The 57,342-nt window shown below is 67.1% G+C and carries 55 protein-coding genes (2 of these 55 only partly in view); 26 read left to right on the plus strand and 29 right to left on the minus strand.

The annotated features are described in order from the left end of the window. Positions 1-828, minus strand: the 5' portion of a protein-coding gene (locus tag QRN63_RS08905; protein ID WP_285030456.1) for an amidase. It extends 609 nt beyond the left edge of the window; the window shows 828 of its 1,437 coding nt (coding positions 1-828); its start codon is at positions 826-828; its stop codon lies beyond the left edge, outside the window. A gap of 112 nt (positions 829-940) precedes the next feature. Next, complete coding sequence (locus QRN63_RS08910; protein WP_285030457.1) at positions 941-1,084, minus strand: hypothetical protein; 144 nt, start codon at positions 1,082-1,084, stop codon at positions 941-943. Positions 1,085-1,146: 62 nt separating this feature from the next. Between QRN63_RS08910 and QRN63_RS08915 the strand changes: the two genes are divergently transcribed. Both QRN63_RS08915 and QRN63_RS08920 read left to right on the plus strand, forming a co-directional pair. Then, positions 1,147-1,938: an SDR family NAD(P)-dependent oxidoreductase gene (locus QRN63_RS08915; protein ID WP_285030458.1), complete on the plus strand. Its 792-nt coding sequence runs from the start codon at positions 1,147-1,149 to the stop codon at positions 1,936-1,938. Position 1,939: 1 nt separating this feature from the next. After that, on the plus strand, positions 1,940-3,040 hold the full coding sequence (locus tag QRN63_RS08920; RefSeq protein WP_285030459.1) for an FAD-dependent oxidoreductase: 1,101 nt from the start codon (positions 1,940-1,942) through the stop codon (positions 3,038-3,040). 155 nt (positions 3,041-3,195) lie between these two features. Here the strand turns inward: QRN63_RS08920 and QRN63_RS08925 are convergent, their stop codons facing one another. Then, the gene (locus QRN63_RS08925) at positions 3,196-4,740 is read right to left on the minus strand and encodes an acyl-CoA carboxylase subunit beta (protein ID WP_285030565.1); all 1,545 of its coding nucleotides are present in this window, start codon (positions 4,738-4,740) and stop codon (positions 3,196-3,198) included. A gap of 61 nt (positions 4,741-4,801) precedes the next feature. On the opposite strand from QRN63_RS08925, the gene QRN63_RS08930 reads away from it, so the two are divergent. Then, entirely contained in the window at positions 4,802-5,221 is a 420-nt protein-coding gene (locus QRN63_RS08930) for an SRPBCC family protein (RefSeq protein ID WP_020099652.1), read from the plus strand. Between the two features lies 1 nt (position 5,222). Here QRN63_RS08930 and lipE read toward each other — a convergent pair whose 3' ends face one another. The 4 genes from lipE to QRN63_RS08950 are packed head-to-tail and all read right to left on the minus strand — an operon-like array spanning position 5,223 to position 8,818. Beyond that, complete coding sequence (lipE, locus tag QRN63_RS08935) at positions 5,223-6,467, minus strand: lipase LipE (protein WP_285030460.1); 1,245 nt, start codon at positions 6,465-6,467, stop codon at positions 5,223-5,225. After that, positions 6,464-6,973, minus strand: coding sequence for a peroxynitrite isomerase (locus tag QRN63_RS08940; protein WP_285030461.1), 510 nt, complete (start codon positions 6,971-6,973; stop codon positions 6,464-6,466). The genes lipE and QRN63_RS08940 overlap by 4 nt, the downstream gene beginning before the upstream one ends. Before the next feature lie 5 nt (positions 6,974-6,978). Next, positions 6,979-7,605, minus strand: coding sequence for a class I SAM-dependent methyltransferase (locus tag QRN63_RS08945; protein WP_267319696.1), 627 nt, complete (start codon positions 7,603-7,605; stop codon positions 6,979-6,981). Positions 7,606-7,642: 37 nt separating this feature from the next. After that, entirely contained in the window at positions 7,643-8,818 is a 1,176-nt protein-coding gene (locus QRN63_RS08950; protein ID WP_285030462.1) for an Rv1490 family membrane protein, read from the minus strand. 35 nt (positions 8,819-8,853) lie between these two features. Here QRN63_RS08950 and QRN63_RS08955 point away from each other — a divergent pair, with 35 nt between their 5' ends. Further along, positions 8,854-9,642: an acyl-CoA thioesterase gene (locus QRN63_RS08955; protein ID WP_285030463.1), complete on the plus strand. Its 789-nt coding sequence runs from the start codon at positions 8,854-8,856 to the stop codon at positions 9,640-9,642. A 22-nt stretch (positions 9,643-9,664) separates the two neighbouring features. Continuing rightward, the gene (locus QRN63_RS08960; RefSeq protein ID WP_267319693.1) at positions 9,665-10,516 is read left to right on the plus strand and encodes a rhomboid family intramembrane serine protease; all 852 of its coding nucleotides are present in this window, start codon (positions 9,665-9,667) and stop codon (positions 10,514-10,516) included. On the opposite strand, the gene rpsR is transcribed toward QRN63_RS08960, so the two are convergent. Genes rpsR through rpmB form a run of 4 tightly spaced genes read right to left on the minus strand, consistent with a single transcriptional unit; the run spans position 10,513 to position 11,455 of the window. After that, positions 10,513-10,749 (minus strand): 30S ribosomal protein S18, encoded by a 237-nt coding sequence (gene rpsR, locus QRN63_RS08965; protein WP_410506142.1) that lies wholly within the window; start codon positions 10,747-10,749, stop codon positions 10,513-10,515. The genes QRN63_RS08960 and rpsR overlap by 4 nt on opposite strands. Continuing rightward, a complete protein-coding gene (gene rpsN, locus QRN63_RS08970) occupies positions 10,746-11,051 on the minus strand; it encodes a 30S ribosomal protein S14 (RefSeq protein ID WP_285030464.1) in 306 nt (101 codons plus the stop codon). Before rpsN ends, rpsR begins: the two co-directional genes overlap by 4 nt. A gap of 2 nt (positions 11,052-11,053) precedes the next feature. Next, positions 11,054-11,218, minus strand: coding sequence for a 50S ribosomal protein L33 (gene rpmG / locus QRN63_RS08975; RefSeq protein WP_285030465.1), 165 nt, complete (start codon positions 11,216-11,218; stop codon positions 11,054-11,056). Continuing rightward, positions 11,219-11,455 carry a 50S ribosomal protein L28 gene (rpmB, locus tag QRN63_RS08980; RefSeq protein ID WP_285030466.1) on the minus strand — a complete coding sequence of 79 codons (237 nt, stop codon included), beginning with the start codon at positions 11,453-11,455 and terminating at the stop codon, positions 11,219-11,221. 103 nt (positions 11,456-11,558) lie between these two features. Here rpmB and mrf point away from each other — a divergent pair, with 103 nt between their 5' ends. The 3 genes from mrf to QRN63_RS08995 all read left to right on the plus strand — a co-directional run bounded on the left by mrf (position 11,559) and on the right by QRN63_RS08995 (position 15,168). After that, positions 11,559-12,746, plus strand: coding sequence for a ribosome hibernation factor-recruiting GTPase MRF (mrf, locus tag QRN63_RS08985; RefSeq protein WP_267319689.1), 1,188 nt, complete (start codon positions 11,559-11,561; stop codon positions 12,744-12,746). Between the two features lie 185 nt (positions 12,747-12,931). Further along, positions 12,932-14,068, plus strand: a complete 1,137-nt coding sequence (locus tag QRN63_RS08990; RefSeq protein WP_285030566.1) for an esterase family protein — start codon at positions 12,932-12,934, stop codon at positions 14,066-14,068. A gap of 50 nt (positions 14,069-14,118) precedes the next feature. After that, a complete protein-coding gene (locus QRN63_RS08995) occupies positions 14,119-15,168 on the plus strand; it encodes a zinc-dependent alcohol dehydrogenase family protein (RefSeq protein ID WP_285030467.1) in 1,050 nt (349 codons plus the stop codon). Here QRN63_RS08995 and QRN63_RS09000 read toward each other — a convergent pair whose 3' ends face one another. Further along, on the minus strand, positions 15,169-15,903 hold the full coding sequence (locus QRN63_RS09000; protein WP_285030468.1) for an SDR family oxidoreductase: 735 nt from the start codon (positions 15,901-15,903) through the stop codon (positions 15,169-15,171). Positions 15,904-16,191: 288 nt separating this feature from the next. Here QRN63_RS09000 and QRN63_RS09005 point away from each other — a divergent pair, with 288 nt between their 5' ends. The 3 genes from QRN63_RS09005 to car (QRN63_RS09015) all read left to right on the plus strand — a co-directional run bounded on the left by QRN63_RS09005 (position 16,192) and on the right by car (QRN63_RS09015) (position 24,436). Continuing rightward, positions 16,192-17,115, plus strand: coding sequence for a DMT family transporter (locus tag QRN63_RS09005; protein WP_285030469.1), 924 nt, complete (start codon positions 16,192-16,194; stop codon positions 17,113-17,115). A gap of 99 nt (positions 17,116-17,214) precedes the next feature. Further along, a complete protein-coding gene (gene car / locus QRN63_RS09010) occupies positions 17,215-20,739 on the plus strand; it encodes a carboxylic acid reductase (RefSeq protein ID WP_285030470.1) in 3,525 nt (1,174 codons plus the stop codon). Between the two features lie 172 nt (positions 20,740-20,911). Further along, positions 20,912-24,436 carry a carboxylic acid reductase gene (gene car, locus QRN63_RS09015; RefSeq protein ID WP_285030471.1) on the plus strand — a complete coding sequence of 1,175 codons (3,525 nt, stop codon included), beginning with the start codon at positions 20,912-20,914 and terminating at the stop codon, positions 24,434-24,436. A 56-nt stretch (positions 24,437-24,492) separates the two neighbouring features. On the opposite strand, the gene QRN63_RS09020 is transcribed toward car (QRN63_RS09015), so the two are convergent. The 7 genes from QRN63_RS09020 to QRN63_RS09050 all read right to left on the minus strand — a co-directional run bounded on the left by QRN63_RS09020 (position 24,493) and on the right by QRN63_RS09050 (position 31,908). Then, complete coding sequence (locus QRN63_RS09020; RefSeq protein ID WP_285030472.1) at positions 24,493-25,362, minus strand: type IV toxin-antitoxin system AbiEi family antitoxin domain-containing protein; 870 nt, start codon at positions 25,360-25,362, stop codon at positions 24,493-24,495. Positions 25,363-25,460: 98 nt separating this feature from the next. Beyond that, complete coding sequence (locus tag QRN63_RS09025; protein ID WP_350224437.1) at positions 25,461-27,233, minus strand: hypothetical protein; 1,773 nt, start codon at positions 27,231-27,233, stop codon at positions 25,461-25,463. Between the two features lie 120 nt (positions 27,234-27,353). Continuing rightward, positions 27,354-29,402, minus strand: a complete 2,049-nt coding sequence (locus QRN63_RS09030) for an elongation factor G (protein WP_285030473.1) — start codon at positions 29,400-29,402, stop codon at positions 27,354-27,356. Between the two features lie 70 nt (positions 29,403-29,472). Beyond that, the gene (locus QRN63_RS09035; protein ID WP_267319681.1) at positions 29,473-29,874 is read right to left on the minus strand and encodes a TIGR03668 family PPOX class F420-dependent oxidoreductase; all 402 of its coding nucleotides are present in this window, start codon (positions 29,872-29,874) and stop codon (positions 29,473-29,475) included. After that, positions 29,874-30,467: a hypothetical protein gene (locus QRN63_RS09040; protein ID WP_285030474.1), complete on the minus strand. Its 594-nt coding sequence runs from the start codon at positions 30,465-30,467 to the stop codon at positions 29,874-29,876. Before QRN63_RS09040 ends, QRN63_RS09035 begins: the two co-directional genes overlap by 1 nt. A gap of 60 nt (positions 30,468-30,527) precedes the next feature. After that, entirely contained in the window at positions 30,528-31,097 is a 570-nt protein-coding gene (locus QRN63_RS09045; RefSeq protein ID WP_285030475.1) for an orotate phosphoribosyltransferase, read from the minus strand. A 10-nt stretch (positions 31,098-31,107) separates the two neighbouring features. Further along, positions 31,108-31,908, minus strand: coding sequence for a HugZ family pyridoxamine 5'-phosphate oxidase (locus QRN63_RS09050; protein WP_285030476.1), 801 nt, complete (start codon positions 31,906-31,908; stop codon positions 31,108-31,110). A gap of 38 nt (positions 31,909-31,946) precedes the next feature. On the opposite strand from QRN63_RS09050, the gene treS reads away from it, so the two are divergent. The 3 genes from treS (at position 31,947) to QRN63_RS09065 (ending at position 36,877) form a co-directional block, all read left to right on the plus strand. Next, a complete protein-coding gene (gene treS / locus QRN63_RS09055) occupies positions 31,947-33,671 on the plus strand; it encodes a maltose alpha-D-glucosyltransferase (protein WP_285030477.1) in 1,725 nt (574 codons plus the stop codon). Beyond that, entirely contained in the window at positions 33,671-34,936 is a 1,266-nt protein-coding gene (locus tag QRN63_RS09060; protein ID WP_285030478.1) for a maltokinase N-terminal cap-like domain-containing protein, read from the plus strand. Before treS ends, QRN63_RS09060 begins: the two co-directional genes overlap by 1 nt. Positions 34,937-35,146: 210 nt before the next feature. Beyond that, on the plus strand, positions 35,147-36,877 hold the full coding sequence (locus QRN63_RS09065; protein WP_285030479.1) for an AIPR family protein: 1,731 nt from the start codon (positions 35,147-35,149) through the stop codon (positions 36,875-36,877). A gap of 260 nt (positions 36,878-37,137) precedes the next feature. Here QRN63_RS09065 and QRN63_RS09070 read toward each other — a convergent pair whose 3' ends face one another. From QRN63_RS09070 to QRN63_RS09090, 5 genes are all read right to left on the minus strand, one after another. After that, entirely contained in the window at positions 37,138-38,211 is a 1,074-nt protein-coding gene (locus QRN63_RS09070) for a cellulase family glycosylhydrolase (RefSeq protein ID WP_267319675.1), read from the minus strand. Between the two features lie 55 nt (positions 38,212-38,266). Next, complete coding sequence (locus tag QRN63_RS09075) at positions 38,267-38,560, minus strand: SDR family NAD(P)-dependent oxidoreductase (RefSeq protein WP_267319674.1); 294 nt, start codon at positions 38,558-38,560, stop codon at positions 38,267-38,269. Positions 38,561-38,627: 67 nt separating this feature from the next. Beyond that, positions 38,628-39,368 (minus strand): ABC transporter permease, encoded by a 741-nt coding sequence (locus QRN63_RS09080; protein ID WP_285030568.1) that lies wholly within the window; start codon positions 39,366-39,368, stop codon positions 38,628-38,630. A gap of 58 nt (positions 39,369-39,426) precedes the next feature. Then, complete coding sequence (locus tag QRN63_RS09085; protein WP_285030480.1) at positions 39,427-40,236, minus strand: ATP-binding cassette domain-containing protein; 810 nt, start codon at positions 40,234-40,236, stop codon at positions 39,427-39,429. Then, positions 40,233-40,679, minus strand: a complete 447-nt coding sequence (locus tag QRN63_RS09090; RefSeq protein WP_285030481.1) for a MarR family winged helix-turn-helix transcriptional regulator — start codon at positions 40,677-40,679, stop codon at positions 40,233-40,235. Before QRN63_RS09090 ends, QRN63_RS09085 begins: the two co-directional genes overlap by 4 nt. A 55-nt stretch (positions 40,680-40,734) precedes the next feature. Between QRN63_RS09090 and QRN63_RS09095 the strand changes: the two genes are divergently transcribed. Further along, complete coding sequence (locus QRN63_RS09095; RefSeq protein WP_285030482.1) at positions 40,735-41,535, plus strand: enoyl-CoA hydratase/isomerase family protein; 801 nt, start codon at positions 40,735-40,737, stop codon at positions 41,533-41,535. Here the strand turns inward: QRN63_RS09095 and QRN63_RS09100 are convergent. Further along, positions 41,532-42,080: an isochorismatase family protein gene (locus tag QRN63_RS09100; RefSeq protein ID WP_285030483.1), complete on the minus strand. Its 549-nt coding sequence runs from the start codon at positions 42,078-42,080 to the stop codon at positions 41,532-41,534. The two genes, QRN63_RS09095 and QRN63_RS09100, sit on opposite strands and share 4 nt — an antisense overlap. A gap of 55 nt (positions 42,081-42,135) precedes the next feature. Here QRN63_RS09100 and QRN63_RS09105 point away from each other — a divergent pair, with 55 nt between their 5' ends. Then, positions 42,136-42,705 (plus strand): TetR/AcrR family transcriptional regulator, encoded by a 570-nt coding sequence (locus QRN63_RS09105; RefSeq protein ID WP_267319669.1) that lies wholly within the window; start codon positions 42,136-42,138, stop codon positions 42,703-42,705. On the opposite strand, the gene QRN63_RS09110 is transcribed toward QRN63_RS09105, so the two are convergent. Beyond that, positions 42,682-43,308, minus strand: coding sequence for a TetR/AcrR family transcriptional regulator (locus QRN63_RS09110; RefSeq protein WP_267319668.1), 627 nt, complete (start codon positions 43,306-43,308; stop codon positions 42,682-42,684). The two genes, QRN63_RS09105 and QRN63_RS09110, sit on opposite strands and share 24 nt — an antisense overlap. A 102-nt stretch (positions 43,309-43,410) precedes the next feature. Here QRN63_RS09110 and QRN63_RS09115 point away from each other — a divergent pair, with 102 nt between their 5' ends. After that, positions 43,411-44,754: a cytochrome P450 gene (locus QRN63_RS09115; RefSeq protein WP_285030484.1), complete on the plus strand. Its 1,344-nt coding sequence runs from the start codon at positions 43,411-43,413 to the stop codon at positions 44,752-44,754. Positions 44,755-44,763: 9 nt separating this feature from the next. Continuing rightward, complete coding sequence (locus QRN63_RS09120) at positions 44,764-45,582, plus strand: alpha/beta fold hydrolase (RefSeq protein ID WP_285030485.1); 819 nt, start codon at positions 44,764-44,766, stop codon at positions 45,580-45,582. Here the strand turns inward: QRN63_RS09120 and msrA are convergent. Beyond that, entirely contained in the window at positions 45,579-46,085 is a 507-nt protein-coding gene (msrA, locus tag QRN63_RS09125) for a peptide-methionine (S)-S-oxide reductase MsrA (protein ID WP_267319665.1), read from the minus strand. The genes QRN63_RS09120 and msrA overlap by 4 nt on opposite strands. Positions 46,086-46,160: 75 nt before the next feature. Between msrA and QRN63_RS09130 the strand changes: the two genes are divergently transcribed. The 3 genes from QRN63_RS09130 to QRN63_RS09140 all read left to right on the plus strand — a co-directional run bounded on the left by QRN63_RS09130 (position 46,161) and on the right by QRN63_RS09140 (position 48,574). After that, entirely contained in the window at positions 46,161-46,673 is a 513-nt protein-coding gene (locus QRN63_RS09130; protein ID WP_267319664.1) for a nuclear transport factor 2 family protein, read from the plus strand. Continuing rightward, positions 46,637-47,689, plus strand: a complete 1,053-nt coding sequence (locus tag QRN63_RS09135) for an NAD-dependent epimerase/dehydratase family protein (protein WP_285030486.1) — start codon at positions 46,637-46,639, stop codon at positions 47,687-47,689. Before QRN63_RS09130 ends, QRN63_RS09135 begins: the two co-directional genes overlap by 37 nt. A gap of 63 nt (positions 47,690-47,752) precedes the next feature. Next, positions 47,753-48,574, plus strand: a complete 822-nt coding sequence (locus QRN63_RS09140) for a class I SAM-dependent methyltransferase (protein WP_267319662.1) — start codon at positions 47,753-47,755, stop codon at positions 48,572-48,574. A gap of 13 nt (positions 48,575-48,587) precedes the next feature. On the opposite strand, the gene QRN63_RS09145 is transcribed toward QRN63_RS09140, so the two are convergent. Further along, positions 48,588-49,058, minus strand: a complete 471-nt coding sequence (locus QRN63_RS09145) for an SRPBCC family protein (RefSeq protein ID WP_267319661.1) — start codon at positions 49,056-49,058, stop codon at positions 48,588-48,590. Positions 49,059-49,209: 151 nt separating this feature from the next. Here QRN63_RS09145 and QRN63_RS09150 point away from each other — a divergent pair, with 151 nt between their 5' ends. The 3 genes from QRN63_RS09150 to QRN63_RS09160 all read left to right on the plus strand — a co-directional run bounded on the left by QRN63_RS09150 (position 49,210) and on the right by QRN63_RS09160 (position 51,174). Continuing rightward, positions 49,210-49,803 carry a chitin-binding protein gene (locus QRN63_RS09150; RefSeq protein ID WP_502888099.1) on the plus strand — a complete coding sequence of 198 codons (594 nt, stop codon included), beginning with the start codon at positions 49,210-49,212 and terminating at the stop codon, positions 49,801-49,803. 99 nt (positions 49,804-49,902) lie between these two features. Beyond that, positions 49,903-50,268: a DUF427 domain-containing protein gene (locus tag QRN63_RS09155; protein ID WP_267319818.1), complete on the plus strand. Its 366-nt coding sequence runs from the start codon at positions 49,903-49,905 to the stop codon at positions 50,266-50,268. A gap of 9 nt (positions 50,269-50,277) precedes the next feature. Then, positions 50,278-51,174 carry a DNA-3-methyladenine glycosylase family protein gene (locus tag QRN63_RS09160; RefSeq protein ID WP_285030487.1) on the plus strand — a complete coding sequence of 299 codons (897 nt, stop codon included), beginning with the start codon at positions 50,278-50,280 and terminating at the stop codon, positions 51,172-51,174. Here the strand turns inward: QRN63_RS09160 and aqpZ are convergent. Beyond that, the gene (gene aqpZ / locus QRN63_RS09165; RefSeq protein WP_267319659.1) at positions 51,171-51,902 is read right to left on the minus strand and encodes an aquaporin Z; all 732 of its coding nucleotides are present in this window, start codon (positions 51,900-51,902) and stop codon (positions 51,171-51,173) included. The two genes, QRN63_RS09160 and aqpZ, sit on opposite strands and share 4 nt — an antisense overlap. A gap of 550 nt (positions 51,903-52,452) precedes the next feature. Here aqpZ and gltB point away from each other — a divergent pair. Both gltB and QRN63_RS09175 read left to right on the plus strand, forming a co-directional pair. Next, positions 52,453-57,060 (plus strand): glutamate synthase large subunit, encoded by a 4,608-nt coding sequence (gltB, locus tag QRN63_RS09170; protein WP_267319658.1) that lies wholly within the window; start codon positions 52,453-52,455, stop codon positions 57,058-57,060. Further along, positions 57,053-57,342, plus strand: partial view of a glutamate synthase subunit beta gene (locus QRN63_RS09175; protein ID WP_267319657.1) — the beginning only. The gene runs 1,177 nt beyond the window's last position; only the first 290 of its 1,467 coding nucleotides appear in the window; its start codon is at positions 57,053-57,055; its stop codon lies beyond the right edge, outside the window. The genes gltB and QRN63_RS09175 overlap by 8 nt, the downstream gene beginning before the upstream one ends.

Raw genomic sequence — 57,342 nt, forward strand, 5'->3', positions numbered from 1 at the left:
GACGGTCGCGAATCCCAGATTAGGGGACCACGCGAAGCGCGCACCGGCGATGTCACGGTCGAGTGCCGCGACGTAGTCGACGTGGTCCGACGGAAGTGACAGTGGATCCGCCGGATCGAAGCCGGCCATGACGTTGAGCATCAGGGCCGTATCACCGACGGTGCGGGTGATCGGACCGTGATACGCGAAGGTGTGGAATCTGCCGGCCAGCCGTGTTTGGGGGATGCGGCCCAGGGCCGGCTTGAACCCGACGACTCCGTTCACCGCCGCCGGAATGCGCACGGAACCACCGCCGTCCGTGCCCTGCGCGAGCTGGCCGATACCCGCCGCGACGGCTGCCCCGGCACCGCTGCTGGAACCACCGGCCGTCATGCCGTGGCGCCACGGATTGTGGGTCGTGCCGTACAGATGGTTCGAGGATGTCGCCTTGTAGCCGCCCTCGGCACTGTTGGTCTTGCCGAGAAACAGTCCGCCCGCCGATTTGAGGCGTGCGGCGACGGGTTCGTCGTGCTCGGCGACCTGGTCCTTGAACGGGACAATTCCTGACGTCACAGGCGTTCCCGCCACAGCGCACACCTCTTTCACGCTGTAGGGGATCCCGTGCAGGGGCGGCAGGGGTCGTCGTCCGGCGAGTTGCTCGGTGAGCTCCTTCGCGTCGGACATCACCTGATCAGGGTCGTGATACACGAACGCGTTGAGGGACGGATTGACATCGGACAGCCGATCCAGCACGGCCTCGGCGACGTCGACCGGGGTGACCTCACGGTCGCTGATCTTGCGCGACAACTCCAGGGCAGGCATCCAGCACAGTTCTTCGTAATCGGACATGGCCCTCACTTTCCAGCGATTGATTGGGAGCAGGCCTGCACACTGGAGCCTACAACTTATCTGACAACCTGATAAGTGCTACGGGTCGGCTCGGGCCCGCGTTGGCCGAGTCCTAACGCTCAGCGTTGACGGGTTCGACGACTATGCCGCCCGGCGCCACGTCGACATCGGTGACGAGTGTCCGAACCCGCGAACCGTCGAGGGACACGGCCAGGATCTCTCGCTTGGCGATGTGCAGCACCAATAATTCGGTCAAGCCCGGATTATTCAGCGGGGTCGCTAGCGTTGTGTGACCGGAGCATTCATTGGAGGCAGACTGTGCACATTGATCTGACCGGCAAGACCGCCTTGGTCACGGGATCCACCCAGGGCATCGGGCTGGCCATCGCCGAAGGGCTGGCCAGCAGCGGCGCCCGGGTGGCGGTGAACGGACGCAGCGACGAACGAGTCCGGGCGGCCGTCACCGAACTCACTGGCAAGGGACTGCCCGACGTCATCGGCGTCGCGGCCGACGTCACCACCGACGACGGCGTAGCTCAACTCACAGAACAACTTCCGGACGTCGACATCCTGGTCAACAATCTCGGCATCTTCGGGTCCACCCCGGCGCGGGAGATCACCGACGATGAGTGGCGCAGATACTTCGAGGTCAACGTGCTGTCCGCAGCGCGCCTCATCCGTACCTACCTGCCCGGCATGACGGAACGCGGCTGGGGCCGCATGATCCAGATCGCCAGCGACTCGGCGATCGTCATCCCGGAAGAGATGATCCACTACGGCATGTCCAAGACGGCGCTGCTGGCGGTGACCCGCGGTTTCGCCAAGGATGCGGCCGGCACCGGCGTGACGGTGAACTCGGTGATCGCGGGCCCGACGCACACCGGCGGCGTCGAGGACTTCGTCTATCAGCTGGTCGACAAGACACTGCCGTGGGACGAGGCGCAGCGTGAGTTCATGATCAAGTATCGACCACAGTCGTTGCTGCGCAGGCTGATTGAGCCCGAGGAGATCGCCAACATGGTGGTGTACCTCAGCTCCGAGCAGTCGTCGGCGACCACAGGCGCCGCGGTGCGCGCCGACGGCGGCTACGTCGACTCGATCCTCCCCTGACGTGCGCAAGCGCGTCGTCATCGCCGGGTTGGGGGACAGCGGCATCCTCGCCGCCGTCCGGCTGGCCCCACACGCCGACGTGGTCGGCATCTCGGTCAAGGACGGCCTCGTCAGCGGGCAGGAACTCGGCATGCGCGTCTCGCGGCCCGACGCCTGGGCACGGGACTACCTCATCGGTTTCCGGCGGTTCCGTGGCCTGGATTCGGTGCGGATCGTGCATGGCGCCCTGACGGGTGCCGACCTGAGTGCGCGTACGGTCACGGTGGTGGCAGCCGACGGCACCGAGACCGTCGAGCCGTTCGACGTGCTGCTGATCTCCACCGGTACCACCAACGGGTTCTGGCGCCGGCCAACGCTGCAGACGGCCGACGACGTCGCGGCAGACCTGCATGACACCCACGGACGCCTGGCCAATGCGCAGCGCATCGCCGTGGTGGGTGGCGGCGCCACGGCGGTGAGCAGTGCCGGGAACCTGGCACGCGCGTGGCCGGACAAGGTGATCGACCTGTATTTCCCTGGCGCCCAGATACTTCCGGGATATCACGCCGGGACGCAGGTGCGCGTCGCGCAGCGGCTGGCGGAACTGGGCGTCCGGCAACACCTCGGTCACCGCGCGATCCTGCCCGCCAATCGGGACGAGATCACCACTGGACCAATCGAATTCAGCACCGGGCAACCGGACGGGGAAGCCGATGCGGTGCTGTGGGCGGTCGGACGAGTGCAGCCGAATACCGCCTGGTTGCCGCCGGAGATTCTCGACGACGACGGCTTCGTCCGCGTCACGCCGGAACTGATGGTGCCGGGGTATCCGGATGTCTTCGCGGTCGGTGATGTCGCGGCCACCGATCCGCTGCGAACGTCGGCACGCAATGGCGGCGGGGCGCTGGTGGCACGAAACATATTGGCTCAGCCGAAGTCTCGGAAGTTGCGACGCTACCGGGCACCATCGGTGCGCTGGGGGTCGGTGCTCGGACCTCAGCCCGACGGGCTGGAGGTGTTCACCCCGTGGGGTCAGTCGGTCCGGTTCCCGGCCTGGACCGTCGACCGGGTATTGCAGCGGTTCGTCGTGCGCCGGCAGTTGTACCGCGGCGTGCGCGACTGATCGGCAGTTGAGTCTGTAGCTACGGCGGCCGTCACTCGTGCTTTTGAGCCCTGGTTTCAGGGTCAATGCCTCGGCTGGGCCTACTGAGGTTGAGGCGGTAACTAAGGCGCTCGCTACTCGCAGTTTTGCGCCATCACTTCAGGGTCAGCGGTAACTCACCAGGTGTCGACGAAACTTCGCCGCGGTGCCAGGCCTGCGGGCTCGGCGGTCGCCAGTGTCGCGGCGATCAACGCCCGGGTCTCGGCGGGGTCGATGACGTCATCGATCTCGAACATCGACGCCGCATTGAGAGCCGCTGCGTTGGCCTGGGCGGCTGCGGTGGCGTCGCGCACCGCCTGCTCGCGGGCGTCGTCGTCGGCGATGGCTTCGAGCTCCTTGCGCAGCCCGAGCCGAACCGCGCCTTCCAGCCCCATGGGACCGAGATGCGCCCCCGGCCAGGCCACCGTCAGCAACGGTTCATGCAGGCTGCCGCCGCACATCGCCTGTGCGCCAAGGCCGTAACCACGCCGCAGGATCACCGCGATCAGTGGGACACGCAGTGCCGCCCCGGCGACCAACAGCCGCGATCCGCGCCGAACCAATGCCTCGGCCTCCGCGGCGGGCCCCACCATGAAACCCGGGCAGTCGACGAGGGACACCACGGGAATCCCGAAGGCATCGCAGAGTTGCAGGAAGCGGGCCGCCTTGTCGGACGCCGCCGCGGTGATGGCACCGGCCATGACCATGGTGTTGTTCGCGATCACGCCCACCGGGCGCCCCTCGATACGGGCCAGCGCGGTCACCAGTTCGGGTGCGAACTTCTGCCGCAGGAACGTGACGGAGCCTTCGTCAGCGAGCGTCTCGATGATCGGTGCGACCTGGTAGGCGCGCCGCGCGCGCTCGGGAACGATTGTGCGCAAGGCGGTTTGGTCCGGCACGATGCCGGGCGCGGTGGGTCCGCGGAAATAGCCGAGGAGTTGCCGGGCAACGGAGACCGCCGCCGCCTCGTCGGGCACCACCACGTCGACGACGCCGTTGGGCGCCTGCACCGAGATCGGGCCGACGGCATCGGGAGCGATGTCGCCGAGCCCGCCGCCGGCGATCATCGCCGGGCCACCCATGCCGATCGACGTGTCCTCGGTCGCGATGATCAGATCGGAACAGCCGGCGATCACCGCATTGCCCGCGAAACAGCGACCCTTGACCACTGCGATCCGAGGCACCACGCCGGACAGGCCGGCCCACAGCGCGAAGGCGCGGACGTCGAGTGATGACACCGTCGGATGATCGGTGTCACCGGGTCGCCCACCGCCACCCTCCGCGAAGAACACCGTCGGCAGCTTCATGCGGTCGATCAGTTCGAACAGCCGGTCCTTCTTGAGGTGCCCGAGGGCGCCCTGGGTGCCGGCCAGCACCGTGTAGTCGTAGGACAACACCGCACACGGGTGGCCGTCGACGTGGGCCGTGCCGGCCACGAGGCCGTCGGCCGGAGTGCGCGCGATCAGGTCGTCGAGCTCCCGGCGCGCCCGTTGTGCGGCGATGGCGAACCGGCCGTACTCGACGAAGCTGCCGTCGTCGACCAGGTCGAGGATGTTCTCGCGGGCGGTCCGGCCGCCGGCGTCATGTCGCCGCTGGACGGCGTCCGGCCGGGCGGCGTCCTCGGTGAGGGCCCGCCGGCGCAGGAGCTCGATGTGGTCGTCGCGGAGCGGTACTTCGGGCATTTGGCCGGGCATGGGGACAGCCTGCCAGGCGCCCCCAGTGGGGGTGCGGCATGATCGGTCCATGCAATCGACAGCAACCACCACCGTCGCCCGCCCGATCGACGTGGTCTGGGCGACCCTGATCGACCACGAAGGCATGGCCAACTGGGGTCCCGGCATCAGTGTGACCATCGACCAGCCCGGCACCCCCGCGCCGAACGGTCTGGGCGCGGTCCGGCGTATCTCGGCCCCCGGCCCGGCGCCGGCGATCGTCGAAGAGGTCGTCACGTTCGACGCCCCCAACGTCTTCGGCTACAAGGCCCGCTCCGGCGTGCCGTTCCCGGGCTATGCCGGTGAGGTGCGGCTGACCCCCGAGGGCTCGGGCACGCGCATCGACTACTCGCTGACCTCGACCGCATCGTTCCCGCCGGTGAAGCTGGCGCTGGTGGCCATCAACCAGGTGCTGCTGCGCCTGTTCGCGAAGGCCGCGAGCAAGGCCTGAGCTAAGACCTCACCGGGAGCTGCGCGGCGATCGCGTCGAGCAGCGCCGGGTACCGATTGGCTTCGGGATGACCACCGGGCTTGCCGCTGCTGACCACGGCAGCGGCAAGGTTCCGGGCCGGGTCGGCCCATACCGCGATGTTGGTCAGCCCGGTGTGCCCGAAGGCGTCCGGTGCGTTGCGGCCGAACGGGCCGAATCGCTTGGAGCCCAACATATATCCGGTACCCCAGCGCATCGGCTGGAGTCCGACGGCGATGTCGGGTCGCAGGCGCCGGCACGGGGCGGTCGCGGCGCGCAGGGTTTCCGGGCGTAATACCCGCACGCCGTCGAGTTCCCCGCCGCGACAGAGCAACTCAGCGAACCGCGACAGCTCGACGGCATTGGACACCGTGCTCGACGACGGCACCACGCTGGTCAGGAAGTCGGGGGTGTTGCTGAACGGGATGATCTGGTTCGGGGTGCCGCCGACAGCTTTCTTGAACGCGGCGGCCATGGGCGCCGGCAGCGGCTTGCCGGTGACGTGGCTCGGCGCGACCAGCGGAACATCTTCTGGCGCAACGCCGTAATTCGTCCAGCGAAAGCCCAGCGGGTCGAGGATCTCGGTGGCCAGGATGTCCCGGATATTGCGACCCGTTGCCGCCGAGACGATTTCGCGAATCAGCGGACCCCAGGTGAGGCCGTGGTACATGTGCATCAGCCCCGGCCGGTAGATCGGCCGCAGATTCCCCAGCATCTCGCGGGCGTACTCGCTGTCGTTCATCCGCTTGAGGTCCGGCCGCGGCCCGGTGGCCAGCGGAACTCCGGCGCTGTGGGTGACGACATGCCGCACGGTGGTGCGGTCCTTGCCGTGGCTGGTGTACGTCGGCAGGTACTCGCAGACGCGGGCGTCCAAATCGAGCTCGCCGCGTTCGACGAGCATGTGCACGACCGTCGTGCTGATGGCCTTGGCGGCCGAGTACACGCAGAACGGGGTGTCGACCTCGACGGGGATCTTCTCGGCGTCCGCCGGGTCGTCCGGCCCGTTGCCCCAGCCGTGGCCGATCGCGCGATTGAGCACGACCCGGCCGTTCCGGCGCAGGCAGACCTGGATGGCCGGGTGCATGCCGGCCGCGTACCAGTGCCGCGCCGCCTGCCAAACCCGTTCCACCGCTTGCGGATCGACGTCGGTGTGGTCTTCTACGCCGGTGGTCGTCACCGAGTCCAGGTCGGCGGGGACCCGAATCCGACCGGTCTGTGGTTCTGTCATGCGTCCTTCCGATGCAGCACGGCCGCGAGGTGGTGGCGCAGCGGGACGCCCACGGCGGCCATCCGGACGTTGTAGCTCAACGTGTCTTCGTCGAGGCGGAACCAACGGCGCAGGGCGTCAACCTCTTTCGCGGAGTCGGTGCGTCCGATGTCGGTGGTGGCGAGGTCCAGGACGAATTCACCGTCGGTGCTGAGCGTGCCCTGCAGGATCTCGGTGATGCCCGTGGGATGCGCCAGTACCCACTCGATACGGCCGGGCGCGGGGACCCGGAGGTAGCCGGTTTCGGCGTGCAGGGGACGGCCCCGGCCGGCGGAGCCGGCAATTGGACCGGGGTCTGCCGCCCACGTCCTTTGACTGTAGGCCAGAAAGGGCTTGCCGACATGGCCGAACGTGACCTCTTCGAGGTAGTCGAACGAGGCGATGGTCGGGTACTCACCGGAGCCGGTGCCGGCCCAGGTACCCAACAGCGGGGCCAGGACCGCGACATCGGGGTGCAGATCGGGCATGCCGGCTACTTCGTTCCGACGGTCAGCAGGTCGGACACGATGAGCGTCCACACCGGCCGCTTCACCCGGTGCTGCTCGGACACCGTGAACCCGGCGCCCTCGAAGAGCTTCTTCATCTCCGCGGGGGACGGATTGTGGGCCGGGTTGAGGATGTGCGACGACAGCGCGTGCAGCGGCAGCACCTGCCGCGGGCTGATGGTGGTGACGGCCGCGATGCCGCCCGGCTTGAGCACCCGGTGGAACTCGCGCAGCGCGGCCGGCTGATCGAACCAGTGGAAAGCCGACGTCGTCACCACCGCGTCCAGCGCCCCGTCGTTGAACGGCAGCTCCTCGGCAGGGGCGGTGACCCAGTTGACCTTGGCGGACCGGGCCTTGGCCTGGGCCAGCATGCCCTCCGACATGTCGACCCCGGTGACGACGGCATTGAGCTCACGCTCGATGCGGTCGGCGAAAATGCCGGTGCCGCAGCCGATATCGGCGACGGTCAGCGCGCCGTGCGAGCGCAGCTGAGCCAGGACCTCGTCCTGCGCGGGCTGGTAGACGAAGCGCTGCAGCACCTGGGTGTCATAGGCGGGGGCGGCGAAGCCCCAGAAGCGGGTGACAGTGTCATTGAATCCCCGGCGTTGAACCATGACTGTCAGCCTAGGCGGCGAATTCCAGCGCGGGCGGTCAGCCGGGTACCAGGCCCAGCGGTAGCGCAGCGAATGCGCAGACCATCGCCACGAAGGCCGCCCGCGACGGCGGTGGCCGGTCCAGTTCCGGACGGCCACGCAGGTAGAGCAGGGACACGACCGTGACATTCAACGCGATCAGCAGCAGCCATCGGATCCAGTCGAAGGCGGTCGCGAATATGGGGAGATACAGCGCCAGCGCACAGACCGCGCCGGCCCGGCGGTCCCGCAGTTCGCCCAGGAAGTCGCGGATCGGCACACCGGCGACGAAGTGGACGGCGGCGAGGCAGGCCGCCAGACCGACCAGGCCGACCGTCAGTGAGATCACCATCTGGCCGGCACCTCTGGCGGCGACTGTATGAATATCGTCGAGTACCCCGCGCTGATACATGTTCAGGTACGACCGGCAGGCCCAGTCGTGGAAATCACGCGTCGGCAACCGGCCGGTCCGGGCGAAGTTCTGGAAATCAGGAAAGCTCGCCATCATGCGCATGAGCCGGTGCGGCGTCGTCGCGCACAGCCGGTCTGCGACCCCGTGCCGCGTGAGTGCGGTGACGAGGCCGGCCACTGCCAGTCCCGGGAGCACTGCCAACGCTGCGTACCGCCGGCGTTGAGCGGCCGTGAGTCCGTGCGCCAGTACATAGATGGCGAGGACCGCACCCAGCGCGAATTCGAGGGGAATCGCATCGTGCAGGAACGCCAAGACCGCGATGAACAGTCCGTACACCGCACACGACAGTGCCGGTCGGGTGGCGACACCCAGTGCGAGGGCGACCACCGCTGCTGCGCCGAGCAGGTCTGGCCGCGCCGAGAACACCGCGAACGGCACACCGAACGGCAATACCGGCACCAGCAGTGCCAGCATGATCCGGCGTTCCGATCGGCCCGTGCGCACGATGGCGCCGGCAACGGCGGCCAGAGCAGACAGGTACATCGCAGTGATGGTCCACCGCACGGCGCCCGCCCGGCCGAAGAATCCTGCGGCGTCGCTCGGGCCGACGAGTTCTCCCGCAAGGCCACGCCGAATGAAACCGAACCGGTAGTCCGCGAGGTAATACGAGACGAGGTAGTGGTCTACCGGGTGCAGCGCGACGGCCAGCCAAAGGACGCCTGCGGCCCACATGGCGATGCCGATACCCGTGGCCACATAGAGCACAGAGCGGCTGGGGCCCACGGCCAGACCCTACCCGGCGGATACGCTGCGGCCCTATGAGCTCTACTGCGCCCAGCTGGATTGCCCAGCTCCTGGACTTCGCGCGCGACGGTGACACGTTCATCGCGCCGCAGCCGACAGAAGGGCCGGGGCGGTCCCTGTTCGGCGGACTGATCGCCGCGCAGGCGCTGGGTGCGGCCGGCCGTACCGTCGAGCCCGGCAAGCTTCCGCAGTCGCTGCACCTCTACTTCGTCCGCGGCGGTCAGTACGGCGTCGACGTGGAGTTTCACGTGGAACGGACCCGGGACGGCCGGTCCTTCGACACGCGGCGCGTCACCGCGAAGCAGAACGGCAAGACGATCCTCGAGATGATCGCGTCGTTCCATGTTCCCGAACCCGGCGCCGACTGGCAGCGGCCCGAAGTCCGGGGCCTTGAATTCGACGTTTCCGTGCCCAAGGCGCCCAGCCTCACCGCCGCCGACCACTTCGATATCCGCGTGCGGCCCGAAGACGCCGGCGCGTTCGCCGTGCCGCCGTTCTGGATTCGCACCAAGGACGAGATCGAGGACGACGCCCTGATCCGCGCCGCCGCGCTGACCTTCATGTCCGACTTCGGGCCGGTGCCCGTCGCGCGGCCCGACGGCGCCCACCTGCACGACGGATTCGCGGCCAGCCTGGACCACGCGGTGTGGTTCCACCGGCCGTTCGTCCCGCACGATTGGCACCGCTATGAGGTCACGCGGCTCAACAACACCGACTCCCGCGGGCTCGTCACCGGAGCCCTGTACGACACTGGTGGGGTGCTGATCGCCAGCACCAGCCAGGAAGCCCTGTGGCGGCTGTAGTCCCGGAAGATCGCACTCACTGATGACCGTCCCGACGCCGACCTGCTATCGGCATCCGAACCGCCCGACGTACGTGAGCTGCAGCCGGTGTGGCCGCCCGATCTGCCCGGACTGCATGACCGCGGCGGCGGTGGGCCAGCAGTGCCCGGAGTGCGTCAACGAAGGTAAGCGGACGGTGCGGCAGGCCCGGACCCACTTCGGCGGCCGGATTTCCAAGGGCTCACTGGTCACCTACACGCTGATCGCGGTCAACGTGGCGATGTTCGTGCTGCAGCATGCGTCGGTGCAGATGCAGCAGGACCTGGTGCTCTGGCCGCCCGGCGTTGCCGTCTACGGGCAGTACTACCGCCTGGTGACATCTGCCTTCCTGCATTACGGCCTGGCGCACATCGTCTTCAACATGTGGGCGCTGTGGGCCGTCGGACCGCAGTTGGAGCAATGGCTGGGCCGGCTTCGCTTCGGGGTTTTGTACGCGCTCAGCGGCCTCGGTGGTGCGGTCCTGGTGTACCTGCTGTCGCCATTGAATTCGGGTACGGCCGGTGCGTCGGGCGCGATCTTCGGGTTGTTCGGCGCGACGTTCGTCCTCTTTCGGCGGCTGCAGCTTCAGGTCCGTGGCATCGCGCTGCTCATCGTCATCAACCTGGTGATCACCTTCGTACTGCCCGCGGTCAGCGCGCAGGCAATCAGCTGGCAGGGTCACGTCGGCGGGTTGGTCACCGGCACCGTGGTGGCCGCCGTTTTCGCCTATGTGCCTGCACGCCAACGGCTCCTGGCGCTGATCTCGGTGACAACGGTGTTGCTCGTTCTGTTCGTCGGTTTGGTGCTGCTGCGGACACAGCAGCTGCAGACGATGTACGGGATGATCCCGAGTTAGGCGAGCAACGCCATTTCCCGGGCGTTCTTGATCGCGGTGGCGACCTGCCGCTGTTGCTGGACCGTCAGGCCCGTCACCCGGCGCGACCGGATCTTGCCGCGCTCGGAGATGAACTGCCGCAGCACGGCGGTGTCCTTGTAGTCGATGCGCTCGATCCCGAGCTTGGTGAACATGTTCACGGTGGGCCGTTTCGCGTCGGCCGGCCGCCGAACGGTCTTGCGCTTCGCCATCACCAACTCGCTTTCCGGATGCCGGGCAGTTGTCCGTCGTGGGCCAGTTCGCGCACCCGGACCCGGGACAGGCCGAACTTGCGCAGGTGGCCGCGCGGACGGCCGTCGACGGAGTCCCGGTTGCGCACCCGCACCGCGCTGGCGTCGCGCGGCTGGCGGGCCAGTTCGCGGATGGCTGCCGACTGTTCGTCGGCGGTGCTCGACGGGGACTTGATGACGGCCTTGAGCTCGGCCCGGCGCTCGGCGTAGCGGGCGACGGTCAGCCGGCGCTGCTCGTTCTTGGCGATCTTGGATTTCTTGGCCATGCTCAGCGCTCCTCTCGGAAGTCGACGTGTTTGCGGATGATCGGGTCGTACTTGCGCAGCACCATGCGGTCGGGATCGTTGCGCCGGTTCTTGCGGGTGACGTACGTGAAGCCGGTGCCCGCGGTGGACTTGAGCTTCACCACGGGACGGATATCGGTGCGGGACATCTAGATTCGCACCCCGTCCCGCCGGAGCCGCGCGACGACGGCTTCGATGCCGTCACGGTCGATCACCTTGATGCCTTTGGCGCTGACCTGGAGCCGGATGCGCCGGCCTTCCGAGGGTAGGTAGTAGGTCTTGCTCTGGATGTTGGGGCTCCACCGGCGCGAGGTGCGCCGGTTCGAGTGCGAAACCGTGTTGCCGAAACCAGGCTGGCGCCCGGTGACCTGGCAGTGCGCTGACATGTGTCCGCCCTATCGTTAATGAAAATCGTTTTCGACAAGTGTCGATTGCCACTGTAGCGTGACTGTCGACAGAACTGAAAATGATTGTCGATAAGGAGTGGCGATGCGGACGCCGGTGATCATCGTGGCTGGTCAGGGGCCGACCGGTTACGTGACCGAAGAACTACTGAAGGCGCCCGGCACGGTGCTGGTCGAGCATCAGTTCGATGGTCACATCGTGCGCCGTCGTACCGTCAGCGCGCCGCACGGCATCGTCACCGAAACCGAGGCGGCGCTGGAGCTCGCGCACGGCTGCGTGTCCTGCACCGTGCGCAATGACCTGCTGATCTATCTGCGCCTGCTGCACCGGCGCGATGACGTCAACCGGATCGTCGTGCACCTGGAGCCCTGGATGGAGCCGGAGCCCATCTGCTGGGCCATCAACCATGTGCGGGTTCGGGTGGGCCCGGGGTATATCGACGGACCGGCTGCCCGCGATGTCGTGATCGCCGGGGTGGTGACGTGCATCGAGGCCGGTGACTGGCTCACCGACGCGCTGGGCGACGACGAACTGCCCGACGGCCGGACCGTGGCGCAGGTGGCGGTGGGGCAGGCCGAGTTCGCCGACGTGCTCGTGGTGACCCACGCCGAACCTGTGCTGCTCGCGGTATGCCGCCGCCTGGCACCGCGGGCTCAGGTCGTCACCCGACCCGACCTCGTCGAGGACGCCTTGCGCACGCTGTGGCCCGACGCCCGGCTCGGCCGCGCCGATGAGCCGCACGGACCGCTGCTCGCCGGGCAGCCCAGTCTGAAACCTGAAGGGCCCGTTCAGGTCGTCGAGTTCAACGCGCGCCGCCCGTTCCACCCCCAACGTCTGCACGACGCCATCGATCACCTGCTGGACGGCGTGATCCGGACCCGCGGCCGGATGTGGCTGGCGAACCGGCCCGACCACGTCATGTGGCTGGAATCGGCCGGCGGTGGTTTGCGCGTCAGCAACGCCGGTCGGTGGATCGCCGCGATGACCGTCAGTGAAGCGGCCTACCTGGATCGCGAACGGCGGGCCTTGGCAGACCTGATGTGGGACAACGATTTCGGCGACCGGCACATCGCGATGACAATTCTGGTATGCGGCGCCCGCCCCGACGACGTGACCGCTGCGCTCAACGATGCCCTGCTCACCGACGAGGAGTTCGCGGCGCGCGGCGCCTGGGCCGGCTACCCGGATCCGTTCGGGGACTGGCACCAGGAACCGTGCACGCGCGATGACGTGACCGTCGTCGGCGACGGCACCGATCACGGCGTCGCGTGAGTCGTTCTGGACTCGATAGCCAAACGCCTTGGTAACGAGGCGATCACATGGCGAGTTGGTCGAACGGCCCAGCGCGGCCCGGCGTTAGTTTTCACCTCGTGTTGGCGACTCTGATTGGCAAGAAGTACGGCGCGAAACTGCGGCGGCTCGCGGTGGCGGCTGCCGCTGCCCTGACGGTTCCGGCAATGGCGATGCCCGCGGTGGCCCCGCAGGCGCATGCGGCCGCGAAAGCGGTTGAGGTGCTGAACATTCCGTCGCCCGCGATGGGGCGCGACATCAAGGTCCAGTTCCAGGGCGGGGGACCGCACGCGGTCTACCTGCTCGACGGGCTGCGCGCCCAGGACGACGCCAGCGGCTGGGACATCAACACCGCCGCGTTCGAGTGGTACTACCAGTCGGGCGTCTCCATGGTGATGCCCGTCGGTGGACAGTCCAGCTTCTACAGCGACTGGTATCAGCCGGCCACCAATAACAACGGCGTCATCACCTACAAATGGGAGACGTTCCTGACCCAGGAACTGCCCGCCTGGCTGGCCGCCAACCGGGGTGTGCAGCCGACCGGCAACGCCGTCGTCGGCCTGTCGATGTCGGGCGGCTCGGCGCTGACGCTCGCGATCTGGCACCCGGCACAGTTCATCTTCGCGGGCTCGCTGTCGGGCTTCCTCAACCCGTCGCAGGGCCTGTGGCCCACGCTGATCGGCTTCGCGATGAAGGACGCCGGCGGCTTCAACCCGACCCAGATGTGGGGTATCGCCAGCGACCCGGCCTGGAAGCGCAACGACCCGACCGTCAACGTCCGGCAGCTGGTGGCCAACAACACGGCCGTCTGGGTGTACTGCGGCAACGGCACGCCGTCCGATCTGGACACCCCGGGCGACCTGGGCATCCTCTACAGCGCCCAGTTCCTGGAGAACCTGACCATCAGCTCCAACCGGGACTTCCAGAAGGTCTACCAGCAGGCCGGTGGCCGTAACGCGGTCTTCAACTTCCCGGCGGACGGCACCCACAGCTGGGGCTACTGGGGCCAGCAGCTGCAGGCCATGAAGCCGGATCTGCTGCGGGTGCTGGGCGTGGGCGCTCCGGTGCCGCCGCCGCCCGCCCCGGCGCCTGCTCCTGCCGTCGCTCCCGTCGCGCTGCCCGCTCCCGCTCCCGTCGCCGCGGTTCCGGCTGCGGTTCCAGCGGCAGTGCCCGCAGTGGTGCCGGCGGCAGTGCCCGCAGTGGTGCCGGCGGCAGTGCCCGCAGTGGTGCCGGCCGCGGTTCCGGCGCCGGTGGCGCCCGCCCCGGCAGCCACCGGCGGATTGGTGCTCGCGCCGACGGGCTGATTCGGCAAGACTCAGGGGTCGGATTCGACACCTGAAAGGGCGGGACAGCCGTGCAGACCACGATCATCCACGGGCCGGGCGACATTCGATTCGAGGAACGGCCCGATCCGCAGATTCAGTCACCGGGCGACGCCGTGGTCCGCGTGGTGCGGACCTGCGTGTGCGGTTCTGACCTGTGGCCGTACCGCGGCGTGGCGCCGACGCATGCGCCACACCCGATCGGGCATGAATTCATCGGGGTCGTGGAAGCGGTCGGCGCCGACGTCAAAGACGTACGAGTCGGAGATTTCGTCATCTCGCCGTTCACCGACAGCGACGGCACGTGTGTGCACTGCCGCAACGGCATCACCACCTCGTGTGTGAACTTCGGGGTCTGGGGTGGCACCACCAAGACCGGCGAGCCGCTCGACGGGGCACAAGGCCAGTACGTCCGGGTGCCCTTCGCCGACGGCACCCTGTTCAAAGTGCCCGAATCGCCTGATGCAGAACTGCTCCCGCACCTGTTGACGCTTGCCGACGTCATGTCCACCGGTCATCACGCCGCGCGCGCCGGGAACGTGCACCCCGGCGCCACCGTGGTGGTCGTGGGCGACGGCGCCGTCGGGCTCTGTGCGGTGGTGGCCTCGAAACGTCTTGGCGCGGAACGGATCATCGCGATGTCGCGACACGAAGACCGGCAGAATCTGGCACGGGCCTTCGGTGCCACGGACATCGTCGCCGAACGCGGTGATGAGGGGATCGCGGCCATCGAGGAACTGCTCGGCGGTGTCGGTGCCGACTCCGTGCTGGAGTGCGTAGGCACCAAGGATTCGATGCGTCAGGCGCTCGGCGCGGTCCGTCCCGGCGGTTATCTGGGGTTCGTCGGGGTACCGGCCGGTGCGCCGGAATTGCCGATGCGGCAACTGTTCAACACGAACATCCACGTCGCGGGCGGGATGGCCACTGTCCGCCCCTATCTGGACGAACTGTTGCCCGACGTCCTGTCCGGCGCCATCGAGCCCGGCCGGGTCTTCGACCTGTCCCTGCCGCTGGCCCAGGTCGCCGACGCGTACACGGCGATGGATCAGCGCACGGCCATCAAAGTGCTGCTCGAGCCCTGATCATGCGGGTAGGACCAGATGGTCCTCGCCGCCGACGTACACGGTGTCACGCAGGTCGCGCCCGGTAGCAGCGGTGGTGATGGCCGAGGCGAACTCCTCGATGGTCGGCAGCGGTCCTCGGCTGCGGCGCGCGCCGACGGCCGCGGGATCGCGACGCTCGTACAACCTGGCGATGATCGTGCCTTCGATCATGTCGCCCGAGACGATGGTGAATCCGATTCGGCACCTGTCGAATTCGGGCCGGAGTGCCCGGAGTGCGTCTTCGCCGGCGCGCTTGCTGGCGGCGATGGGGGCGTACGCGTCGGGCACCGGCAGGTGCGGGTAGCAGTGCGCCTCGTGGCTGGTGACGAAGACGATCTGGGCGCGGGCGGGCATCAGGGGCAGCGCCAGGTCGACGAGCCGCAGCTGGGCGTCGCGGTTCAGCCGCATCGCGTAGTCGGGTGCGGCGCCGAATTCCAGACCGCCGGACGCGTTGAGCACCAGCGTGTCCAGACGCCCGAACCGGCTGTCGATCCGGTCGATCATGGCTTTGGCCGCGGCGGCGTCGGACACGTCGGCGCCGATCGCGGAGGCCTGGCCGCCGGCGGCCCGGATGCCGTCGACGACGGCATTGGCGCGCTTGGCCTTCTCGCGGTAGTTCACCAGGACGTGGGTGTCGGGTCCGGCGAGCTGCTGGGCCACGGCGGCTCCGATGCCGCGGGAAGCGCCGGTGACGAGAGCGATCCTGGTGTGCATGGCATCGACCGTACCTCAAATCTAAGAAAAATAAGAGTAATTTAAGGTTTCAATAAGTCGAATGGACGGGCTGAGGGTCTGGTTCGTGCCGAGCGCGGGGGCTGACGAGGCGACACGGCAAGCCTGGTCGCACCAAGGCGCACGCTCGGCGGAGTGGTCCGTCGCTCGGTGTAGATGAACGCTCGGTTCGCGAGTGGGACAGATAGTCCCGCTCGACTACCCTTTGGGCGTGATGTTTCCGGTGAGCCCTGTGGCACGGTACGCGGCCACGTTGATCGGGCGTCTCCGTTGATTCAACACGGACTGGTGGTGCTGTTCGCCCTGTGCGCGGCCGTGTGCGCCGCGGTCGGCATCGTGGTGCGCCAGCGCGCCACCATCGATGTGCCGCCCGAGCACGGCGTCAGCGTCGTCATGATCTCGACGTTGCTGAGCCGCCGGCTGTGGTGGGCCGGGACCGGCGCGGCCGTCGCGGGCTATGTCTTCCAGGCGCTGGCATTGGGGCACGGGTCCCTGTTGGTGGTGCAGCCGCTTCTGGTCTCGGCATTGCTGTTCGCGCTGCCGCTGAGTGCGCGCCAGGCGCACCGCCGGGTGACGCGCGGTGAGTGGCTGTGGGCCGGATTGCTCACCATCGGGCTGGCCGGTTTCGTCGTGCTGGCGCGGCCTGAACGTGACGAACACCTGGCCTCACCAGGGGTGATCGTGCTGGTCGCCGCGGTGTGCGCCGCGGTGATCATCGGGTGTGTGCTGTTGGCACTGCGGTGCAGCGGCTGGGCTCGCGCGGTCTTGTTGGCCGTCGGCGTCGGCGTGCTGTTCGGTGTCGTCGCGGTCGTCACGAAGATTTTCATGGCGATCCTGCAGCACCGGGGCTGGCTCGGATTGCTGACGACGCCGGCGCCGTACCTGCTCATCATCTTGGGCGCGGTCGCGACTGTGCTGCAGCAGTCCGCGTTCCACGCCGGCGCGCTCCAGACGTCGGTGCCGACGATGCTCGTGCTGGAACCGGTGGTGGCCGTCTTGCTCGGTGCGCTGGTGCTGGGGGAGGGCTTCGACACGACCGGTGTGGAAGCCGTGGCGCTCGTGGCGTCCATCGGCGCCATGGCGGCGGCGACGATCGCCCTCGGCCGCGACGAGGGTGCGTACGAAACGCAGGCGGGCGCGAAGGCGGCCCCGCCGGTCGCGCCGCCGCAGGTGCAACCGACCCCGGAGCGCTGACCTGATCGGTGTGGTTTGTCACACAGCCAGTGTGGGCATATCGTTAGTTTTGCTAACGTTGTATTTGGCGACGCTGGTGAACTATTTGATGAGGTTGTTATGTCGAACGAAGAAAACGTACTTACCGACGAGCTGACGCAGCGCATCGCCGAACTGTGCGCTACCGACCCCCAACTTGCCGCCGCGCGCCCCCTCGCCGGGGTCGCCGCCGCCCTCGAAGAGCCCGGCATCCGGCTCCCCGAAATCATCCACACCGTCATGGCCGCCTACGCCGACCGGCCCGCGCTCGGTCAGCGCGCCGTCGAGTACGTCACCGACGCCGCCGGCCGCACCGTCGCCCAGCTGCTGCCGCACTACGACACCATCACCTACGGCGAGGCCTGGCGGCAGATCCAGGCCGTCGACAACGCGTTGCTCACCGGACCTGACGCCGTCGCCGCCGGCGACCGTGCCGCCATGCTCGGCTTCACGAGCGCCGAATTCACGATCATCGACACCGCCCTTGCGCGCGCCGGCGTCGTCGCCGTTCCGCTGCAGACCAGCGCGCCCGCCGAGCAGCTGCGCCCGATCCTTGACGAGACCGAACCCCGCGCGCTGTTCGCCGATGTGAAGTTCCTCGACGACGCCGTCGAACTGGTTCTGGGCGCCGGCGCCGCGCTGACGCGCGTCGTCGTATTCGACCACCACGCCGAGGTCGACGACGAGCGCGAGGCCGTCGAACGGGCGGCGACCCGTCTGGCCGAGCGTGGCGTCGCTGTCGAGACCTTCGCCGAGATGGTGGCGCGCGGCGCCGCGCTGCCGGCCGTCGAGCCGGTGATTTCCGCGGACCCCGACCCGCTGCTGGTACTGATCTACACCTCCGGCAGCACCGGCACCCCCAAGGGCGCCATGTACCCCGAGCGCCTCGTCACCAACGCCTGGCGGAGCGGCCTGACGCATCAGCAGCCCGCGCTGCCGTCGATCGTCCTGAGCTTCCTGCCGATGAGCCACATGATGGGCCGCGGCTCCGTGTACCGCACGCTGGCCCACGGCGGCACCGTGTACTTCGCCGCCAAGAGCGACCTGTCCACCCTGCTGGAGGACATCGCACTGGTCCGGCCGACGCAGATGACCTTCGTGCCCCGGGTGTGGGAGATGATCCACCAGGAGGTGCAGAGCGAGGTCGACCGCCGGGCCCTGGACGGTGTCCCCGAGCAGCAGGTGCTCGACGAGCGGAGCCTCAGCCTGATCGGCGGACGGCAGCTGGTCGCGATGACGGGGTCGGCGCCGATCTCGCCTGAGCTCAAGGCCTGGGTGCAGAAGTTCCTCGGGCTGGAGCTGATGGAGGCGTACGGCTCGACCGAGGCCGGCGGCGTCATGGTCAGCGGCCATGTGAGCCGTCCCCCGGTGCTCGACTACAAGCTGGTCGACGTACCCGAACTCGGTTACCTGTCAACCGACCGTCCGCACCCGCGTGGCGAATTGCTCCTGAAGTCAACGGATTTGATTCCCGGCTACTACAAGCGGCCCGACGTCACGGCCGATGTGTTCGACGCCGACGGCTTCTACCGCACCGGTGACATCGTCGCCGAGCTGGGCCCTGATCATCTGCAGTACCTCGATCGCCGCAACAACGTGCTGAAGCTGGCGCAGGGCGAGTTCGTGACGGTGTCCAAGCTGGAAGCCGCGTTCGGCACCAGCCCGCTGATCCGCCAGATCTACGTGTACGGCAACAGTTCTCGTTCGTATCTGCTGGCCGTGATCGTGCCTACTGCGGAAGCTCTCAGTGGCGTCGGCGATCCGGAGGCGCTGCGCCCCGAACTGGCCGACGCCCTGCAGGCGGTGGCCCGCGAGTCCGGGCTGCAGTCGTACGAGGTTCCCCGCGACTTCATCATCGAGACCGAACCGTTCTCGCTGGAGAACGGGCTGCTGACCGGCGTCCGTAAGCTGGCCTGGCCCAAGCTGAAGGCCCGGTACGGCGCCGAGCTGGAGCAGCTGTACACCGAACTGGCCGAAGGGCAGGCTGCCGAGCTCCGTGCGCTGCGTGCACTGCGCGCGTCCGACGCGCCGGTGCTCGAGACCGTCCTGCGTGCTGTCAGTGCCACACTCGGGGCGGCCGGTTCCGAGGTCACGGGCGACGCCCACTTCACCGACCTGGGCGGAGACTCATTGTCGGCGTTGACCTTCGGCAACCTCCTCGAGGAGATCTTCGAAGTCGAGGTGCCCGTCGGCGTCATCGTCAGCCCGGCCACCGACCTGGCCGGGGTGGCCGCCTACATCGAAGGGGAGCGCACGCCGGGCAGCAAGCGGCCGACGTTCTCCACGGTGCACGGCAAGAACGCCACCGAGGCACGGGCCGCGGACCTGACGCTGGACAAGTTCATCGATGCCGAGACATTGGCCGCCGCGCCGTCACTGCCGGGGCCGGCCCCCGAGGTCCGCACCGTATTGCTCACGGGCGCAACCGGATTCCTGGGCCGTTACCTGGCGCTGGAGTGGCTGGAGCGGATGGACCTGGTCGACGGCAAGGTGATCTGCCTGGTGCGCGGCAAGTCCGACGCCGATGCCCGGGCCCGTCTCGACGCGACGTTCGACTCCGGTGATCCGAAGCTGCTCGCGCACTACCAGGCGCTCGCCGCTGACCACCTGGAGGTCATCGCGGGTGACAAGGGTGAAGCCAATCTGGGCCTGTCTCAGGAGGTTTGGCAGCGCCTGGCCGACGACGTCGACCTCATCGTGGACCCGGCCGCACTGGTCAACCACGTGCTGCCGTACAGCGAGCTGTTCGGACCCAACGCGCTGGGCACCGCCGAGCTGATCCGGATCGCCCTGACCACGCGGATCAAGCCGTTCGCCTATGTCTCGACCATCGCGGTCGGTGGCGGGGTCGCGCCCGGTGCATTCGTCGAGGACGCCGACGTGCGCGTCATGAGCGCTGTCCGCTCGGTCGACGACAGCTACGCCAACGGTTACGGCAACAGCAAGTGGGCCGGCGAGGTGCTGCTGCGGGAGGCGAATGATCTTTGCGGACTGCCTGTTTCGGTGTTCCGCTGCGACATGATCCTGGCCGACACGACGTATGCGGGGCAGCTGAACCTGCCCGACATGTTCACTCGCATGATGTTCTCGCTGGTGGCCACCGGTATCGCGCCGTACTCGTTCTACGAGCTCGGCGCCGACGGCAAGCGGCAGCGGGCCCACTACGACGGGCTGCCGGTCGAGTTCGTCTCCGAATCCATCTCGACCCTGGCCGTGCAGGTCGCAGCCGGTGAGTCGGACTCGACCTTCGAGACGTACCACGTGATGAACCCGTACGACGATGGCATCGGCATGGACGAGTTCGTCGACTGGCTGATCGAGGCCGGGTATTCCATTGCCCGCGTTGATGATTACGCCGACTGGCTGGCCCGGTTCGAGACGGCCCTGCGTGGTCTGCCGGACCGTCAGCGTCAGGCGTCACTGCTGCCGCTGCTGCACAACTACCAGCAGCCGAGCTACCCGGTGCCGGGGTCCATCGCCCCGGTGGAGCGCTTCCGGGCCGCGGTTCAGAACGCGAAAATCGGTGCGGACAAGGATATTCCGCACATCGGTGCGCCGGTGATCGTCAAGTACATCACCGATCTGGAGCTGCTCGGGCTGCTCTGACTCCGGGGATTTGTGCACGATTTTCCGCGATGGCCGCGGAAAATCGTGCACGAATCACAGGGAACTGGCAGGAAATCGCCGGAACAACGGCGGCCGCGCCAGCGTCATTCAATTAGTGGGGATGCAACGGGGCGTACCCATTCGAGATTTCGATTTTTCGTGAGGTTTCTTCATGTCGATTGACCATGCCGAAAGCGCTACTGACGAGCTCGCCCGCCGGATCGCCGACCTAGCCGCCAATGACCCGCAGTTCGCCGCTGCCGTGCCACTGCTGTCCGTGGCCCAGTCGGTCGAGAAGCCCGGCATGCGCCTGCCCGAGATTGTGAAGACCGTTCTCGAGGGCTATGCCGACCGGACCGCGCTGGGACAGCGCGCCGTCGAGCTCGTCACCGAGAACGGCCGCACCGTGGCGAGGCTGCTGCCGAAGTACGACACCATCACCTACGGCGAGCTGTGGGACCGCATCCGCGCCGTCGCCGCCGCGCTGCACGCCGACGGCGTGAAGGCCGGCGATCGCGTCGCGATCCTGGGCTTCACCAGCACCGACTACACCGTCATCGACACCGCGCTCGGGCAGATCGGCGCCGTCTCGGTGCCGCTGCAGACCAGCTCCGCGGCGTCGTCGCTGCTGCCGATCGTCGCCGAGACCGAACCGGTCCTGATCGCGGTGAGCGCGGACTACGTGGCCGACGCCGTCGAGCTCGCGGTCGGCGGCCCCGCACCTGCCCGGTTCCTGGTGTTCGACCACCACGCCGAGGTCGACGACGAACGCGAGGCCATCGACCTGGCGCGGGCGGCATTCGCCGAAGCCGGCCTGAACGTCACCGTCGAGACCTTCGCCGACGTGCTCGGCCGCGGGCGCAACCTGCCGTCCGCCCCGACCCCGGTCTTCGAGGAGGCCGACCCGCTGGCCCTGCTGATCTACACGTCCGGCTCGACCGGTGCGCCGAAGGGCGCGATGTACCCCGAGAGCAACATGACGAGCTTCTGGCGGCGGGCCAGCACGGCGTGGTTCGGCCCCAGCGAGGCGTCCATCAACCTGGCGTTCATGCCGATGAGCCACGTCATGGGCCGCGGCATCCTGTACTCCAGCCTGGCCAACGGCGGCATCGTCTACTTCGCCGCCAAGAGCGACCTGTCCACTCTCCTCGAAGATTTCGCGCTGGCGCGGCCCACCGAGCTGAACTTGGTGCCCCGCGTCTGGGAGATGCTGTACCTGGAATTCCAGAGCCGTGTCGACAAGCTGGTGCCCGCCGGCGCCGGTGAGGCCGAGCGCGACGACATCGAGCAGCAGGTGATGGCCGACATGCGGCAGAACCTGATCGGCGGCCGCTACATCAAGGCGATGACCGGCTCGGCGCCCATCACCGATGAGCTCAAGGCGTGGGTCGAGAAGTTCCTCGGTATCCACCTACTGGAGGGCTACGGCTCGACCGAGGCCGGCATGGTCTTCTTCGACGGCGTCATCCAGCGCCCGCCGACCCTGGACTACAAGCTGGTCGACGTCCCCGATCTGGGCTACTACCTGACCGACCAGCCCTACCCGCGCGGTGAGCTGCTGGTGAAGACCCAGTACCTGTTCCCGGGCTACTACAAGCGGCCCGAGGTCACCGCGAGCGTGTTCGACGAGGACGGTTTCTACCGCACCGGCGACGTCGTCGCCGAGATCGGCCCCGACCAGATCCAGTACGTCGACCGGCGCAACAACGTGCTGAAGCTGGCGCAGGGCGAGTTCGTCACGCTGGCCAAGCTGGAAGCGGCGTTCAGCAACAACAGCCCGCTGGTCCGGCAGATCTACGTCTACGGCAACAGCGCGCAGCCGTACCTGCTGGCTGTCGTGGTCCCGACCGAAGATGCCCTGGCCCGTTGGGATTCCGCCGAACTGAAGCAGCGGATCAGCGATTCACTGCAGGAGGTCGCCAAGGCCGCCGAGCTGCAGTCCTACGAGATTCCCCGTGACTTCATCATCGAGACCGAGCCGTTCTCGCTGGAGAACGGGCTGCTGACCGGCATCCGCAAGCTGGCCTGGCCGAAGCTCAAGGCGCACTACGGCCCGGCGCTGGAAGACCTGTATGTGAGTCTGGCCGCGGGACAAGCCGACGAGCTGCGGCAGCTGCGGCAGCACGGCGCCGACGGCCCGGCCCTGCCGACCGTCATCCGGGCGGCGAGCGCGCTGCTCGGCGCCTCCGGCGAGGTGTCGGCCGACGCCCACTTCACCGATCTCGGTGGAGACTCCTTGTCCGCGTTGACCTTCGGCAACCTGCTCGAGGAGATCTTCGGCGTCGAGGTCCAGGTCGGCATCATCGTCAGCCCCGCCAACGATCTGGCAGCGCTGGCCGCCTACATCGAGAACGAACGCAGTGGCGGCGCCAAGCGACCCAGCTTCAGCTCGGTGCACGGCAAGAACGCCGTCGAGGTGCGCGCGGCAGACCTGACGCTGGACAAGTTCATCGACGCCGCGACGTTGGCCGCCGCGCCGTCACTGCCGGGGCCGGCCGCCGAGGTGCGGACCGTATTGCTCACGGGCGCAACCGGATTCCTGGGCCGTTACCTGGCGCTGGAGTGGCTCGAGCGGATGGACCTGGTCGACGGCAAGGTCATCGCCCTGGTGCGCGCCAAGTCCGACGAAGAGGCCCGGGCCCGTCTGGATGCCACGTTCGACTCCGGTGATCCGAAGCCGCTGGCGCACTACCAGGCCCTCGCCGCTGATCACCTCGAAGTCATCGCGGGCGACAAGGGCGACGAGAATCTCGGTCTGTCGCAGGAGGTTTGGCAGCGCCTCGCCGACGAGGTCGACGTCATCGTCGACCCGGCCGCGCTGGTGAACCACGTGCTGCCCTACAGCGAGCTGTTCGGCCCCAACGCGCTCGGCACCGCCGAGCTCATCCGCATCGCGCTGACCACCCGGCAGAAGCCCTACATCTACGTCTCCACCATCGGCGTCGGTGACCAGCTGACGCCGGGCACGTTCACCGAAGAGGCCGACGTGCGCGTGATGAGCCCGGTGCGTGCTGTCCACGACGGCTACGCCAACGGTTACGGCAACAGCAAGTGGGCCGGCGAGGTGCTGCTGCGGGAGGCGAATGATCTTTGCGGACTTCCGGTTTCGGTGTTCCGCTGCGACATGATCCTCGCGGACACGTCGTACGCGGGGCAGCTGAACCTGCCCGACATGTTCACCCGAATGATGTTCTCGCTGGTGGCCACCGGTATCGCGCCGAAGTCGTTCTACGAGCTGGACACCGAGGGCAACCGGCAGGCCGCGCACTACGACGGGCTGCCCGTCGAGTTCATCGCCGAGGCCATCGACACGCTGGGTGTGCGTCCCGCGGGCGAGTTCGTCACCTACCACGTGATGAACCCGCACGCCGACGGACTGGGCATGGACGAGTTCGTCGACTGGCTGATCGAGGCCGGGTACTCCATTGCCCGCGTTGATGATTACGCCGAATGGCTGGCCCGGTTCGAGACCACCCTGCGGGCCCTGCCCGACCGGCAGCGCCAGGCGTCGCTGCTGCCGCTGCTGCACAACTACCAGAAGCCCGAGCACCCGCACAACGGGTCCATCGCGCCGGTTGTCGTGTTCCGCGAAGCGGTGCAGGAGGCCAAGCTCGGCCCGGACAAGGACATCCCGCACGTCACCGCGCCGGTGATCGTCAAGTACATCACCGACCTGCAGCTGCTCGGCCTGCTCTGACACCGGGATTTGTGCACGATTTTCCGCGGTCGCCGCGGAAAATCGTGCACAAATTTTCAGGCGGCCTGCCTGAAACGCAGGGCACTCCGTATTTCGGCGAGCACCCGGTCCGGATACTCGGTCAGATCGAGCCACGTGAACCGCAAGATCTGATAGCCCAGCAGCGAGATGATGTTCTGCCGCTTGCGGTCGTTCTCGAAGTCGTCGGCACTGCTGTGAAAGGCCCAGCCATCGACTTCGATGGCGAGTTTTGCTGCCGGAAACACGACGTCGACCTTGTATCCGGCAACGGGACAGTTGGCTTTCCATCCCGTGATCTTGTTGCGGCGCAATAGTTTTATGAATAGGCGTTCAGCTTGAGAGCGGGCCCCGTCTTCGGCGGCCAGCAACAGTATCCGAGCCGCAGGCGATCCGTGTCGTCCTTTGTTGCGCAGGTGCGCGTCCCAGAGTTTCTTCAGCTCGACGTGCCGCTGCAACGCAGTGTCCATGAGTTTGGCGCCACCCCCACGCCGCGTCGCGGCTTCGATGACGGTCAGTGGGAGTGCGGTGACACGCAGTCCGCCGCGTTCGATGATGTCCTGCGGCAATAGATCGCGGCGGCGGACCCGGATGCCGTCGCGCTTGCGATGATTGCTGACCTTCGGCACCGTGACTTCCACCGTCTCCGGCGGATAGTGCGTGACGCCCAGCCACCACGCGGCGGCCAGTCCGCTGGCGGTGGCCGCTGGGCCGTAGGACCAGACTGCACACCGTACGCGGGCCGCATCGCTGAATGCACGATCGTCAACGAAGAACACTCCGGGGGCGCATCGCAGCCAGTGGCCGGAGCGGACTCGGCGGCTGATGGCGTCATCGCTGATCCCCGCAGTCAGGGCTTGGGCACGGGTGATTACGCCATCGTGGCGGCGAAGGTATTCGTCAAGCACACAGATTCGGACGTACGCGGCGGCCCCGCGGTTCCATCAAAGGGGATTTGTGCACGATTTTCCGCGCCTGCCGCGGAAAATCGTGCACAAATCACTGGTTACGGGGCGATCAGGACACCGGCATCGGATGCGGCGTGCTGCAGTTCGTAGATGTCCAGGTCACCCCAGTCGTTGATCGCCCCGGTGTAGGAACCCAGCCAGGGCACCACGCCGGGATCCGGTGCCACACCCAGGTTGTAGGCCTGCATACCGGGCAGGTGGTGCTCGAAGAAGTTACCGAGGATGTCGACGGCGAAGACGATGTCGTTGATCGGGTTCGGGCCCCACAGCGCGGACGCGTTGAACAGCGGGTTCACTGCCTCCGGATCACCGATCATCACGATGTTGCCGTAGTGCGGCTTGCTGCCGCCGGTGGGGTCGTAGGCCGGCATGAACGGCTGCAGGCCCGGCAGGTCGGTGGCGAAGTACGCCGCGGTGTCACCGTAGGTCTCGACGTTGACGAAGTTCGAGTTGATGCCGTTGCCCGGGACCGAGGTGTTCAGTCCGGGGCCTTCGAAGCCGATGCCGCCGCGGCCCGTCTTCTGCGCGACGAACTGGGCCTCCCAGCCACCCAGTGAGTGACCGGTGACGAAGATGTCGTCGGTGGTGTAGCCCTGCGCGAGGGCCGCTGCTTCGACCTTCCGCTCGAACGCCAGCGAGTCCCAGAACGCCTGCGGCGTGGTGTGGGTGAAGATGATCTGCGTGTCCGTGAAGATCTGCGACAGCGCGATCAGCGGATGGAACAGCAGATTGGTCCCACCCGTCGTGCCCTGGTAGGCGACGATGATCTGGCCTTCGGGCGTCACCCACGCCTTGCCGACGGCGCCGGACAGCGGGTTGAAGGTCTGCATCTGAAAACCGTTGACGGTGAACGGCTTCAGATCACCCGGCTGGGCGCCGAGCACGTAGGCGTTGGCCGAGGCATTCAGGAACTGCTCGACTGTCGGGGTGTCACCACTGGTAGGGCCGGTGTAGGTCAGCTCCGGGACGACGGGCGCCGCGGTGGGGGTCTTGCTCAGCCCCAGCATGTCCTCGATGCGGCGGAAGCCCGCGAACAGCGCCTCGGAAATGGGCGACCAGTTGAACGGGCTCTTCGGGCCGCTCTGCGAGACCGTCAGGTCCAGGACCTGCAGGACGGTGTTGATGATGCGTCCGGGCAGCTGGATGATCTTCGCGATCGGGTTCAGCGGCTGCGGTGGTGTCGGCGTCGTCAGGGTGCCGACGGTGTTGGTGGTCGAGGCCAGGGCTGCGAGCCGGGTGGTCGGCGCGGGGGTCTTGGCCGGTGCGGGGGTGCCGGCGACGGTTGGCGCGGTGGCTGCGGGGGAGCTGACCGTCGCGTCCTTGGCCGGGGCGCTCGAGGTGGCGGGCTGGAGCTTCGGTGCCTTCTTGCCGTCGCCGGCGGGCTTGGCCGAATCGGAACCCTTCTTCGCCGGTTTGGCGGCGGGCTTGGGATCGGGCTTGGCCGCGGGCTTTGGATCCGGTTTGGCTTCCGGATCCGCACCTGACTCGGGGTCGGTGGCCTTGGTGTCGGTATCGGTGGCCGTGTCCTGCTTGGGGTCCGGTTTGTCGGACTTGTCCGTGACCGTCCCGGCCTGGCCGGCGTTCTTACCGGGCTTCTTGTCCTTCTTGTCGGTTTTCGCCGGCTTGGGTTTGGCCGGGCCGGGCTTCTGCGGTGCCGACTGGCCGGCCGAAGTGCCCGGCGAGTCGGTCGTCCCGGTTTCGGCCCAGGCCACGTGCTGGCTGGTCGCCGCAGCGATACCCATGGCGGCGGCGAGCACGGCCAGGCGGTACCGACCGGATTTATGCAGACTGAGCCCCGACTGTGTCCCCACCGGTGTCCCCTTTGACATCCCTGGTGCCCGCCTGCGCGCGCACGAATGTGACGACACTATGACATCGAGTGATGTCAGTCACGATCAGGTTTGCCGAAGTCGTGGATCACGGTGGCGAGATCAGCGCACCCGCGCCGCGACCGCCTCGGGCATCGGTTCGTATCGGGCGAAAGTGCGGGTAAAGGACCCGGCTCCGTGGGACAGCGACCGCAGTTCGATCGGGTACCGGGTCAGCTCGATCTCCGGAATCTCGGCGTCGATGCCGGTGCACGAATCGCCGGCTGTGTCGGTGCCCAGCACACGGCCGCGCCGCCCCGACAGGTCACTCATTACCGCGCCGACCATCTCGTCGGGCACCACGATGTGCACGCTGTCGATGGGTTCGAGCAGATTCACCGACGCGGCGGCAGCGGCCTCACGGAGCGCCAACCCGCCCGCCAGCTGGAAGGCGTAGTCCGACGAGTCGACGCTGTGCGCCTTGCCGTCCAGCAGCGTCACCCGGATGTCGACCATCGGATACCCGCAGATGCCCCGATCCATCTGGGCGCGAACGCCTTTCTCCACGCTCGGGATGAACTGCCGCGGCACGGCGCCACCGACGACCTTGTCGACGAACTCGAATCCGGCCCCCTCCGGAAGCGGTTCGACGGTGATGTCACACACCGCGAACTGTCCGTGCCCGCCGGACTGTTTGACGTGCCGGCCGTGGCCTTTCGCGTTGCCGCCGAACGTCTCTCGCAGCGGGACGCGCAATTCCGTGGTGTCGACGGCGACGCCGAATCGCCGTGACAGCGCGTCGAGGACCACCGCGGAGTGGGCTTCACCCATGCACCACAACACGATCTGGTGGGTCTGCGGGTTCTGCTCGACACGCAGTGTCGGATCCTCGGCAGACAGCCGGGCCAGCCCCACCGACAACTTGTCCTCATCGGTCTTGGCGTGCGGAACGATCGCCATGGGGAGCAGCGGCGCGGGCATGGTCCACGGCCGGCACACCAGCGGGGAAGCCTTGTCCGACAGGGTGTCTCCCGTCTCGGCGCACGTCAGCCGCGCGATGGCGCAGATGTCGCCGGCGATCACCTCGGTCGCCGGGCGTTGTTTGCGGCCCAACGGAAACGACAGCGCGCCGACGCGCTCGTCGTCGTCGTGGTCCTCGTGCTCGGCACATCCGGCGGCGGGATCGGCGAACGAATTGAAATGGCCCGACACGTGAACCGTCGTGTCGGGCCTGATGGTGCCGGAGAAAACCCGGACCAGACTCACCTTGCCGACGTACGGGTCCGACGTCGTCTTCACCACCTCTGCCAGGAGCGGTGCGGCGGGATCGCAGGCGGGCGCGGGCCTTTCCACGCCGGCCGGGGTGAACACCTGTGGCGGCACATGCTCTGGGGGAGAAGGGAACCCGCGGGCGATGACGTCGAGCAGTTCGGCGGCCCCGGTGCCCGTGGTGCTACACATCGGGATCACCGGGAAGAACGAACCGCGGGCCACCGCGCGCTCGAGGTCGGCAACCAGCACCGCGTTGTCGATCTGCTCGCCGCCCAGGTACCGCTCCATCAGCGTCTCGTCCTCGGACTCCTCGATGATGCCCTCGATCAGGGTCGCGTCGTCCGCGAGCAGTGAGACGAGTCCGTCTCCCTCGGGCAGGTACAGCGGAATCACCTTGTCCCCGAACGACTCCTGCGCCGACTGCACCGCCCCGGCGAACGTCGCGCGGGCGTGGTCGAGTTTGGTCACCACGACGGCTCGCGGCACCCCCACGTCGGCGCATTCGCGCCACAACGCCTTGGTGGCAGCGTCCACCTCATCGTTGGCCGCCATCACGAACAATGCGCAATCGGCAGCCCGGAGCCCGGCCCGCAGTTCGCCGACGAAATCGGCGTAGCCAGGGGTGTCGAGCAGATTGATCTTCACCGGCCCGTGCTGAAGTGAGGCGAGCGTCAAGCCGACCGACCGTTGCTGCTCGACTTCGGCCGGCTCGTGATCGGACACCGTGGTGCCGTCGAGCACCGTGCCGGCTCGCGTCAGCACGCCCGCATGGAGCAACAGGGCCTCGACCAGAGTGGTCTTGCCGGACCCAGATGGCCCGACCAGGACCACATTTCGGATCGCGGCCGGACTGTCCGCACTGGGCGCGGCTCCGGATGAGCTATTCGACTTGTCGGCCATGGCGTGCCCCTATCGACGACTCACGTCAACCATGCTCCTGTCGCGACGGTCGGCACAAGACTCAAGCAGCTCAAGCGTGCCAGGAACTCCAGCGGCTGATCGCCACCCGGATCACCGGGCCGTCGAGTGCCACCCGGTCGTACTGGTGATACTTCGCCCGCAGCAGCGAGTAGCCGATCGCCATCTCGTCGCCGCTCGGGTGCACGCTGGCGATGCCGTCGGCACGGGCCCACCAGAGGTGGGACCAGTCATCGTCGTACTCCTCGGCGAGCAGGCTCACGCGCGGGTTGGCCGCGATGTTGTCCAGCCGCCGCAGATGCTGTGTCGACTTCCGCTTGGCGTCGACCGCCGTATAGAGCCGGTCCCCGCTGACCGCGAAGACCACCGGCACCACATGCGGCTGGCCCTCGGCGGACACCGTCGCCAGGACCGCGACAGGAGCGGCGGAGAACAGGGCGGCGGGATCGGTCATCAGCGGCGGTGTGGGTTCGGGGCGACGCTCATCGGCATGCGGGTCACGTTGATCTCCGGCGGACGCGTAGGTGCGGGCGGCGCGGCGGGTGGGTGATACGCCGGGGGCGCCGCGGCGGGCGGTGGTTCGGCCGGCGGCGGGGGAGGAGGCGGCGGGCTGAGCGTCGACGAGGTCACCGGGGCGGGCGTCGTCGTCGTGGTCGTGGTTGTCGCGGGTGTCGGTTCCGCGGGCGCCTCATCGGAGCCGGAATCGCGGCGGGTGGCCAGGACCACCAGCGAGACGACGAGCGCGACCACGGCGACCGCGACGACGATCAGCAGCAGCCGGGCGTCTTTCGTGCGGTACCAGGGTGGCGGGGGCTCGCGGAACCGCCAGGTGTCGGTGTTGAACGCATCGAAGGTGTCGCCCGTCGGCTCCGGTTCGGGGATGACGAACGAACCCGTCGTCGGGCCGGCAAACGGTCCAGTGCCGTGCGGGCCCGGGTCGACGGCGCGGAACGGATCGGTGTCCGGGTCGTCGTCCTGCTCTTCGGCGGAAGATTCCAGCACGCCACCCGGCGAGAGTTCGCGCTCTGGGTCGTCGCTGTCAGCCACCTCCCAGATGCTAGGGGTGGCTCGCGCCAATTGCTCGGTATCGGCGCGCGTGTCCGCGCTTTAGACGTCCTTGACCGGTTCGATGCCGAGATCGCGGTAGCTGACCAACGCGGCAAACGGCACACCGCGCTTGGCGAACCGGTCGGTGGCGATGTCGCCGCGGTCGACCATCGGGATGACACCGGTGACCACCGCGCCGACGGAGGTGACGCGATCGTAGGCGATCTCGGTGGAGCCGCCGGTGCTGATCACGTCGTCGACCAGCAGCACCCGGGTGCCGGGCTCGATGCGGGTGCCTTCGAGCCACTGCTCACGGCCGCGCGCCTTCTGCTCCTTGCGGACCGAGAACCACCGCTTGCCGGTGACCATCGCGACGCCGTGCGCCAGCGGGTCGGCGCCCATGGTCAGGCCGCCGACGGCGTCGAACTCGATGCCGCGCAGCGCGGCGAGTTCGGCCACGGCCTTGCTGACGATCGTCAGGCTGACGCCGTTGTCGATGGCGAACTTGCCGTCGATGTAGTCGTGGCTGAGCTGCCCGCTGGCCAGCCGGAACGGCTCCTCGCGGCGCTCGTAGCCGCGGGTGCGGATCAGGTCGAATGCGGCTTCCCAGCCTGCGGGGCGATCAGACATGGTGCGAATCCTAAACCTGGCGGGACAGTCGAGCCAATTCGACTGTTGCGGAACGTAATTCATCGATGGACTGCAGGGGCCGCGGGTATCCGACCCGGGTGTAGGCCATGCCGCGGGCGGTGTCGACCCGCAGATCGAGGCCGTAGCGGTCGGCGCCGGTACAGGTCGCCGACTCGGTGTCGGGGTAACCGCCCAGCACGCGGGCCATGGCCGCCAGCGCGTCGGCGTGGTCGGCGTTCAGGTGCGCGACAGCCCCGGCGGCCGCCGGCGTCACCGGATCCGGCTGGGCCGCAGCGTAATCCGCGCCGGTGGTCGAGTCCATGCGACCGTAGCCGCCGACCCACCGGACGCGGTCGACGTGCAGCACCCACAGGGCGAAGTCGCTGTAGTCGATGTAGTACTTCGCGGCCGGTACCGCCGCGACATGGGCGTCCCGGGCGGCGTCGCGTTCGGCGCCTTCCGGCCGCGCCACCCGGCCGGCCAGGGTCACCCGGCCACCGGCGAGCGGGTCCTTGTCGGCGCTGGCCGCGATGATCGAGATGCTGGCCCGCTGATCGCCGGCGAGGTTGCGGCCGTGCTCGGCGAGATTCGAGACGCACAGCACCGGCGAGCCGCCGAGCAGTCCATAGGTGACCATCGACGCCCACGGATCGCCGTCCGCCGTGAGGGTTGCCAGGGTCCCGGTGTTGGTCGAGGCCGCGATGGTCCGGGCCTCTTCGGCGGCCGTCGGCCGGGTCGCGTTGACGATTTCGGCCAGCGGCGGCGGGATCGTCGGAGCATCACCTGGGTCGCCATGATCGCGTGTCGCCACGTTTGCACCCTACCCAGGCGCGGGTACGTTGGTTCTCGATGGACGCCTCCAACGGTGGCGTGGAACATCCAAGCGCCGCAGACTTCGGACATGCGCGAGTCCTCCCCGAGGACCGCACCTGGTTCAAGCACGCGGTTTTCTATGAGGTGTTGGTCCGCGCCTTCTACGACTCAGACGCCGACGGCTCAGGTGACCTCCGAGGTCTCACCGAGCGACTCGACTATTTGAAATGGCTTGGTGTCGACTGTATTTGGTTGCCACCGTTCTACGACTCGCCACTGCGTGACGGTGGCTACGATATCCGTGACTTCTACAAGGTGCTGCCCGAGTTCGGCACCGTCGACGACTTCGTCGCGCTGCTGGACGCCGCACACAAGCGCGGCATCCGCGTCATCACCGACCTGGTGATGAACCACACCTCGGATGCCCACGCCTGGTTCCAGGAGTCCCGCCGCGACCCGAACGGGCCCTACGGCGACTACTACGTCTGGAGCGACACCAGCGAGAAATACCAGGACGCGCGCGTCATCTTCGTCGACACCGAGGAGTCCAACTGGACCTTCGACGCGGTGCGCAAGCAGTTCTACTGGCACCGCTTCTTCTCCCACCAGCCCGACCTGAACTACGACAACCCCGCCGTGCAGGAAGCGATGATCGATGTGCTGCGCTTCTGGCTGGGCCTGGGCATCGACGGATTCCGACTCGACGCGGTGCCGTACCTGTTCGAACGCGAGGGCACCAACTGCGAGAACCTGCCCGAGACCCACGCCTTCCTCAAGCGCTGCCGCAAGGTGATTGACGACGAGTTCCCGGGCCGGGTGCTGCTGGCGGAGGCCAATCAATGGCCGGCCGACGTCGTCGAGTATTTCGGCGATCCCGAGACCGGCGGCGACGAATGCCACATGGCGTTCCATTTTCCCTTGATGCCAAGGATTTTCATGGCGGTCCGGCGGGAGTCGCGGTTCCCGATCTCGGAGATCCTGGCGCAGACCCCGGAGATACCCGACCTCGCGCAGTGGGGCATCTTCCTGCGCAACCACGACGAGCTGACGTTGGAGATGGTCACCGACGAAGAGCGCGACTACATGTATTCCGAGTACGCCAAGGATCCTCGGATGAAGGCCAACGTCGGGATCCGTCGGCGCCTGGCCCCGTTGCTGGAGAACGACCGCAACCAGACCGAGCTGTTCACCGCGTTGCTGTTGTCGCTGCCCGGGTCCCCGGTGCTGTACTACGGCGACGAGATCGGCATGGGCGACATCATCTGGCTCGGCGACCGCGACGGTGTGCGCACCCCGATGCAGTGGTCCGCCGACCGCAACGCCGGGTTCTCCACCGCCAACCCCGGCCGGCTCTACGTCCCGCCCAGTCAGGACCCGGTGTACGGCTATCAGGCGGTGAACGTCGAAGCGCAGCGCGACACCACGAATTCCCTGCTCAACTGGACACGCACCATGCTCGGGGTGCGGCGACGGCACGACGCGTTCGCCGTCGGCTCGTTCCGGGAACTCGGCGGGTCAAATCCGTCGGCGCTCACCTATGTGCGCGAGCTCGACGGTGACACGGTGCTCTGCGTCAACAATCTGTCCCGTTTCCCCCAGCCGATCGAACTGAACCTGCAGCATTGGAACAGCTACACGCCGGTTGAACTGACAGGCCAGGTCGAGTTCCCCCGCATCGGGGAACTGCCTTACCTGTTGACACTGCCCGGGCATGGTTTCTACTGGTTCTCGTTGCGTGCGCCCGTCGGTGAGGAGCCGTGATGGATTCACAGTTGACCGAATACCTGACCCAGCAGCGCTGGTACGCCGGGCGCAACCGCGAGCTGGCCGGAGCCGAACCGGCGTTGGTCGTGGCGCTGCGCGACGACATCGACCTGGTGCTGCTCGATGTCAGCTACCAGGACGGCCCCGGCGAGCGCTACCAGTTGGTGCTGCGCCAAGGCGACGGCGAGGTCGGTGACGCCCTGGGTGACCCGGAGGTCGCGAACCTGCTGCTCGGCCTGATCGCCGACTCCGCGACGATCGGTCCGGTCTCCTTTTCCGCCGAGCCCGACGCCGAGCTGCCCGCGGGCGAGACGTCGCGCGTGATGGGCGCCGAACAGAGCAACACCAGTGTCGTGTTCGACGAGGCCGCCATCCTCAAGCTGTTCCGCCGCGTCACGTCCGGCGTGAATCCCGACATCGAGCTCACTCGGGTGCTCGGGCGGGCCGGCAGCCCGCATGTGGCGCCGCTGCTGGGGACGGTGTCGCTGGATGGTGGTCCGGAGACGGCGCTGGGCATGCTGGCCCGCTTCGCCGACAACGCCGCCGAGGGCTGGGACATGGCCGTCGCCAGCACACGGGACCTGTACGCAGAAGGCGACCTGTACGCCAATGAGGTGGGCGGCGACTTCGCCGGGGAATCGGAGCGGCTGGGGCAGGCCGTCGCCGCGGTGCACGCCACGCTGGCGGCCGAGCTCGGCACGGCCACGGCACTGTTTCCGGTCGAGACGATGCTGGAGCGGCTGGCCGCGGTGACGGCGTCGGTGCCGCAGGTCCGCGAGTACGCCGCGGCGATCGAGGATCGCTACCGCGCGCTCGAGGGTCAGCCGATCACGGTGCAACGCATTCACGGCGATCTGCATCTGGGTCAGGTGCTGCGTACCCCCGAGACCTGGCTGCTGATCGACTTCGAAGGCGAACCCGGGCAGTCACTGGATCAGCGCCGCGCACCCGACTCGCCATTGCGTGACGTCGCGGGCATTCTTCGGTCCTATCAATACGCGGCGTTCCAGCGGCTGACCGAGGGCGGCGGCAACGAACAGCGCCACAAGCAGCTCGCGGCTCGCGCCCGGGAATGGGCCGACCGTAACCGGGCGGCGTTCTGCGCGGGCTATGCCGAGGGCGGCGGTACCGAGCCCGATGCGGAACTACTCGCCGCCTACGAGCTCGACAAGGCGGTGTACGAAGCGGGGTACGAGGCCCGGCACCGGCCGCACTGGCTGGACCTGCCGCTGGGAGCCATCGCGAACATCGTCGACGGTTAGGTGCACTAATCAGCAATGGACTGAGTGCAAGCTGGTGAGGAACCGACCCCGCTCCAGGCGCGGATGATCTTGTAGTAGGAGAAGTAAGCTAAGCGCCGGAGATCGGGCCCACAGGCCCACCCCAGATACCGCTTTTGGGGGCGTGTCATGGCCGGCGCGGTCCGCCTTACCTTGCAAAAATTGTCGGTTGCGTAACCTAGGCTCTGTCACGTGGCCAACAACGAGCAGGCGCTCCTAGATCAGGTACTCCTACAACGGCAGAAGGAGCGCGCCGTCGCATTACCTGAGGATGAAGCATTTGAACTTTTCGCGGCAGAGCAGGCGCTTCGGTCTCGGGAGTTGTCGGTAGATGAGGTTTCTGACGGGGTAATAGGTGGCTCGAATGACGGCGGAATTGACGCTGTCTACGTGTTACTTGGCGGAGTTCCACTCTCCGAAGACAGCGAGGTCATTCAGGATGGATACGACGCCAAAAAGACCGCCGCAGGCACGCGCTTAGAGTTGTGGATCGTACAGGCTAAGCGTGAGTCATCGTTCACTGAAACCGCTGTGGAAAAGATAGCCGATTCGATGCGTCGGTTACTCAGCTTGGGCGAAGACGAGGCCGACCTGCTCAAGTTATATTCGCCAACAATCGTGCTGCGAACCGGGTTCTTCAGGAGAGCGCTCCGCAATCTGGCGAGTAGGCATCCCGATGTAGCCATATATGCGATTTATGCGTCGAGGGGAGACACTGGCAGTGTCAACTCAAAAGTGGAAATCAAGGCAAATCATCTACAGTCTCAATTGGCAAATGTAATGCCAGGCGCTTCTGCGAGCGTAGAATTCATGGGCGCCGAGGAACTCTGGCTTTCGGCCAATTCTATTCCGTCGTATACCATTCAGCTCACCTATCAGGAAAACGCTACTAGTGGCAACAGTCACGTAGCCCTCGTTCAGCTCAGTGATTACGTTACATTTCTCACGGATGAACAAGGTAGTTTGCGTCGCCACATCTTCGACTGGAACGTGCGAGATTATCAGGGCGACGTAGAGGTGAATCGTGAGATAATGGAATCGCTCCGAAGTAATGATTCGCCCGAATTCTGGTGGCTTAACAATGGAATAACGATTGTCTGTTCGAAAGCCACTGTTATATCGAAGACGTACTCGATGGACAATGTGCAAGTTGTGAATGGACTGCAGACGTCGCATTCGATTTTCAGGGTGCTTGGTGATCTCGACGAAGATCATCCGATCCGGCGTAGGTCGGTTTTGGTGCGGATTCTGGTTACCGGTGATGACATTACGACGCGAGACCAAGTTATTAGGGCGACGAACCGTCAGACGTCTGTGCCTGCAGCATCGCTCCGAGCTACCGATGGGATTCAGCGTGACATTGAAGCCTATTTCCTAGGTAATGACTGGTTCTACGATCGACGCAAAAACTACTATCGAAATATTGGAAAATCTGCTGAGCGGATTGTGAGTATTCCGTTGCTGGCCCAGGCCGCCATGGCGATGGGGTTAGGGCGGCCGGATAATTCGCGCGCGCGGCCTTCGAGCTTGTTGAAGCGTGACGAGGAATACGAGACCATATTCTCCAACTCGATTCCGTTGGAAGTTTATCTCTGGCTCGCCAGGTCGCAAAAATCGATTGATGCTTTCCTGGCTTCTGAAAGCGCTGCCGCGACAGCGCAAGAACGCACAAATCTGCGGTTTCACCTAGCGATGTATGCGGCTGCCAAGCTGTTTGGGGGTCGTGTCAGAAGGCCCGTGCAACTGGCCGGTATTTCGAAGTCCTCCACCTCGATCGAAGACGCTGACCTGCAAGCTTGTTTGGCTGAGTTGCGTGAATACTTCGCGGAGTTTCAAGCGGAGACATCGTATGCCTCTGACAAAATCGCGAAGGGTAGTGAATTTGTGGAGTTTCTTCAGAAGAAGCAATTCCCGCCGAAGTAATAGCCACGGACCGAATAGCATCGGCGCCAGCGCAAGGCGGGATAGAACTCGCCTTAGCGGTCAATCGGATGCTACATCGATGACTTTGGCGCAAACAGCTGGGCACTCTGGACGCCAGCGTGCGGATCTTTGATTGCGAGTGCTGCAGCGCTTGCATAGAAGGAGTCGCGAGCATGCCCCCGGGCCAAATACCCGAGTCACAACTAGCTCGCGAGCAGTATGGAACGATGAGATCGCGAGGCCAGCTTTTTAGATGATCGTCACGCCATCGACTTCACGACCGCCTGAGCCGGCTTCGGGCTCCAGTCGGTGCGGTAGACCCCGATGGATTCCTCGGGGTTTCCGCTGCCGGTGACGCGGTCGCGCGTGGTGTAGATGTACGACGGTCCGGCGTACGGCAGGGTGCGCCACTTGGCCAGGAAGTCGCGGATGTAGTCGGCCTGCGTGGCTTCGTCGACGGCCGAGTTGGGCTCGCCGTACTCGGTGGCCCAGATCTTCTTGCCGCCGTCACCGTTGGCGGCCATGGCGGCGTGGATGCCGTCGGTCTGGCTCAGCGGCGAGTTGGGCACTCCGGCGCCTGCCGAGAACTTCAGGTTGTAGTGGTACGGGTGGAACGACAGCGCGTCGAACGAACCCGCGGCGCCGGCGGCGTACATGCGCTGGATGAAGGTCACCGGGTCCAGCGTCAGCGAGCCGAAGGACACGACCGCGCCGACCACACCGCCGATCACCACCGCGCCGCGGTCGGCGGCCTTGATCTTCGGGTACGAGGCCTTGAGCATGTCGGCGTAGACACCGGGCTCCGGGCCCTGGGGGCCGGACGTCCAGGACATCACCGCGTTGGGCTCGTTCCAGATCTCGTAGGCGTCCACCCGGCCCCGGTAGTGCGCGGCCACCGCGCCGGCGAAATCGCCGTACACCGCGGCGGAGGCCGGCGGGCTGCTGATCGGGATGGCACCGGGTGCCACGGCCCAGGCCGGCGTCGCGACGATCGCGCCGACCACCGACATGTGGCGGGCATTGGCCGCCCCGACGACCGTGTCGACCTGGCCCCAGTTGAAGCTGCCCTGGGTGCCCTCGATACCGGCCCACGGAATGATGATGCGGACGGTGCGCACACCGGTCGCCGACATCAGGTCGAAGGTGTGGTTGATGTCGTCGGCGTTCATGCCGTAGACGTCGGAATCGGCGAAGCCGACACTGCTGGCCGACTGGCTGATGCCCGTCGGGATGAACGGGATGGTGGCCGGATTATTGGCCAGGGTTTCGGTGGCGCCGGCGGACACCGCCGCGACGGTGAAGACTGCTGCAGCGATCTTGAGGGCGTTGCGCAACGTTCGTTCCAATCTGTGGCCATGATCTGCCGATTGGCTCGAACCTAACAGCAATTCAGGCGGAAGCAGGCAGGACCGAGCGATACAGCTCGGGGTCGACGATCATGTCGACGCGGCCGAACCGGGCGCGGGTCAGGGCCAGCACCTGGTCGAACTGGCTGCGATCGTGAGTGTCGGCCGCGAGCGCGTAGACGCGATCGGCGGGATAGCCGTGAGTGATGCGGACCAGCGAACCGGGTTGCCGCGCGGTCACCACTACGCGGTGCCCGTCGGCCAGCAGGCTGTGTGCGGTGGCGAGTCCGGCGTCGGTGCCGGCGTCCAGGACGACCGCGACGATGCTGTGCTTCATGACATCGAGTCAACGCCCGCGGCCTAGGCGTGAGATGAGAGCCGACTAGGTAGTCGAACAGCGTTGGTCACCGCACCAGGCGGCGCAGCAGGCCCGACGCGGCAGCGATGCCGAGCACCGCCGCGACGGCGAGGACCGTGACGTCCAGCCGGGTGTTGCCCGGTGTGCCCAGCAGCAGTGAGCGCAGCGCGTTCACTTCGTACGACAGTGGGTTCACGGTGGACAGCGCGCGCAGCCAGCCCGGCATGATGTCCACCGGATACAGCGCGTTGGAGGCGAAGAACAGCGGCATGGTGATGGCCTGGCCGATGCCCATCAGGCGGTCGCGATTGCGGACCAACCCCGCCAAAGTCATTGACAGGCACGAGAAGAACGCCGACCCGAGCATCACCACCACCATCGCGGCCAGGATGTGCAGCGGGTTGAAGCTCAGGTGGATGCCCATCAGCAGCGCGATCAGCAGAACCCCGAGCACCTGGGCGATCGATCGGACTCCGGCCGCGAAGGCCTTGCCGGTGATCAGGGCCGACGCCGGCGACGGGGTGACCATCAGCTTCGCCAGGATGCCGGCGTCGCGGTCCCAGACGATCTGGATGCCGTAGAAGATCGAGATGAACAGCGCGGACTGGGCGATGATGCCGGGCGCCAGGAACGACAGGTAGGGCACGCTGCCGGTGCTGATCACGTGTAGGCGCGAGAACGTCTGCCCGAAGATCAGCAGCCACAACGCGGGCTGAATCGTCCGGGTGACCAACTCGGTGCGGTCATAGCGCAGCTTCTGCAACTCGACGAGCGCGAAGGCGCCCATCCGGCGGGCGAGGCCGCCGATGCGTTTGGTGCCACGGGGCGCGGTGACAAGTTCGACATCAACTGACACGACGGGCAGTCCTCCTTCCGGCGCGGACATCCTTCAAGGTCTGGCGGTCGTCATCGCCCGACAGATCGGAGCCGGCGTAGTGCCGGAAGACATCCTCGAGGGTGGCGTCCGGGCCGAGCGTGGCCTTCAGATCGGTGGGCGACCCCACGGCCTGCAGGACGCCGTGATGCATCAGGGCAACCCGGTCGCACAGCGCGTCGGCTTCCTCCATGTAGTGCGTGGTGAGCAGGACCGTCATGCCGAACTCGCGCTGCATGTTCGCCACCTGGGCCCAGACGCTGTCGCGCGCAATGGGATCCAGGCCGACGGTGGGTTCGTCGAGGATCAACAGCGATGGCCGGTTCACCAGGGCTTGTGCCAACTCGAGTCGCCGGACCATGCCGCCGGAGAAGGTCTTCGCAGGCCGATCGGCGACATCGAGCAGCTGCATGGCCCGCAGCGCATCGTCGACCCGGTCCCGGCGTTCGCGGCGCGGCACGTCGTAGAGGCGCGCGAAAAGGTCGACGTTCTGACGACCGGTGAGGGCGGATTCGATTGAAAGTTGTTGCGGCACATAGCCGAGGTTCTGGCGGATGTCCATGGTGCGGCGTCCGGCGTCGAGCCCGAAGATGCGTATCTGACCGTGCTTGACGGGTGTCAGCGTGGTGAGCAGCCGCACCAGCGTGGTCTTGCCTGCGCCGTTGGGGCCGAGCAGTCCCATGGTTTCGCCCACGTCGACGGTGAGGCTGAGGTCGTCGACCGCGGTGAAATCGCCGTAGCAGTGCGTGACGTGGTCGCATTCGATGGCGGGGGTGCTCATGGTTGGCCCTCCTGGAGCATTCGGGTCATCTCGTCCAGGACGTTCAAACCCTTTGTCAGATCACGGATTTGCTCGTCGCTGAGTTGGTTCAGTACGACATCGAGGGCGGCCCGGCGGGCGGCCCTGGTCTGATCGGCGAGCTGTTGGGCGGGTTCGGTCAGCCGGAGCCGGCCGATGCGCCGGTCGTCGGGGTCGACGGTGCGGACGAGGAGCTCGTCCGCAGCCAGCTTGGAGACGAGGGTCGACGCGGTGTTGGCGGCCAGGCCGAGTTCCTGTGCGGCTTCCCGAACCGAGATGCCGGGCTGCCGGCCGACCAGTCTGAGCAGTTCGGCCTGCGATTGGGTCACTCCCGCGAAGCTGCCGCCGGCGGTCCGGCGTAATTGCCGGCGGAACCTGCCGACGGTGTGGAACAGGCCGGTGGCGAGATCGGAGGTGACGGGCACGTCCCTATAATAGCTCTGTTGCAGAGGTATTACCGAACCGTGGTTTACTCGGGCGGTGTTCCCCGAGTACCGCACACTGCTGACCGCATTCGGCGGCGGTGTGGTGACACTGACGCTGAACCGGCCGGGGCGGCGCAACGCTTTCGGTGACGGGATGCGGGAGGAACTCGCCGACGCCTACACCCGCTGCGACCACTCGGACGATGTGCGGGCCGTCGTGCTGACCGGGACGCCACCGGCGTTCTGTGCCGGTGCCGACCTGGCCGCGGGCGACCAGACGTTCGCGGCGCCGGGCCCGGAGTTCAGCGCGGCCGGCATCCAGGTCGCGGCGTGGTCGTTGAGCAAGCCGGTGATCGCGGCGGTCAACGGGCACGCGATCGGGCTGGGGCTCACCTTGGCGCTGCAGTGCGATATCCGGATCTTCGCCGCCGATGCCCGCTACGGCGTTGTGCAGGTGCGCCGCGGGGTGGTCGGGGACGCCTACTCGCACTGGGCGCTGCCCCGGTTGGTCGGGATCGCGCGGGCCGCGGAAATCCTTTTGACCGGAACAACTTTCGATGGCACCCGCGCAGCGGAGCTCGGTATCGCGAGCCGCGTGCTGCCCGCTGACGAGGTGCTGCCGGCCGCGCTGGAGGTGGCCCACGACATCGCGGACAACACCGCGCCGATGTCGGTGGCGGCCAGCAAGCGGCTGCTGTGGGATTCGTTCGACCTGTCGCGCGACGAGGTGGGCCGGCGGGAGACGGAGATCCATCTCGCTGTGATGGCACATGACGACGCCAAGGAAGGCGTGCGGGCGCTGCAGGCCGGACGTCGGCCGCGGTGGTCGGGGCGGCCGGTGGACCCGACGGCCTAAGTAACCGTCACGCCGGAATCTCTCAGGGCGGCAATGGCATTCGCGGCGCCGTCAGAGGACACCCCGGCGGTGTAGTCGAGCAGGACGCGGGTGCGGAACCCGGCCTTGGCGGCGTCTGCGGCCGTCGCCTTGACGCAGTAGTCGGTTGCGATGCCCACCACATCCACCTCGTCGACCCCGCGAGTGCGCAGCCAGTCCGCCAGCGGAGTTCCGGTGCCGTCCTCGCCTTCGAACCCGCTGTATGCCGCGGAGTACCGGCCTTTGCGGAACACCGCCTCGACCGTTGACACGTCGAGCTCGGGATGGAACTGCTCGCCCGGTGTCCCGGCGACACAGTGCGGCGGCCAGGACGTCAGGTAGTCGGGTTGATCGGAGAAATGTGCACCCGGGTCGATGTGATGGTCCGCCGTGGCCACGACGTGGTCGTACTCGCGGCGGGCCAGCAGGCCGGTGATCGCGCGGGCCACGGCGCCACCGCCGGACACCGCGAGAGAACCCCCTTCGCAGAAGTCGTTCTGCACGTCGACGACGATCAACGCCCGCATGTGTCCACGGTAGACCGCTTGCTGCGCTTCGCCAGTTGCCGTAGCGTCCGGACACGTGTCTGAACAGGCGCTTGAGCCCACCCGGCGCCGGTTGACGGCCAAACAGGCCGATACGGTCGACCGGCTGAGCCGTGCCGCACTCGATCTGTTGCGCCGCGAAGGCTTCGCGGGTCTGACGGTCCGCCGGGTCGCTGCCGACGCCGGCGTCGGCGCGGCGACGGCCTACACCTACTTCTCGTCGAAGGAACACCTGGTTGCCGAGGTGTTCTGGCGCCGGCTGGCTTCGTCGCCGCCCGCGGCGCACGACTCCGACGATCCTGCCACCCGGGTGACCGAGGTGCTGCGGCACATCGCGCTGCTGGTGATCGACGAACCGGAGTTCGCGGGGGCTGTGACCAACGCGCTGCTCGGCCGCGATCCGGATGTCGAGGTACTGCGGCAGCGCATTGCCGCGGACATCCGCTCCCGCCTGGCCGCGGCACTCGGCCCGGACGTGGACGACGACGTCATCGAATCGCTGGAGATGCTCTATTCGGGCGCGCTGGTCCGCGCCGGCATGGGCTTCACGTCGTACGACGAGATCGCCGAACGGCTGGAGAAGTCAGCCCGGCTGATGCTGCGCTGACGATCGGGTGCCCAGCATCGCGAGCGCGGCGGTCAGCGCCGGCTCGGTGAGTTCGGCGACGTCCCGGCCGTCCTCGACGAGCAGTGCGGTCAATTCGCGAAGACCGCCGAGCAGGATCAGCGCCAGTGGCCGGCTGATCGGCGCGATCCCGGCGCGCTGGAACCCCGAACCGCTCGTGAGGTCGACGACCATGTCGGTGAGGTGCTCCATGGCAAGGCGATTCAGCGGCAGCGCGGCGTCACCGAGGGCCGGCGCCTCCCGGATCCAGCTCAAGGTGATCGCGGGCCGCGATTCAATGTGCGCGACGTACGCGTCGACCGCGTTGCGCACCTGCTGCTCCCAGGCACCGTCGGGATCGATGGCGGCGCGAATCCTGGCGATGAGGTCCTCGTTGTTGGTCCGCAGCAGCTCGACGAAGCACTCCTGCTTGCTGGCGAACTGGTCGTAGAAGGTGCGCTTCGAGGTCTTGGCGTTCCGGACGATGTCGGCGACGGTGGTGTCGCGGTAGCCGCGGGTCTCCAGCGAGGTGGCGAGCCCGTCAAGCAGCCGCCTGCGGAACGGCTGTGCAGCCGATTGTGCCGAGTTGCCCTCGCTGTCCGTCATCTCTTCCCAGAACCCTTGCCTAGCGGTGGTACCAGCCGGTACCGTACCTGATAACAGCGTGGTACACCGTGGTACCGCGTCATTCAGGGTTTGGAGCGCGCCATGACCGAAACCGTCACCGCTGAACTCACCGAGTGTGCCCCGGCGATCCACCTGCCGCCGGCAACCGGGGTCCCCAAATTTCTCCAAGGCGTCGCGTTCGCCACCAACCGGCGCCGGTTCGTCAATCGCATGGTGCCGCGGCTCGGTCCGGTATTCACTTGTGACGCACCGGTTTTCGGCCGCGCGGTGATGGTGACCGACCCGCAGCTGGCCAAGCAGCTGTTCGCGGCGAACCCGGCCGACGTCGGCAACATCCAGCCGAACCTGTCGCGTGTCCTCGGCAGCGGATCGGTGTTCGCGCTCGACGGCTCCGAGCACCGGCTTCGCCGCAAGCTGCTGACCCCGCCGTTCCACGGCAAGAGCATCAAGAACTACGAGCGCATCTTCGAAGAGGAGACGCTGCGCGCGGCAGCGTCCTGGCCGGAGGGGAAGTCGTTCCCCACGCTCGAGCCGATGATGCACATCACCCTCAACGCCATCCTGCGCGCGGTGTTCGGTGCCGACGGTCACCACCTCGACGAACTACGGCGGATCATCCCGCCGTGGGTCACCCTCGGGTCGCGGCTGGCGGTGCTGCCCATGCCGCCGCGCACCTACGGCCGCTTCACGCCGTGGGGCCGGCTCGCCGAATACCGACGGCAGTACGACGACGTCGTGGGCCGGCTGATCGACGCAGTTGCCGCCGACCCCAACCTCGAGAGCCGCGACGACGTGCTGGCGCTGCTGCTGCGCAGCACCTACGAGGACGGAACGGCGATGTCCCGCAGCCACATCGCCGATGAACTGCTGACGCTGCTGGCGGCCGGCCACGAAACCACCGCCGCCACCATGGCGTGGGTCTTCGAGCGGATCTCCCGGCACCCCGAGGTGCTGCGGCGCCTCGAAGACGAGGTGGCGACCGGTGAGACGGACGAGTACCGCCAGGCGACCATCCTGGAGGTGCAACGCATCCGCACCATCATCGACTTCGCCGGCCGGCACGTGTACGCACCGACCTTCCAGCTCGGGGAATGGGTCATCCCGCGGGGCTTCTCGGTCATCGTCGCCATCGACCACATGCACGAGGACGCAAAGGAATTCCCGCATCCGGAGCGGTTCGACCCGGAGCGCTTCCTCGGCCGCCGGCCGCCGCTGGCGTTCCTGCCGTTCGGTGGCGGTACCCGCCGGTGCGTCGGTGCGGTGTTCGCGCAGGTCGAGATGGACGTCGTGTTGCGGACTGTATTGCGGCACTTTGCCGTTCAGGTCAACAGCGCGCCGGGGGAGAAGGTCTTCTCACGCGGCGTGGCCTATACGCCGAAGGACGGTGGTCGCGTGGCGCTACGCCGGCGGGTCACCCCGCTGTAGGTTCATGCTGTGACCGAACGGATTACGCAGTACCGCCACGACGGATTGACCTTCGACGTGGTCGACTCCGGCCCCATCGACGGCGACGTCGTGGTGTTGTTGCACGGCTTCCCGCAGACAGCTGAGTCCTGGGCCGCCGTGTCGGAGCTGTTGCACGCCAATGGTTTCCGTACTCTCGCGCCGAATCAGCGCGGCTACTCACCGGGTGCGCGGCCGAAGGGGCGGCGGCAGTACACGATCCCCAAACTGACCGATGACGTCGCCGCGCTGATCGACCTGGTCGGCGGCCCGGTGCACGTGGTCGGGCACGACTGGGGCGCCGCGATCGCCTGGGCGCTGACGGCGACGAAACCGGAGCTGGTGCGCACCCTGACCGCGGTGTCGGTGCCCCACACCGGAGCCTTCCTCAAAGCGATGGCCGTCGGGACACAGGCGCTGCATTCGTACTACATGCTGATCTTCCAGGTGCCGTGGCTCGGCGAACGATTCGCGCAACTGGCCATGCCGCGCAGCGGTATGACCGCCGACGCGCTGGCCGTCACGCGGGCCGAGGTGTTCGAGAGCGGCGCGCTGACCCCGGCGCTCAACTGGTACCGGGCCATGCCGTTCGTGAACCCGAAATCGGCGTTCACCCCGGTGACCCGGCCCACCACCTACATCTGGAGCGACGGCGACATCGCGCTCGGCCGCAAGGGCGCCCTGCTGACCGAGCAGTTCGTTCATGCGCCGTACAAGTTCGAGATCGTCGCGGGCGCCAACCACTGGTTGCCGGATCAGCATCCCGAGCTGGTCGCCCGGCTGATCGCCGAGCGCGCTGCCACCGCCTAACTCGCGCGCTTGGGCAGTTTCCAGCCCGGCCGCGGGAAGTGGCAGGTGTAGCCGTTGGGGATGCGCTCCAGGTAGTCCTGGTGTTCCGGCTCGGCCTCCCAGAACGGGACGGCCGGCGTCACCTCGGTGACCACCTTGCCGGGCCACAGGCCCGAGGCGTCGACGTCGGCGATGGTGTCCTCGGCGACGCGCTTCTGCTCGTCGTCGGTGTAGAAGATCGCCGAGCGGTAGCTCGTTCCGACGTCATTGCCCTGCCGGTTGACGGTCGACGGGTCGTGGATCTGGAAGAAGAACTCCAGGAGCGCGCGAAAGTCGGTCTGGCTCGGGTCGTAGATGATCTCGACGGCCTCGGCGTGGCCGGGGTGGTTGCGGTAGGTCGGGTGGTCGTTGCTCCCACCGGTGTACCCGACCCGGGTTTTCAGCACGCCCGGCTGCTTGCGGATCAGGTCCTGCATACCCCAGAAGCAGCCGCCGGCCAGGATGGCGGTTTCGGTGTCGGTCATGACTCCAGAGAACCGAACTCCCGGCGACTGCGCAAGTGCTCGACAAACGCCACTAGAACGTGTTCTAGTTTTCCTGTGACGGGCAACACTTTCAGTCGCGAGGAACTCATCGCGGCATTCGACGTCTTCGAGCAGACCGTGGACCGCGCCGCCCAGACGCGCGACTGGGATCCGTGGACCGACCACTACACCGAGGACGTGCTGTACATCGAGCACGCCATGGGCACCATGCACGGGCGCGAAGAGGTGCGGCCGTGGATCTGGAACACCATGGAGAACTTCCCGGGCAGCTACATGACGTCGTTCCCGTCGCTGTGGAAGGTGTACGACGAAGCGACCGGCCGGGTCATCTGCGAACTCGACAACCCCATGCGTGATCCCGGCGACGGCACCATCATGGGCGCCACCAACATCTCGATCATGACCTACGCGGGCGACGGTCTGTGGAGCAAGCAGGAAGACATCTACAACCCCATGAAATTCCTCGAGACCACCATGGCGTGGTGCAAGAAGGCCGAAGCCCTGGGCACCCTGCCCGAGGTGGCCGAGGAATGGATGCGCAAGGTCGGTGGCAGGGGACGCCGGTGACCGCCCTCGTCATCGGGGCCAACGGCTACCTCGGTTCGCATGTCACCCGGCAGCTCGTGGCGGCCGGGGAAGACGTGCGGGTCATGGTGCGAGCCGGCGCCAACACCGTCGGCATCGACGACCTCGACGTGACCCGCTACGAAGGCGACATCTGGGACAACGACACCCTGCGCGCCGCGATGACCGGCGCCGACATCGTCTACTACTGCGTGGTCGACACCCGCGGCTGGCTGCGGGATCCGTCGCCGTTGTTCCGGACCAACGTCGAGGGCACCCGCAACGTGCTGGACGTCGCGGTGGAGCCCGAAATCGCCTCGGGTCTCAAGAAATTCGTCTTCACCAGCAGCTACGCCACGGTGGGACGCAAGCGCGGTTTCGTCTCCACCGAGGACGACATCGCCGACGAGCGCACGTTGCCGCCGTACGTGCGGTCGCGCGTGCAGGCCGAGAAGCTGGTGCTCGGATACGCCCGTGAGCGCGGGTTGCCCGCTGTCGCGATGTGCGTCTCCACCACGTACGGCGGAACGGACTGGGGCCGCACCCCGCACGGCGCCATCATCGCCGGCGCCGCATTCGGGAAGCTGCCGTTCGTGATGAGCGGCATCGAACTGGAAGCGGTCGACGTCAACGACGCCGCCCGGGCGCTGATCCTCGCGGCCGACAAGGGCCGTCCCGGGGAGCGGTACCTGATCTCCGACAAGATGATCAGCAATGCCGCGGTGGCACGGATCGCCGCCGCCGAGGCCGGCGTGCCGGCGCCGGCCAAGTCGCTGCCGCTGCCGGTGACGTACGCACTCGCCACCATGGGCACCGTCAAGGGCCGGCTCAGAGGCAGCGACGAACACATGTCGCTGGCGTCGCTGCGCCTGATGCGTGCCGAGGCGCCCGTCGACTGCAGCAAGGCCAGGGCCGAATTGGGTTGGGAGCCAAGGCCTGTCGAGGATGCAGTGCGGGAGGCGGCGCGATTCTGGGTGGGCCTGCGAAAGGCGCGTCAGGCCCAGAAATCCACGGGCTGAACAACGCGCCGCGCGGCGTTAAGTCGTGGCACGGCAGCCTCACCCGGGGCTAGCGTCGAAGCCATGACGGACAGATTGCAGGTGGACCTCACCGGTGCGCCGCAGACCATGCTGGCCACGCTGTACGGCAAGGCGCTCGACGCCGACCTGCCGAACTCGGTGCTGCACGACACCTACGCGAGGGACGTCGTCGCCCGCATCGACTACGACTGGTCGCGGACGACGATGACGGCGGCCCGATCTCCGGGCGTCACCCTCCGGTCCGCCTACTTCGACATGACCGCCCGCCAGTTCCTGGCCGTGCATCCGGACGCCGTTGTGCTGCACCTCGGTTGCGGGCTGGACAGCCGGTACTACCGCCTCGACCCGGGGCCTGACGTCGACTGGTACGACGTCGACTACCCGGAGGTTGCCGATCTGCGCCGGCAGCTGTACCCGCCCCGCGAGCACTGCCACATCGTGTCGGCATCGGTGACAGACCCGGCGTGGCTGGCGGATATCCCCGCCGACCGCCCGGTGCTCATGCTGGCAGAGGGTCTCACCATGTATCTCAGTGAGGCCGACGGGCAGGCGCTGTTCCGCCGGATTGTCGAGCAATTCCCAAGCGGCGAACTGCAATTCGACGCCTTCAGCCGGCTCGGCGTGAAACTGCAATGGACCAACTCGGTCGTGCGCCGTTCGGGTGCGACGTTGCAGTGGGCCATGGACAGCCCCGACGACGTCCTCTCGGTGGTGCCGGGACTGCGGCTGCTGTCGTTGGTGTCGGCTTTCGATGCCGACGGCTACGACCGGCTACCGGCGGGGCTACGGGTGATGGCGGCCATCATGCGCGCTGTGCCCGGTATGCGTTATATGTCGCAGTACCACCGGTATTCGTGGGGCTGACCACCCCGACCGGCTACGCGGCTTCGGCGCGGGCCTTCAGGCGCTCCAGCGTCAGCCGGATGTTCTCGGCGTTGGCCGCATCGCGGTCGGCGACGCCGGTGAGCGAGGCGGCGAACAACTTCAGCAGACCCGGCCGGTTGTCCCACGTGGACTCGGTGACCCGGCAGCCGCCCGCCGTCTCGGTGATTTCGTAGCGCCAGTACGCGATGGGCACGATCGAGGACTTCACGGCGAAGCCGAACGTCCTACCCGGCTCGGCCTCGGTGATGGTGCAGCTGGTGGTCCAGGTCTTCGAGCCGTTGCGGTTGTGTCCCTTGAACACCGAACCGGGTACCGCGGACGAGCCCTTCTGCCACTCCATGGTGTGTGCCTCCTCGGCGAGCGAGGCCAGGGTGGGCAGATCGGTCAGCAACGCGTAGACAGCCGACGGGCTGGCAGCGATCTCGATGGCAGCGGTGACGGCGGCGGGCCCCTGTGCGGTCATGGGGCTGATCGTAGACGGGCCGTCCCGGAGTCAGGCAAGCGGTAATTGTCGCTGGCGCAACAAGAATGCTCGAACTCTGCGGGTAACCGTTTGGGGGTATCCCGGCGATATACCGCGTGACGGCACCTTCCAACGAAGGAGTTGGGTTGATATGAGCAAAAAGACGTTTGTGGCAGCTACCGCGCTCACCACCGGTGTGAGTGCGGCGATTATGGGATTGGGAGTCAATATCGCGCAGGCGAAGCCTGCACCGCCGTGCCCACCGATGCAGGTGTGCAACGGTCCGGGGAACGGGCACGGCCCGGGTGGCGGCGGTCCGCCCGGAAACCCCGGCGGTCCGCCCGGAAACCCCGGCGGTCCGCCTGGAAACCCGGGTGGTCCCGGCGGCGGGCCCGGCGGGCCACCGCCCGGCGACCCGGGCAATCACGATGACTGGCACCCGGGTGACCAGGACAATGGCCGCGGGGACTGGCATCCCGGTGACCAGGGGAACTGGCACCCCAGGCCGGGTGACCCGGGACCGGGTGACTGGCACTGGCGCGGCGGCCCGCCGCCATGGGGTCATGGCCCGGGTCCGTGGGGGTGGGGACCGCCGCCGCGGCCGAACATCATCTGGGTGGCGCCCCCGCCGTGGGCACCGCCGCCGCCGCCGTTCGACTACTGGGGCTACACCGTCTACCCGGTGTGGGACCCGGGCTTCATGGCGTGGGGTTTCTGGTTCTTCGGCATCTGGATTGCGCTGTAATCCGTCAGTAGTTGCCGTCTGATGGCTGGGCCTGTCACTCGTGACAGGCCCAGCGTCATGTCGGGAATCGGCATCGCCGGGAAAGGTGTTGCAATGAGCATGACCGAGCGTCCCGTGCTGCAGCCCACTGCGGCTCACCCCATCACCATCACGCCGACCGCCGGACGCGTCACCGTCACGGTCAACGGACGCGTGGTGGCGGACACCACTGACGCGCTCACCCTGCAGGAGTCGAATTATCCAGCGGTGCAATATGTTCCGCTCGCGGACGTCGACCAGGCGACGCTGACCAGGAGCACGACCACCAGCTACTGCCCGTACAAGGGTGATGCCGGCTACTACCACGTCGGAGACATCGAGGACGTCATCTGGACCTACGAACAGCCCTATCCCGCGGTCGCGGAAATCGCCGGCCGAGTGGCGTTCTACCCGGACAAGGCCGACATCGTGGTGCATCCCGCCTAACCTGAACCCGTGCCCACCGCCAGCCTGGCCCTGGACGGCCCGGCCGGCCTGGGTCTGACGTTGTCGCCGCTGCGCCGCGGCGGGACCGATCCGACCTTCCGGACCGTCGACGGCGTCATCTGGCGCACCAGCCTCATGCGCACCGGCGGCGTCACCGCACGGCTCAGCTCGCCCGACCTCACGACCGTCGACTGCGAGGTGTGGGGTGACGGCGCCGCCGAATTCCTGGACCGGTTACCCGGGCTGGTCGGCGCCGAGGACGACGCCACGGGATTCGTACCCACCGAACCGACCATTGCCGAGGCCTGGCGCCGGGTTCCGCACCTGCGGTTGTGCCGAACCGGGCGGGTGCTGGAGGCCCTGGTCCCGGCGATCCTCGAGCAGCGGGTGCACGGCATCGACGCATGGAGTGCGTTCCGCACGCTGACGACGCGGTACGGCGCGCCGCCCCCGGGCCCCGCACCGGCCGGGATGCGTCTGCCCCCGACCGCCGACGTGTGGCGTCGCATCCCGTCCTGGGAGTTTCACCGGGCCAACGTAGACCCGGGCCGGGCTCGCACCCTGGTCGGATGTGCGCAGCGGGCCGACGCGCTGGAGCGGCTGACGCCGGAAAACGCCACGACGGCACTGATGTCGTTGCCGGGCGTCGGGGTGTGGACGGCGGCCGAAACCGTGCAGAAGGCCTTCGGCGACGCCGACGCGCTCTCGGTCGGTGACTATCACCTGGCCAAGACGGTCGGCTGGACCCTGCTGGGCCACCCGATCGACGACGCCGCGATGGTCGAACTGCTGGAACCGCTCCGTCCCCACCGGCATCGGGCGGTGCGGCTGCTCGAGGTCAGTGGCCTGGCGCGCAACCCGAGATTTGGTGCGCGCCAAGCGATTCCGAATTTGAAGACGATCTAGTCCCGATCCGGCTCCGTGGCCGTGCCGAACAACAGCGGATAGGCGACGCCCGCGACGGCCGCTCCGACCAACGGCGCCAGCCAGAACACCCAGAGCTGCGTGGGCGCCCCGTTGCCGTTGAAGAACGCGACGCCGGTCGAGCGGGCCGGGTTTACCGACGTGTTGGAGATCGGAATCGAGATCAGGTGGATCAGGGTCAGGGACAGGCCGATGGACAGTCCTGCGAAGCCCTTCGGGGCCCGAGCGTCGGTGGAACCCAGGATCACGAACAGGAACATCGCGGTCAGAACGATTTCGGTGATGATCACCGACGCCAGGCCGAAATGTTCCGGTGAGTGGTCACCGAAACCGTTCGCGGCCATGTTGCCGGTTGCCGACCAGCCCTTCTGTCCGCTGCCGATCCAGTAGATGACCCCACCGGCGACGAGTCCGCCGACGACCTGGGCGATCCAGTACGCCGGTAGCGCCTTCCATTCGATCCGGCGGGCCAGGGCCGCGCCGAGCGTGACCGCTGGATTGAAATGACCACCCGAGACGCTGCCGAAGGCATAGACGCCGGTCAGGACTGTGAGGCCGAAAGCGATTGCGACACCGAGGAATCCGATACCGATGGAGGTGTGTTCGCTCGGATTGGCGGAAAAGACCGCCGCGCCGCAGCCGCCGAGCACCAGCCAGAAGGTGCCGACGGCCTCCGCCGCCAGCTTGTGTGTCATCGTGGGAGCACTCATGTGGTCGAACCCTCCACTTCCAGTTGAAAAAGCCGGGTCAGCAAACTGCATTTCGAGCGTCTCACCAAAGGGCGGCCGAGAGTCCGGCTGTTGCTGAATAGCAGCTCAAAGGTGACCGGTGGTTGCTCGGTGGCGGGCCCCGAATCTAAGAATCTGACCAATCTTTACAGCAAATAAATATTTGGTAACAGGCCTGCGGAAATGCTGTATACAGCAAACTAAAATGGGGTGCGGTGACCAATGATGCCGGCGGGTCCCCCTTGGGTGTGACCCGAATTGATTGGCGAAAACGCAAGGGCTCCAATAAAATTGGTGCTACCGACCGGTAGCTTCCGAGTGTTGTCGACCACAGTCACAGCAACCTCGTTAGGCCTGCCTAAGTTGGCATGTCAGGCCGGGTTTGTCATATCGTTTTGTCTCAATCGAGGCGAGCGGGACGGCCCGTCGTTCAGTGCTGCACGCTGGCATACCGTCGCTCAGTCCGCTGGCGCCGCTGAAAGCGGTGGTCAAGCGATGCTTCGTAAAGAAGATGGTGAAGGGTTAGGTGGGAATGACGCCGCAGCACGGCGGACCCAGCAAGGTCGGGCTGTACAACCCCGCGCATGAGCACGACGCCTGTGGCGTCGCCATGGTCGCGGACATTCACGGACGTCGGAGCCGCGACATCGTCGACAAGGCGATCACGGCACTGCTGAACCTGGAGCACCGCGGTGCTGCAGGTGCCGAGCCGAACACCGGCGACGGCGCAGGCATCCTGCTGCAGGTCCCTGACGAGTTCCTCCGCGCCGTGTGCGCAGAGGAAGGCTTCGAGCTGCCCGCCGAGGGCAGCTACGCCACGGGCATCGCCTTCCTGCCGCAGTCGGCCCGCGACGCCAAGCTGGCGTGCGAAGCCGTCGAGAAGATCGTCGAAGCCGAGGGCCTGCAGGTCCTGGGCTGGCGCGACGTGCCGTTCGACGAGTCGTCGCTGGGCGCCCTGGCGCGCGACGCCATGCCGACCCTGCGTCAGATCTTCATCGCCGGCGCTGACGGCATGCAGCTCGAGCGCCGCGCCTACGTGATCCGCAAGCGTGCCGAGCACGAGCTGGGCACCAAGGGCCCGGGCCAGGACGGCCCCGGCCGCGAGACGGTGTATTTCCCGAGCCTGTCGGGCAAGACCATCGTCTACAAGGGCATGCTCACCACCCCGCAGCTCAAGGCGTTCTACCTGGACCTGCAGGACGAGCGGATGAAGAGCGCGCTGGGCATCGTGCACTCGCGGTTCTCGACCAACACGTTCCCGTCGTGGCCGCTGGCGCACCCGTTCCGCCGGGTCGCCCACAACGGTGAGATCAACACCGTCAACGGCAACGAGAACTGGATGCGGGCCCGTGAGGCGCTCATCCACACCGACGTGTTCGGGTTCCACAACGACCTGAACAAGATTTTCCCGGTCTGTACGCCGGGCGCCTCGGACACCGCTCGGTTCGACGAGGCGCTCGAACTCCTGCACCTGGGTGGACGTCCGCTGCACCACGCCGTGCTGATGATGATCCCCGAGGCGTGGGAACGCAGCGAGACCATGGACCCCGCCCGCCGGGCGTTCTACCAGTACCACGCGTCGCTCATGGAGCCGTGGGACGGCCCGGCGTCGGTGTGCTTCACCGATGGCACCATCGTCGGCGCGGTCCTGGACCGCAACGGCCTGCGTCCCTCGCGCATCTGGGTCACCGACGACGGCCTGGTCGTCATGGCCTCCGAGGCCGGCGTCCTGGACCTGGACCCGTCGACCGTCGTCAAGAAGATGCGCCTGCAGCCCGGCCGCATGTTCCTCGTGGACATGGCCGAGGGCCGGATCGTCGACGACGAGGAGATCAAGGACAAGCTGGCGGCCGAGCACCCCTACCAGGAGTGGCTCGACAACGGCCTGTTCCACATCGACGACCTGCCCCCGGGCGACTACGTCAAGATGCCGCACCACCGCGTGGTGCTGCGCCAGCAGGCGTTCGGCTACACCAACGAAGAGGTCACCCAGCTGATCGTGCCCATGGCACGCACCGGCGCCGAGGCGCTGGGCTCCATGGGTACCGACACCCCGATCGCTGTGCTGTCGCAGCGGCCGCGGATGCTCTACGACTACTTCCAGCAGCTGTTCGCCCAGGTCACCAACCCGCCGCTGGACGCCATCCGTGAAGAGGTCGTCACCAGCCTCTCGGGCGTCATCGGCCCCGAGGGTGACCTGCTGAATCCGGACGAGAACTCGTGCCGGCAGATCGTCGTGCCGCAGCCGATCCTGCGCAACGGCGACCTGTCCAAGCTGATCTGCGTCGACCCCGACCACGAGGTCCGGGGTCGCAAGCACGGTATGCGGGCCGCGGTCATCAACTGCCTCTACCCGGTTGCCGACGGTGGAGACGGTCTGCGCCGCGCTCTGGAGGACGTCCGCACCAAGGTGTCGCAGGCCATCCGCAACGGTGCCCGCATCATCGTGCTGTCGGACCGTGAGTCGAACGAATGGCTCGCGCCGATCCCGTCGCTGCTGTCGACGGCCGCCGTCCACCACCACCTGGTCCGGGAACGCACCCGCACCCAGGTCGGCCTGGTGGTCGAGTCCGGTGACGCCCGCGAGGTGCACCACATGGCCATGCTGGTGGGTGTCGGCGCCGCCGCCATCAACCCGTACATGGCGTTCGAGACCGTCGAGGACATGGTGGACCGCGGTGTCATCACCGGTCTGACCAGCGACCAGGCCAAGGCCAACTACGTCAAGGCCGCCGGCAAGGGCGTACTGAAGGTGATGTCCAAGATGGGCATCTCGACGCTGGCCTCCTACACCGGCGCCCAGCTGTTCCAGGCCGTCGGCATCAGCCAGCGCGTGCTCGATGAGTACTTCACCGGCATCTCCTGTCCGACCGGCGGTATCGACCTCGACGACATCGCGGCCGACGTCGCGGCGCGGCACAGCCTCGCCTACCTCGACCGGCCCGACGAGTGGGCGCACCGCGAGCTCGAGGTCGGCGGCGAGTACCAGTGGCGCCGTGAGGGCGAGTACCACCTGTTCAACCCGGACACGGTGTTCAAGCTGCAGCACTCCACCCGCACCGGGCAGTACTCGGTGTTCAAGGAGTACACCAAGCTGGTCGACGACCAGAGCGAGCGCATGGCCTCCCTGCGTGGCCTGTTCACCTTCAAAGAGGGTGTGCGCGAACCGATTTCGGTCGACGAGGTCGAGCCCGCCAGCGAGATCGTCAAGCGGTTCTCCACCGGCGCGATGAGCTACGGCTCGATCTCGGCCGAGGCCCACGAGACGCTCGCCATCGCCATGAACCGCCTCGGCGGACGGTCGAACTCGGGTGAGGGCGGCGAGAACGTCGAGCGCTTCGACCGGGATGCCAACGGCGACTGGCGACGCAGTGCCATCAAGCAGGTCGCGTCGGCGCGCTTCGGTGTGACGTCGCACTACCTGACGAACTGCACCGACATCCAGATCAAGATGGCCCAGGGCGCCAAGCCCGGTGAGGGCGGTCAGCTTCCGGGGCACAAGGTGTACCCGTGGGTGGCCGAGGTACGGCACTCGACGCCGGGTGTCGGCCTGATCTCACCGCCGCCGCACCACGACATCTACTCGATCGAGGATCTGGCGCAGCTGATCCACGACCTGAAGAACGCCAACCCCGAGGCCCGCATCCACGTGAAGCTGGTGTCGGAGAATGGCGTCGGCACGGTCGCCGCGGGTGTCTCGAAGGCACACGCCGACGTCGTGCTCATCTCCGGGCACGACGGTGGCACCGGTGCGACGCCGCTGACCTCGCAGAAGCACGCGGGTGCGCCGTGGGAGCTGGGCCTGGCCGAGACGCAGCAGACCCTGCTGCTCAACGGTCTGCGCGACCGCATCGTCGTGCAGGTGGACGGCCAGCTCAAGACGGGACGCGACGTCGTCGTCGCCGCGCTGCTGGGCGCCGAAGAGTTCGGTTTCGCCACCGCGCCGCTGGTGGTCTCTGGCTGCATCATGATGCGCGTCTGCCACCTCGACACCTGCCCCGTGGGTGTCGCCACCCAGAACCCGGTGCTGCGCGAGCGCTTCACCGGCAAGCCGGAATTCGTCGAGAACTTCTTCCTGTTCATTGCAGAAGAGGTCCGCGAGCTGATGGCGCAGCTGGGTTTCCGCACCATCAACGAGATGGTCGGCCAGGTCGGCGCGCTGGACACCAGCAAGGCCGTCGCCCACTGGCGTGCGCAGAAGCTGGACCTGACCCCGGTGCTGTACGAACCGGAGTCGGCCTTCATGAAGCAGGATCTGTACTGCACGTCGAGCCAGGACCACGGGCTGGACAAGGCGCTCGACCAGCAGCTGATCGCGGAGTGCCGGGACGCCATCGAGTCCAAGGTGCCGGTGAGCCTCGCCATGAAGATCACCAACGTGAACCGCACCGTCGGCACCATGCTGGGCCACGAGGTCACCAAGGTTCATGGCGGCCAGGGTCTTCCGGACGGCACCATCGACATCACGTTCGACGGTTCGGCGGGCAACAGCTTCGGCGCATTCCTGCCGAAGGGCATCACCCTCCGGGTGAACGGCGACGCCAATGACTATGTCGGCAAGGGTCTTTCGGGTGGACGCATCGTGGTGCGCCCGTCGAAGAACGCGCCGGCCGGTTACGTGGCCGAGGAGAACATCATCGGCGGCAACGTGATCCTGTTCGGCGCCACCAGCGGGCAGGCCTTCCTGCGCGGTGTGGTGGGCGAGCGGTTCGCGGTGCGTAACTCGGGCGCCCACGCGGTCGTCGAGGGCGTCGGCGATCACGGCTGCGAATACATGACCGGTGGCAAGGTCGTCATCCTCGGAGAGACCGGCCGTAACTTCGCCGCCGGTATGTCCGGCGGCATGGCCTACGTGTACGACCCGAAGGGCGCCTTGCCGGGCAACATCAACGGCGAGATGGTCGATCTCGATGCGCTCGACGCCACTGACGAACTGTGGCTGCACGAGATGATCACCGCTCATGTTGACGGAACGGAATCGGCTGTGGGACAGCGGATTCTGGCCGATTGGCAGAATCAGAAGGAGCAGTTCATCAAGGTGATGCCTCGCGACTACAAGCGGGTACTGGAGGCGATCGCCGGGGCCGAGGCCGCCGGCGAGGACGTCGGCGAAGCGATCATGGCGGCCGCTCGTGGCTGATCCGAACGGCTTCCTCAAGCACACCCACCGTCAGACTCCGGTTCGCCGGCCGGTCGACCTGCGCCTCAAGGACTGGAAAGAGGTCTACGAGGAGTTCTCCAAGGAGACCCTTCAGGTCCAGGCCTCGCGCTGCATGGACTGCGGTATCCCGTTCTGCCACAACGGTTGTCCGCTCGGGAACCTGATCCCCGAGTGGAACGACCTGGTGTACCGGGACCGCTGGCGCGACGGCATCGAGCGTCTGCACGCCACCAACAACTTCCCGGAGTTCACCGGGCGGCT

Origin of the sequence: Mycolicibacterium sp. lyk4-40-TYG-92 (assembly GCF_030209435.1) — a bacterium.
GTDB lineage: Bacteria > Actinomycetota > Actinomycetes > Mycobacteriales > Mycobacteriaceae > Mycobacterium.

Coding starts and splice junctions, on each gene's coding strand:
- QRN63_RS08960 (WP_267319693.1), top strand. CDS start 9,665: ATGACCGTCCCGACGCCGACCTGCTATCGGCATCCGAACCGCCCGACG.
- QRN63_RS09085 (WP_285030480.1), bottom strand. CDS start 40,236: ATGAGCACCCCCGCCATCGAATGCGACCACGTCACGCACTGCTACGGC.
- car (WP_285030471.1), top strand. CDS start 20,912: ATGTCGATTGACCATGCCGAAAGCGCTACTGACGAGCTCGCCCGCCGG.
- car (WP_285030470.1), top strand. CDS start 17,215: ATGTCGAACGAAGAAAACGTACTTACCGACGAGCTGACGCAGCGCATC.
- mrf (WP_267319689.1), top strand. CDS start 11,559: ATGCGGACGCCGGTGATCATCGTGGCTGGTCAGGGGCCGACCGGTTAC.
- QRN63_RS08925 (WP_285030565.1), bottom strand. CDS start 4,740: ATGCCCGAAGTACCGCTCCGCGACGACCACATCGAGCTCCTGCGCCGG.
- QRN63_RS09075 (WP_267319674.1), bottom strand. CDS start 38,560: ATGAAGCACAGCATCGTCGCGGTCGTCCTGGACGCCGGCACCGACGCC.
- QRN63_RS09100 (WP_285030483.1), bottom strand. CDS start 42,080: ATGCGGGCGTTGATCGTCGTCGACGTGCAGAACGACTTCTGCGAAGGG.
- QRN63_RS09035 (WP_267319681.1), bottom strand. CDS start 29,874: ATGACCGATCCCGCCGCCCTGTTCTCCGCCGCTCCTGTCGCGGTCCTG.
- QRN63_RS09030 (WP_285030473.1), bottom strand. CDS start 29,402: ATGGCCGACAAGTCGAATAGCTCATCCGGAGCCGCGCCCAGTGCGGAC.
- QRN63_RS09145 (WP_267319661.1), bottom strand. CDS start 49,058: ATGACCGCACAGGGGCCCGCCGCCGTCACCGCTGCCATCGAGATCGCT.
- QRN63_RS09110 (WP_267319668.1), bottom strand. CDS start 43,308: ATGACGGACAGCGAGGGCAACTCGGCACAATCGGCTGCACAGCCGTTC.
- QRN63_RS09135 (WP_285030486.1), top strand. CDS start 46,637: ATGGATGCGCAAGGTCGGTGGCAGGGGACGCCGGTGACCGCCCTCGTC.
- QRN63_RS09060 (WP_285030478.1), top strand. CDS start 33,671: ATGGATTCACAGTTGACCGAATACCTGACCCAGCAGCGCTGGTACGCC.
- QRN63_RS09080 (WP_285030568.1), bottom strand. CDS start 39,368: ATGGGCGCCTTCGCGCTCGTCGAGTTGCAGAAGCTGCGCTATGACCGC.
- QRN63_RS09150 (WP_502888099.1), top strand. CDS start 49,210: ATGAGCAAAAAGACGTTTGTGGCAGCTACCGCGCTCACCACCGGTGTG.
- rpmB (WP_285030466.1), bottom strand. CDS start 11,455: ATGTCAGCGCACTGCCAGGTCACCGGGCGCCAGCCTGGTTTCGGCAAC.
- rpmG (WP_285030465.1), bottom strand. CDS start 11,218: ATGTCCCGCACCGATATCCGTCCCGTGGTGAAGCTCAAGTCCACCGCG.
- aqpZ (WP_267319659.1), bottom strand. CDS start 51,902: ATGAGTGCTCCCACGATGACACACAAGCTGGCGGCGGAGGCCGTCGGC.
- treS (WP_285030477.1), top strand. CDS start 31,947: ATGGACGCCTCCAACGGTGGCGTGGAACATCCAAGCGCCGCAGACTTC.
- QRN63_RS09000 (WP_285030468.1), bottom strand. CDS start 15,903: ATGCACACCAGGATCGCTCTCGTCACCGGCGCTTCCCGCGGCATCGGA.
- QRN63_RS08955 (WP_285030463.1), top strand. CDS start 8,854: ATGAGCTCTACTGCGCCCAGCTGGATTGCCCAGCTCCTGGACTTCGCG.
- rpsN (WP_285030464.1), bottom strand. CDS start 11,051: ATGGCCAAGAAATCCAAGATCGCCAAGAACGAGCAGCGCCGGCTGACC.
- QRN63_RS08930 (WP_020099652.1), top strand. CDS start 4,802: ATGCAATCGACAGCAACCACCACCGTCGCCCGCCCGATCGACGTGGTC.
- QRN63_RS09045 (WP_285030475.1), bottom strand. CDS start 31,097: ATGTCTGATCGCCCCGCAGGCTGGGAAGCCGCATTCGACCTGATCCGC.
- QRN63_RS08940 (WP_285030461.1), bottom strand. CDS start 6,973: ATGCCCGATCTGCACCCCGATGTCGCGGTCCTGGCCCCGCTGTTGGGT.
- QRN63_RS08990 (WP_285030566.1), top strand. CDS start 12,932: ATGGCGATGCCCGCGGTGGCCCCGCAGGCGCATGCGGCCGCGAAAGCG.
- gltB (WP_267319658.1), top strand. CDS start 52,453: ATGACGCCGCAGCACGGCGGACCCAGCAAGGTCGGGCTGTACAACCCC.
- QRN63_RS09140 (WP_267319662.1), top strand. CDS start 47,753: ATGACGGACAGATTGCAGGTGGACCTCACCGGTGCGCCGCAGACCATG.
- lipE (WP_285030460.1), bottom strand. CDS start 6,467: ATGACAGAACCACAGACCGGTCGGATTCGGGTCCCCGCCGACCTGGAC.
- QRN63_RS08945 (WP_267319696.1), bottom strand. CDS start 7,605: ATGGTTCAACGCCGGGGATTCAATGACACTGTCACCCGCTTCTGGGGC.
- QRN63_RS09155 (WP_267319818.1), top strand. CDS start 49,903: ATGACCGAGCGTCCCGTGCTGCAGCCCACTGCGGCTCACCCCATCACC.
- QRN63_RS09115 (WP_285030484.1), top strand. CDS start 43,411: ATGACCGAAACCGTCACCGCTGAACTCACCGAGTGTGCCCCGGCGATC.
- msrA (WP_267319665.1), bottom strand. CDS start 46,085: ATGACCGACACCGAAACCGCCATCCTGGCCGGCGGCTGCTTCTGGGGT.